At 67.0% G+C, this 56,246-nt stretch carries 55 protein-coding genes (2 of these 55 only partly in view); 24 read left to right on the top strand and 31 right to left on the bottom strand.

Translation table 11 applies throughout. The features are described from left to right. Positions 1–76, bottom strand: the 5' end (the start) of a protein-coding gene (locus BN973_RS30315) for a DUF4190 domain-containing protein (protein ID WP_084163306.1). It extends 425 nt beyond the left edge of the window; only the first 76 of its 501 coding nucleotides appear in the window; the start codon lies at positions 74–76; the stop codon falls past the left edge of the window. A 73-nt stretch (positions 77–149) separates the two neighbouring features. Further along, positions 150–884, bottom strand: a complete 735-nt coding sequence (locus BN973_RS05270; RefSeq protein WP_036466428.1) for a hypothetical protein — start codon at positions 882–884, stop codon at positions 150–152. 107 nt (positions 885–991) lie between these two features. Here BN973_RS05270 and BN973_RS29845 point away from each other — a divergent pair, with 107 nt between their 5' ends. The 3 genes from BN973_RS29845 to BN973_RS05255 all read left to right on the top strand — a co-directional run bounded on the left by BN973_RS29845 (position 992) and on the right by BN973_RS05255 (position 4,172). Then, positions 992–1,906 (top strand): TetR/AcrR family transcriptional regulator, encoded by a 915-nt coding sequence (locus BN973_RS29845; protein WP_139830164.1) that lies wholly within the window; start codon positions 992–994, stop codon positions 1,904–1,906. A gap of 86 nt (positions 1,907–1,992) precedes the next feature. Further along, complete coding sequence (locus BN973_RS05260; protein WP_051641126.1) at positions 1,993–3,072, top strand: spirocyclase AveC family protein; 1,080 nt, start codon at positions 1,993–1,995, stop codon at positions 3,070–3,072. A gap of 23 nt (positions 3,073–3,095) precedes the next feature. Then, on the top strand, positions 3,096–4,172 hold the full coding sequence (locus BN973_RS05255; RefSeq protein WP_084163305.1) for a spirocyclase AveC family protein: 1,077 nt from the start codon (positions 3,096–3,098) through the stop codon (positions 4,170–4,172). Positions 4,173–4,185: 13 nt separating this feature from the next. Here BN973_RS05255 and BN973_RS05250 read toward each other — a convergent pair whose 3' ends face one another. The 5 genes from BN973_RS05250 to BN973_RS05230 all read right to left on the bottom strand — a co-directional run bounded on the left by BN973_RS05250 (position 4,186) and on the right by BN973_RS05230 (position 9,563). Continuing rightward, positions 4,186–5,682 (bottom strand): neutral zinc metallopeptidase, encoded by a 1,497-nt coding sequence (locus BN973_RS05250; RefSeq protein WP_139830163.1) that lies wholly within the window; start codon positions 5,680–5,682, stop codon positions 4,186–4,188. Positions 5,683–5,785: 103 nt separating this feature from the next. Next, positions 5,786–7,255, bottom strand: a complete 1,470-nt coding sequence (locus tag BN973_RS05245; protein ID WP_036466422.1) for a M28 family peptidase — start codon at positions 7,253–7,255, stop codon at positions 5,786–5,788. Next, positions 7,252–8,745, bottom strand: a complete 1,494-nt coding sequence (locus BN973_RS05240; protein WP_036466421.1) for a M28 family metallopeptidase — start codon at positions 8,743–8,745, stop codon at positions 7,252–7,254. Before BN973_RS05240 ends, BN973_RS05245 begins: the two co-directional genes overlap by 4 nt. 49 nt (positions 8,746–8,794) lie before the next feature. Then, entirely contained in the window at positions 8,795–9,172 is a 378-nt protein-coding gene (locus BN973_RS05235; protein ID WP_051641535.1) for a DUF2752 domain-containing protein, read from the bottom strand. Positions 9,173–9,233: 61 nt separating this feature from the next. Further along, positions 9,234–9,563, bottom strand: a complete 330-nt coding sequence (locus BN973_RS05230) for a CD225/dispanin family protein (RefSeq protein ID WP_036466419.1) — start codon at positions 9,561–9,563, stop codon at positions 9,234–9,236. 338 nt (positions 9,564–9,901) lie between these two features. Between BN973_RS05230 and BN973_RS05225 the strand changes: the two genes are divergently transcribed. Both BN973_RS05225 and BN973_RS05220 read left to right on the top strand, forming a co-directional pair. Next, positions 9,902–10,423 (top strand): hypothetical protein, encoded by a 522-nt coding sequence (locus tag BN973_RS05225; RefSeq protein ID WP_036466417.1) that lies wholly within the window; start codon positions 9,902–9,904, stop codon positions 10,421–10,423. 173 nt (positions 10,424–10,596) lie between these two features. After that, positions 10,597–11,118: a hypothetical protein gene (locus BN973_RS05220; protein ID WP_036466415.1), complete on the top strand. Its 522-nt coding sequence runs from the start codon at positions 10,597–10,599 to the stop codon at positions 11,116–11,118. On the opposite strand, the gene BN973_RS05215 is transcribed toward BN973_RS05220, so the two are convergent. Genes BN973_RS05215 through thiO form a run of 4 tightly spaced genes read right to left on the bottom strand, consistent with a single transcriptional unit; the run spans position 11,119 to position 13,880 of the window. Continuing rightward, entirely contained in the window at positions 11,119–11,886 is a 768-nt protein-coding gene (locus BN973_RS05215; protein WP_036466414.1) for an SGNH/GDSL hydrolase family protein, read from the bottom strand. Next, positions 11,886–12,671: a thiazole synthase gene (gene thiG / locus BN973_RS05210; protein WP_036466412.1), complete on the bottom strand. Its 786-nt coding sequence runs from the start codon at positions 12,669–12,671 to the stop codon at positions 11,886–11,888. The genes BN973_RS05215 and thiG overlap by 1 nt, the downstream gene beginning before the upstream one ends. Continuing rightward, positions 12,664–12,861, bottom strand: coding sequence for a sulfur carrier protein ThiS (gene thiS / locus BN973_RS05205; protein WP_036466410.1), 198 nt, complete (start codon positions 12,859–12,861; stop codon positions 12,664–12,666). Before thiS ends, thiG begins: the two co-directional genes overlap by 8 nt. After that, the gene (thiO, locus tag BN973_RS05200; protein WP_036472061.1) at positions 12,861–13,880 is read right to left on the bottom strand and encodes a glycine oxidase ThiO; all 1,020 of its coding nucleotides are present in this window, start codon (positions 13,878–13,880) and stop codon (positions 12,861–12,863) included. Before thiO ends, thiS begins: the two co-directional genes overlap by 1 nt. 165 nt (positions 13,881–14,045) lie before the next feature. On the opposite strand from thiO, the gene thiE reads away from it, so the two are divergent. Then, positions 14,046–14,714, top strand: coding sequence for a thiamine phosphate synthase (thiE, locus tag BN973_RS05195; RefSeq protein WP_407067566.1), 669 nt, complete (start codon positions 14,046–14,048; stop codon positions 14,712–14,714). On the opposite strand, the gene BN973_RS05190 is transcribed toward thiE, so the two are convergent. Then, a complete protein-coding gene (locus BN973_RS05190) occupies positions 14,686–15,318 on the bottom strand; it encodes an NUDIX hydrolase (protein ID WP_036466405.1) in 633 nt (210 codons plus the stop codon). The two genes, thiE and BN973_RS05190, sit on opposite strands and share 29 nt — an antisense overlap. Before the next feature lie 132 nt (positions 15,319–15,450). Between BN973_RS05190 and glnX the strand changes: the two genes are divergently transcribed. From glnX to BN973_RS05175, 3 genes are read left to right on the top strand one after another with little or no spacing between them, the layout of a single operon-like run. Further along, entirely contained in the window at positions 15,451–16,770 is a 1,320-nt protein-coding gene (gene glnX / locus BN973_RS05185) for a protein kinase G-activating protein GlnX (protein ID WP_036466403.1), read from the top strand. Then, a complete protein-coding gene (locus BN973_RS05180; protein ID WP_407067565.1) occupies positions 16,767–17,747 on the top strand; it encodes a glutamate ABC transporter substrate-binding protein in 981 nt (326 codons plus the stop codon). The genes glnX and BN973_RS05180 overlap by 4 nt, the downstream gene beginning before the upstream one ends. After that, entirely contained in the window at positions 17,747–20,014 is a 2,268-nt protein-coding gene (locus BN973_RS05175; RefSeq protein WP_036466398.1) for a serine/threonine-protein kinase PknG, read from the top strand. The genes BN973_RS05180 and BN973_RS05175 overlap by 1 nt, the downstream gene beginning before the upstream one ends. Before the next feature lie 183 nt (positions 20,015–20,197). On the opposite strand, the gene BN973_RS05170 is transcribed toward BN973_RS05175, so the two are convergent. From BN973_RS05170 to fgd, 4 genes are all read right to left on the bottom strand, one after another. Then, positions 20,198–21,061 carry a hypothetical protein gene (locus BN973_RS05170; RefSeq protein WP_036472060.1) on the bottom strand — a complete coding sequence of 288 codons (864 nt, stop codon included), beginning with the start codon at positions 21,059–21,061 and terminating at the stop codon, positions 20,198–20,200. A 254-nt stretch (positions 21,062–21,315) separates the two neighbouring features. Next, the gene (locus BN973_RS05165) at positions 21,316–22,467 is read right to left on the bottom strand and encodes an acetate kinase (RefSeq protein WP_036466397.1); all 1,152 of its coding nucleotides are present in this window, start codon (positions 22,465–22,467) and stop codon (positions 21,316–21,318) included. Beyond that, on the bottom strand, positions 22,460–24,550 hold the full coding sequence (pta, locus tag BN973_RS05160; RefSeq protein ID WP_036466396.1) for a phosphate acetyltransferase: 2,091 nt from the start codon (positions 24,548–24,550) through the stop codon (positions 22,460–22,462). Before pta ends, BN973_RS05165 begins: the two co-directional genes overlap by 8 nt. Beyond that, positions 24,543–25,553 (bottom strand): glucose-6-phosphate dehydrogenase (coenzyme-F420), encoded by a 1,011-nt coding sequence (gene fgd, locus BN973_RS05155; protein ID WP_036466394.1) that lies wholly within the window; start codon positions 25,551–25,553, stop codon positions 24,543–24,545. The genes pta and fgd overlap by 8 nt, the downstream gene beginning before the upstream one ends. Positions 25,554–25,637: 84 nt before the next feature. Between fgd and BN973_RS05150 the strand changes: the two genes are divergently transcribed. Beyond that, the gene (locus BN973_RS05150) at positions 25,638–26,390 is read left to right on the top strand and encodes an MBL fold metallo-hydrolase (RefSeq protein ID WP_036466393.1); all 753 of its coding nucleotides are present in this window, start codon (positions 25,638–25,640) and stop codon (positions 26,388–26,390) included. Then, positions 26,387–26,734, top strand: a complete 348-nt coding sequence (locus BN973_RS05145; protein ID WP_036466392.1) for a YnfA family protein — start codon at positions 26,387–26,389, stop codon at positions 26,732–26,734. Before BN973_RS05150 ends, BN973_RS05145 begins: the two co-directional genes overlap by 4 nt. On the opposite strand, the gene BN973_RS05140 is transcribed toward BN973_RS05145, so the two are convergent. From BN973_RS05140 to BN973_RS05115, 6 genes are read right to left on the bottom strand one after another with little or no spacing between them, the layout of a single operon-like run. After that, positions 26,709–28,064, bottom strand: coding sequence for an NtaA/DmoA family FMN-dependent monooxygenase (locus BN973_RS05140; RefSeq protein WP_036466391.1), 1,356 nt, complete (start codon positions 28,062–28,064; stop codon positions 26,709–26,711). The two genes, BN973_RS05145 and BN973_RS05140, sit on opposite strands and share 26 nt — an antisense overlap. Continuing rightward, a complete protein-coding gene (locus tag BN973_RS05135) occupies positions 28,061–29,179 on the bottom strand; it encodes an LLM class flavin-dependent oxidoreductase (protein ID WP_036466389.1) in 1,119 nt (372 codons plus the stop codon). Before BN973_RS05135 ends, BN973_RS05140 begins: the two co-directional genes overlap by 4 nt. Beyond that, positions 29,176–30,273 carry an LLM class flavin-dependent oxidoreductase gene (locus BN973_RS05130; protein WP_036466388.1) on the bottom strand — a complete coding sequence of 366 codons (1,098 nt, stop codon included), beginning with the start codon at positions 30,271–30,273 and terminating at the stop codon, positions 29,176–29,178. The genes BN973_RS05135 and BN973_RS05130 overlap by 4 nt, the downstream gene beginning before the upstream one ends. Beyond that, a complete protein-coding gene (locus BN973_RS05125) occupies positions 30,270–30,755 on the bottom strand; it encodes a GNAT family N-acetyltransferase (RefSeq protein WP_036466386.1) in 486 nt (161 codons plus the stop codon). The genes BN973_RS05130 and BN973_RS05125 overlap by 4 nt, the downstream gene beginning before the upstream one ends. A gap of 20 nt (positions 30,756–30,775) precedes the next feature. Further along, complete coding sequence (locus tag BN973_RS05120; protein ID WP_051641125.1) at positions 30,776–31,717, bottom strand: SAM-dependent methyltransferase; 942 nt, start codon at positions 31,715–31,717, stop codon at positions 30,776–30,778. Continuing rightward, the gene (locus BN973_RS05115; RefSeq protein WP_036466385.1) at positions 31,717–32,079 is read right to left on the bottom strand and encodes a DUF3054 domain-containing protein; all 363 of its coding nucleotides are present in this window, start codon (positions 32,077–32,079) and stop codon (positions 31,717–31,719) included. The genes BN973_RS05120 and BN973_RS05115 overlap by 1 nt, the downstream gene beginning before the upstream one ends. 67 nt (positions 32,080–32,146) lie before the next feature. Here BN973_RS05115 and BN973_RS05110 point away from each other — a divergent pair, with 67 nt between their 5' ends. Genes BN973_RS05110 through BN973_RS05100 form a run of 3 tightly spaced genes read left to right on the top strand, consistent with a single transcriptional unit; the run spans position 32,147 to position 35,187 of the window. After that, entirely contained in the window at positions 32,147–33,343 is a 1,197-nt protein-coding gene (locus BN973_RS05110; RefSeq protein WP_036466383.1) for an acyl-CoA dehydrogenase, read from the top strand. Continuing rightward, complete coding sequence (locus BN973_RS05105; RefSeq protein ID WP_036466381.1) at positions 33,343–34,572, top strand: serine hydrolase domain-containing protein; 1,230 nt, start codon at positions 33,343–33,345, stop codon at positions 34,570–34,572. The genes BN973_RS05110 and BN973_RS05105 overlap by 1 nt, the downstream gene beginning before the upstream one ends. 12 nt (positions 34,573–34,584) lie before the next feature. Further along, entirely contained in the window at positions 34,585–35,187 is a 603-nt protein-coding gene (locus tag BN973_RS05100) for a hypothetical protein (protein WP_036466380.1), read from the top strand. Between the two features lie 6 nt (positions 35,188–35,193). Here BN973_RS05100 and BN973_RS05095 read toward each other — a convergent pair whose 3' ends face one another. Further along, positions 35,194–35,484, bottom strand: coding sequence for a CDGP domain-containing protein (locus BN973_RS05095; RefSeq protein ID WP_036466378.1), 291 nt, complete (start codon positions 35,482–35,484; stop codon positions 35,194–35,196). Positions 35,485–35,848: 364 nt separating this feature from the next. Between BN973_RS05095 and BN973_RS05090 the strand changes: the two genes are divergently transcribed. The 4 genes from BN973_RS05090 to BN973_RS05080 all read left to right on the top strand — a co-directional run bounded on the left by BN973_RS05090 (position 35,849) and on the right by BN973_RS05080 (position 42,118). Further along, positions 35,849–37,162, top strand: coding sequence for a cytochrome P450 (locus BN973_RS05090; RefSeq protein WP_269147636.1), 1,314 nt, complete (start codon positions 35,849–35,851; stop codon positions 37,160–37,162). Positions 37,163–37,413: 251 nt separating this feature from the next. After that, positions 37,414–37,539, top strand: coding sequence for a hypothetical protein (locus BN973_RS31985; RefSeq protein WP_269147635.1), 126 nt, complete (start codon positions 37,414–37,416; stop codon positions 37,537–37,539). A gap of 283 nt (positions 37,540–37,822) precedes the next feature. Continuing rightward, positions 37,823–41,017 carry a type 2 lanthipeptide synthetase LanM family protein gene (locus BN973_RS05085; RefSeq protein ID WP_139830162.1) on the top strand — a complete coding sequence of 1,065 codons (3,195 nt, stop codon included), beginning with the start codon at positions 37,823–37,825 and terminating at the stop codon, positions 41,015–41,017. A gap of 171 nt (positions 41,018–41,188) precedes the next feature. Next, the gene (locus tag BN973_RS05080; protein WP_139830175.1) at positions 41,189–42,118 is read left to right on the top strand and encodes a class I SAM-dependent methyltransferase; all 930 of its coding nucleotides are present in this window, start codon (positions 41,189–41,191) and stop codon (positions 42,116–42,118) included. A 6-nt stretch (positions 42,119–42,124) separates the two neighbouring features. Here BN973_RS05080 and BN973_RS05075 read toward each other — a convergent pair whose 3' ends face one another. Then, complete coding sequence (locus tag BN973_RS05075; protein WP_139830161.1) at positions 42,125–43,645, bottom strand: GAF domain-containing sensor histidine kinase; 1,521 nt, start codon at positions 43,643–43,645, stop codon at positions 42,125–42,127. 54 nt (positions 43,646–43,699) lie between these two features. Further along, positions 43,700–44,362, bottom strand: coding sequence for a response regulator (locus BN973_RS05070; protein WP_407067563.1), 663 nt, complete (start codon positions 44,360–44,362; stop codon positions 43,700–43,702). A gap of 315 nt (positions 44,363–44,677) precedes the next feature. Between BN973_RS05070 and BN973_RS05065 the strand changes: the two genes are divergently transcribed. Continuing rightward, on the top strand, positions 44,678–46,246 hold the full coding sequence (locus tag BN973_RS05065) for a DHA2 family efflux MFS transporter permease subunit (RefSeq protein ID WP_051641534.1): 1,569 nt from the start codon (positions 44,678–44,680) through the stop codon (positions 46,244–46,246). Between the two features lie 161 nt (positions 46,247–46,407). Beyond that, positions 46,408–47,781 carry an NAD(P)/FAD-dependent oxidoreductase gene (locus BN973_RS05060; protein ID WP_036466376.1) on the top strand — a complete coding sequence of 458 codons (1,374 nt, stop codon included), beginning with the start codon at positions 46,408–46,410 and terminating at the stop codon, positions 47,779–47,781. On the opposite strand, the gene BN973_RS05055 is transcribed toward BN973_RS05060, so the two are convergent. The 5 genes from BN973_RS05055 to BN973_RS05035 form a co-directional block, all read right to left on the bottom strand. Continuing rightward, positions 47,778–48,989: an O-succinylhomoserine sulfhydrylase gene (locus BN973_RS05055; protein ID WP_036466374.1), complete on the bottom strand. Its 1,212-nt coding sequence runs from the start codon at positions 48,987–48,989 to the stop codon at positions 47,778–47,780. The genes BN973_RS05060 and BN973_RS05055 overlap by 4 nt on opposite strands. Beyond that, positions 48,986–49,393: a rhodanese-like domain-containing protein gene (locus tag BN973_RS05050; protein WP_036466373.1), complete on the bottom strand. Its 408-nt coding sequence runs from the start codon at positions 49,391–49,393 to the stop codon at positions 48,986–48,988. Before BN973_RS05050 ends, BN973_RS05055 begins: the two co-directional genes overlap by 4 nt. A 14-nt stretch (positions 49,394–49,407) precedes the next feature. Then, positions 49,408–50,469: an ATP-grasp domain-containing protein gene (locus BN973_RS05045; RefSeq protein ID WP_036466370.1), complete on the bottom strand. Its 1,062-nt coding sequence runs from the start codon at positions 50,467–50,469 to the stop codon at positions 49,408–49,410. A gap of 66 nt (positions 50,470–50,535) precedes the next feature. Next, positions 50,536–51,186 carry a PaaI family thioesterase gene (locus BN973_RS05040; protein WP_036472052.1) on the bottom strand — a complete coding sequence of 217 codons (651 nt, stop codon included), beginning with the start codon at positions 51,184–51,186 and terminating at the stop codon, positions 50,536–50,538. A gap of 53 nt (positions 51,187–51,239) precedes the next feature. Beyond that, positions 51,240–52,538, bottom strand: a complete 1,299-nt coding sequence (locus BN973_RS05035; protein WP_036466368.1) for an adenylosuccinate synthase — start codon at positions 52,536–52,538, stop codon at positions 51,240–51,242. Between the two features lie 254 nt (positions 52,539–52,792). Here BN973_RS05035 and BN973_RS05030 point away from each other — a divergent pair, with 254 nt between their 5' ends. From BN973_RS05030 to BN973_RS05020, 3 genes are read left to right on the top strand one after another with little or no spacing between them, the layout of a single operon-like run. Continuing rightward, complete coding sequence (locus BN973_RS05030) at positions 52,793–53,446, top strand: hypothetical protein (RefSeq protein WP_036466366.1); 654 nt, start codon at positions 52,793–52,795, stop codon at positions 53,444–53,446. 9 nt (positions 53,447–53,455) lie between these two features. Further along, a complete protein-coding gene (locus BN973_RS05025) occupies positions 53,456–54,232 on the top strand; it encodes a site-2 protease family protein (RefSeq protein ID WP_036466365.1) in 777 nt (258 codons plus the stop codon). Between the two features lie 40 nt (positions 54,233–54,272). Next, a complete protein-coding gene (locus tag BN973_RS05020; protein ID WP_036466364.1) occupies positions 54,273–55,166 on the top strand; it encodes a cation diffusion facilitator family transporter in 894 nt (297 codons plus the stop codon). On the opposite strand, the gene BN973_RS05015 is transcribed toward BN973_RS05020, so the two are convergent. Beyond that, positions 55,163–55,576 carry a DUF3151 domain-containing protein gene (locus BN973_RS05015; RefSeq protein WP_036466363.1) on the bottom strand — a complete coding sequence of 138 codons (414 nt, stop codon included), beginning with the start codon at positions 55,574–55,576 and terminating at the stop codon, positions 55,163–55,165. The two genes, BN973_RS05020 and BN973_RS05015, sit on opposite strands and share 4 nt — an antisense overlap. A gap of 45 nt (positions 55,577–55,621) precedes the next feature. On the opposite strand from BN973_RS05015, the gene BN973_RS05010 reads away from it, so the two are divergent. After that, on the top strand, positions 55,622–56,246 hold the 5' portion of the coding sequence (locus BN973_RS05010; protein ID WP_036472051.1) for an Rv0361 family membrane protein. Its footprint extends 197 nt past the window's final position; the window shows 625 of its 822 coding nt (coding positions 1–625); the start codon lies at positions 55,622–55,624; the stop codon falls past the right edge of the window.

Genomic DNA, 56,246 nt, shown 5'->3' with positions numbered 1-56,246 from the left:
GCGAATAGCCTTGCCCCGGCGGGGAATAACCGGATTCGCCCGGTGGTGGCGGATAGCTAGGCGGTTCTTCCGTCACGGACGCCTCCTGAGGTCAAGTGGCCCATACTCTACGCCAGGCCCCCTGCCTTGTCGCGCAGGAATTTTCTGGCTCAGCCTGCCCGCTGCAGCGTCCGCGGTGCCGACGCGGTGGCGTCGGCGGCCAGCGCGCGGCGCATCAAGATGAAGATGCTGATGAACCATCCGCAGAAGACGGTCAACGGCACCCAGAAGCCGAGCACGCCGTTCCAGGCGAACGGGCCGGTCTTGAAGAAGAACAGCAACTGGTCGGGCAGGAACAGCATGAATGTCATGATGCTCTGATAGCCGAACCACCGTGGAAATACCGGCTTTTCGGACCTGTCGGCCAAACAGACCACCGACAACACCACGAACATCGGCATGATCAGGGAGAGTCCGCCGATGAATTGGAGCCAGGCGATGTCGTTGAGCAACCGGGTTGTGTCGGCGGTGCGCTCGTCGACACGCCAACTGCTGATGATCCACCACAGCGGCGGGTAGAAGGTCAGCATCGCGTTGGCGTAACCCGCCATCGTCATCGTTCGCGTCAAGGGACCGTTGCGTCCTTCGAACCGGGCGACGAAGTCCGCGATCGTCGCGGTGAAGGGCAGGAACACGGCCGCTCCCCACATCACCATCACCATGCCGATCCGGACACCGACGACGTCGCGGCGGAAGAAGTCGGCGATCTCGCCCGCGCCCGCCGCCGGGCGATGCAACGGGAAGAACCCGCCGATCACCCACCAGCCGACCAGCAGCAAAGCGATGTAGGCGATGCCGCACCACGCCCCTACCACGTTGGTCTTTCGGATCACTGAATCGTTCATTCCGGACCTCACGCGGTGCATAGTGATTAAACACTCACAAAATGTGAATAGCCAATCTGAACACAGCTCAGTAGATTAGTCCAGGGCGGTTCGCGAAGGGAGTGTTGGTGACAACTCAGCAGACGCCGCCGGAGATGCCCGCGCACCCGGCGCCGGCCCGACCCGCGCGGAGCAGGCTGACGGCGGCCGAGCGGCGCCGCGAGATCATCGCCGCAGCACAGTCGGTCTTCGCAACCAGCGGGCTGGCCGGGTCGCGGACGTCGACGATCGCCGACGCCGCCGGTGTCGCCGAGAGCATGCTCTACCGGCATTTCGCCTCCAAGCAAGAGCTGTTCGAGGTCGCCGTCGTGGAGCCGGTTGCCGAGTTCGTCGAAGGAGTGATCAGCGGCGCCGATCAGCTGCTCGACTGGGAAGGCCCGGGCAGCCGGGCCTTTTACGAGTCATTCCTGGAGACGATGGCAACGGTGTTGCCGCTGCTCGGCGTGGCCCTGTTCAGCGATGCCCAGGAAGGCCGGCGCTTCTACAACGACAAGATCGTGCCGCTCTTCGACCGCTACGAGCACAAGGTCGGGGTCGCGCTCGACGGAATTCCCGGCCACAGTGTCAGCGCCGCGTTTCTGTCCCGGGCGGTCATCGGGATCATCTTTCTGATCACGCTCGACGCCGCGTACCGAGAACCGGCCGGGGCGCTCGGCCCGGAGGACACCGTCCATACGGCCGAGGCCGTGCGGTCGTTTGTCGCGGCCGCCCTCGGCGGTTCTGGTGCCGATGACCTGCTCGACAGGCTGGCCGGTATCGAAGCGATGCGACGGTCCGCCGACGCCCCGCCCGCGGACAAGCCGGCGGTGGTCAGCGAAGAAAGCTGGGCCCATTACTGGGCGGCGCGTGCCGCGGCCACCCGGCGCGGTAATGACCACCTGGGCAAGGTGGAGGCGGAGAACCAGACCCTGCGCCGGATCGTCGCGGATCAGGCCATCGAACTCGAACGACTCCGGTCGGCGGCCGTATCCAGACTTGAGTAAATAGCTATTCAGTTATTGTGAGTGATTACTCTTTCACTTAAGCTCGCGTCGAGACGTCGACAGCGGCCCACGAAGGAGTGAGAGCCATGATGCGCACCGTGCAACAGTCCGCGCCGGTTAACGGCCGGGCGGGCAATCCGGCCCCCGAACCTGGACAGACCATTCCCGCCGTGCTGGCATGGGCCGCGGTCGGTGCCGCGCTGTTGGCCTTCGAGGTCTACGTGCTGGCGCGCTGGATTTTCGGCCCCAACTTCCGGCCCAGCTATCCGGGTGTCGACCCGATCAGCGGCGCGCAGCAGGCGCTGTTTTTGGTCCTTCAGATCGCTATCCCGATCGGAGCCGCGATTGCACTGTGGGCGTGGGTAATCCGGCCCTGGCGCCGGGAGGGCCACCTGACCACCGACGGGATGCTCGCACTCGCGGGAGCGATGATCTTCTTCTGGGACATGTGCATGAACTACACATCGGTGACCCTGCTCTACAACTCGGGCCTGGTGAACTTCGGCGCGTGGGCCACCGGCTCCTGGCCCGGTTGGGTCAGCCCGCACGCCGATCGGCTGCCCGAACCGATCTTCGTGTGCCTGCCCGGTTACACCGCGCTGGTGTTCTCCCAGGTGATGCTGATCCTGTTCATCGTGCGCAAGATCAAGGCCCGCCGCCCCGCCCTCTCGCCGTGGGCGGTGTGGCCCATCCTGTTCTTCGGCTTGATCCTCATCGACACGCTCATCGAATCGATCCTGCTGCGGCTGGGCATCTACGCCTACCCGGGCGGAATCCGTTGGCTGAGCTTGTATTCCGGTGAGACCTATCAGCTGCCATTGACCGAGCCGATCTTCTTCGCCGGCTTCGGTCTCGGTGCCATCGCCGCGCTCAGCTACTTCCGCGATGACCGCAACCGGACCATCGTCGAGCGCGGTATCGACGGCTTGAGGGTCAGCCCCGCCAGGCGGCAGTGGATCAAATTCCTGGCCATCTTCGGCGGCGTGCACGCCGCGTTCGCGATCTTCTACTTTGTGCCCAACCAATTTCTGGCCGTGCATTCGGGTGAATTCCCCGGCGGCTATCCGTCTCACATGATCAACAACATGTGCGCCTACCCCGGCAACCAGGCGTCGGCCGGCCTGAATCCCTGTGCCGGGCCCGGTGTTCCGATTCCCCGCCCCTGATCCAGAGCCGAAAGAAGCCGACGATGACGCTCAACACAGCCCCCAAACGACTCGTTGAGGAGCGACCTTCGGATCGCGGATCCGCCGCCCGGCTCTGGGTTATCAACGGCGCATTGTGGCTCGGTCTCATGCTCTACGTGTGGACGGCGTGGGTAGTCAGCGGCGACTTCCGCACCAACACCCGGGGCCGCGGATCCGAACCCGACTGGTACGTCGCATTGATTCACGGCTGGGAGATCTTCGCTCTGGTTGTCTCGCTGGCCATCCTGTGGTGGTTCGTCATTCGGCCCAAGATCAAGACGGGCCGCTTGACCTTCGACGGTCTTTTCTTCCTCGCCTGCGCCACCCTGTGCTTCCAGGAACCCTGGATCAACTGGAACTCCGTCCAATTCCTCTACAGCACAACGTCGATCAACTTCGGTAGCTGGACGAGTCACATACCGGGATGGTCCAGTCCGAACAGCGAGCTGGTTCCGCTGTCGCTGTGGGCACTGTCGGCGTACTTCTGGCTGGTCGGTATCCCGGCGTACGCCGGCTCGCGGTTCATGGGCTGGTTGCGAAGCAAGAACAGCTCGATCTCGTGGCTGCGGCTCGTGGTGTATTCCTACCTGGCGTTCTGCGTGTTCGACATCCTGCTGGAGAGCTTTATCACTCGCACCCAACTGTTCAACTACGGCAGCGTGGTGCCGGAGCTGAGCCTGTGGGCGGGCACGGACCACCAGTTCCCGATCTACGAAACCATCAGCTGGGCAGGCACTTACACCGCACTGGCAAGCCTGCACTTCTTCCGCGACGACCACGGCCGCAGCCTGCCGGAACGCGGTTTGGATGCGTTGCGCATCCAAAGCGGGCGGCTGCGTACGTTCGCGCGTTTCCTCGCGATCATGGGCGCCTGCCAGGTGGCGATGCTGGTCACCTACAACATCCCGTATTCGTACTGGGCAATGCACGCCGTGATGGCGAAACCGTTCCTCGAACGTGAATGGCGAACCGGTGGCGTGTGCGGCGCCGACAGCGCCTACAACTGTCCCGACGGACACTCCCCGATCGCGACCAAGGACAGTCCGACCAACCGCATCGACGGGCGTCCCCGGCACTGACGTCGCGAGGTGCTCAGCCGGGATAGCGCGAATAGCACGCGTCCATGTTGCCGGCCACGCCGCCGCGGAACGCCGCGATACGGGTGAAGCCGGCCGGCACGCTGGTCCCGTCCGCATCACTGGCGACCATGTGGTTGGTGAGCAAACCGGCGACGGCCTCATCCAGGTCACCGGCGGTCAGCAACAGCTCCTTGTGGGAGGGGGTGTCGATCGGCTCGGCCATCTTGCGGTGCACCACACCCGTCAGGCACGCGGTGCGCAGCGCGGTCCACGGGCTCTGCATCGGTAGACCGCGTTCGTGCTGTACCGCAAGCGCGTATCTCGACATCATGATCGACAGGGCGGTGTCGTCACCTTGCGGCAGGGTGTGTTCCTTCTCGTCGGAGACCTTCGCCATCGCCGCCAGGCCGGCCAGATCGACCATGATCGTGTTGGTGGCCGGGCAGTAGGACGCGGGTGGGCTGGGTTTGGCATCCGGGCACCCGGTCGTGTGGAAGGACAGGGTGGGCGCGGTCTTCGGCGAGAACACCTTTCCCAACAGCTCCATCAGCGTCGACAGGGTGGCCTCGTTGATCGCGACCTCGCCGGTCTGGGTGTCGCCGTAGGGATCGGTCTGCAAAGCCTTGGGCAGGTCGCCGCGTCGCTGCGCGATTTCCTGCTGGTTGATTCCCGAGCACGCCGAAGCACCACTGATGAAACCCATCTGGAAGGCGCTGACGCGATCCAGCGCCGAGCCGTGTTCGTCGTCGTTCTCGGTTTCGGCGTCCATCACCGGGTCCCGGGTGACAATGATCCCGGCCAGCACATGGTCGAGGCCGTCGGCGGTGCTCAGCGTGAAACGCGGGGACTTCCCGGCGGCTACCCAATACAGATAGACACCCGCGAAGCAGTCGGCCTGCTGCTCACGAACGATGGTGGGGTCTCTTTTCGTCACCAGCTTGGCCATCTGCTGCAAGGCGTGGCCGAACTCGTGCGCCAACACACCGGTGACGGACATGTCGCCGAAATACTTCTGCGCGACCGGCATGAACACCGCGCGGTCCCAGGCGATCAGGTTGCAGCGGGACGTGAAGAAGGCGTTGACGAGCTTGTACGTCTCGTTGTGGCAAACGATGGGACTGCTCGGATCGTTGGAGTCGTAGGAGACCAGTTTGGCGACGGGAAGGAACGTTCCCTTCAGCGACTGGCTGTACGTCGATTTCCAGTAGTCCTCGATGTCGTTGACCGACAGCAACGACAACTTGTCGATCAGCCCGTTGTCGGTGTTGATCACCGTGCCGGTCGGCGCGGGCGCGTTCTCGCGGAGCCCGCTGTGACCGTCGGTGGCGGGCAGATCGCCGACCCGGAATGGGTCGTTGAGCATCGACAAGGCCCGCCCTTCCAGGACCGTCGTGCACCCCGCTACCACGAGTACCGTCGCTGCGCAGGCGATTGCCGCCCTCAGCGAACCGGCCACGGCGCGGCTGCGACCGCCGTGGGACCGACGTCGACTTCGCCCGCGGTTCATCATGCCCAACCTCATCCCGGCCGGCCGCCCGGCAGCATCAAAGGGTTCTCATTCTAGGTCCGCTGGTTGAACAGCGTAGCGAAAACAACGGCCCCAGCAAACGCCGCTAGGGTAGCCGGGTGCGATGTCGTTTGTCGTGGGCCGGGACGCCGTTGACGCCGGAAATCGACATCGCGTAGTTGCCCACCGCGTATGCCGCGCCAGAACCCATGACCGCCAATGCTTCCCGGTTGATGTTGTCGATCGTGTCCCGGGGACCCTGGAAGTTGGGATCGAAGCCCACACCGGCCTTGCCGCCCCACAGGCGTGCTTGCACAGGGGTTTTCAGCTGCGATGCGCCGGTGCTCATGCCCCCGATCGGCACACCGGCGACCATGAAGGGGTGGTAGTCGGTCCGGGGGCCCAACGGCATATCGGCGGGCCGCTGCCCGGCCAGGTTGAGATAGGCGGACAGCGTGCGCTCGATACCGGCCGACCCCTCGGGCACATCACCGGCGGCGATTCCCGGCCCGGGTGGGCCGGACTGGTCGCCGTCATCGGTGAAGAAGCCGGCGTTGGGCGAACCGAGCAGGTTGAAGTTCAGGTACATCGCGATGTCGTTGAGCTGCTCGTCATCGAGGCCGAACACGTAATCCATCACGCCGTTGAGCCCGTCCTCGTCGGCTCCCCAGAACACGAAGCGCACCGCGTTGTTCACCGGCGCCAGCGGGCCCAACTGCAGTGCGGTTTCCAGCACCACGGCCACCCCGGACCCGTTGTCGTTGATACCCGGACCGCCGCGCGGGCCGTCGAGATGTGCACCGACCATGATCACATCGTCTGTTGAGCCGGTTTTAGTCTGCGCCAACACGTTTCGCGACGTGATCTTGATGTTCTCGGCGTCCAGCACCAGGCGCACCGGCGCGGTGGCATGGGCCAGCGCGCTGCCGCCGGAGCTGCCGACGACGGCAACCGGCACGGTCAGTTGCCGGTAGTAGCCCGGGGTGAACAACGTGGGCGGAGCGCCCTGGCCGGTGGGCGTGCTGACCACGATCAGCGCCGCGGCTCCCTTGGCCCTGGCACTGTTCTGCTTGTCGACCACCGAGCAGCGTGCGTCGTCGACGACGGCGATCGCCCCCGCGGGCAGTGCCGACGGATAGTCGCCCGGCGCACAACCCGACGGCTGGGTGGGCCGGACCGGTCGCCCGCTGAGCCCACCGGGTGGCGTCCGGACCAGCAGCGAGGCCTGGTCGACCGAATAGGTGCTGCCCGCGATCGTCAGCGACGGCTTACCCGGCGCGACAGCGTACAGCCGGTCGAACTGCGGCGTAGCTACCTCGAACCCCTTGGAGCGCAAAGCTTTTGCAACGTACTCGACGCTGGCGTCGTAACCCGGCGTTCCCTCCGCCCGGTTCCCCTTGTTGGCGCTGGCGATATCCTGCAGCGCGCGCAGGTGGACGAACATCCCGTCGGCGGTGACCTTTCCGGCGAGCGTGCGGCCGAGGTCCGGCGCGGCTGCCGGCGGCCCCTGCCGGGGCGACGAGCACCCCGCCACCAGTCCGATCAGCGCCAACACCGAGCACAGGCGACGAATCATGGCTTAAGCACGTGGCGGGTGCGGTCCCCCATGACGGGAACCCCGTTGTGTCCGGTGAGATCCTGGGCGTACAGCGCGATCGCGTAGGCGACGCCGGAGCCGTTGATGCCCAGCGAGGTGCGGTCGATGTGGTCGAGGGTGTCGGTGTTCTTGTGATAGTTCGGATCAAACGGCTCGTCTGCCGTTCCGCCCCACAGCTTGGCTTGGTCGGCGGACTTCTTCGCTTCGGCGCCGGAGAACAGGCCGCCCGCCGGGATACCGGCCCGGGTGAAGCCGTCGTAGTCGGAGCGCCCGTCGAACGACGTGTCCTGCGCGGTCTTGCCCGCCGACTTCAGGTAGGCGACCAGCGTGCGCTCGATGCCGGCCGAGCCTTCCGGAACCACGGGCTGGCCGCGGGTTTCCGCCGGCAGCGATTGGTCGCCGTCATAGGTGAAGTAACCGGGGTTCGGCGACGCGAGCATGTCGAAGTTCAGGTACAACGCAATGCTTTTGAGGTCGTCGAGATTCAGCGACTCGACGTAGTTGCGCGATCCGATCAAACCGAGTTCCTCGGCACCCCAGAAGGCGAACCGGACCGCGTTATGCACTTGCGGTGAATTCCCGAGCTGCACTGCGGTTTCCAAGATCGCGGCCACTCCCGAGCCGTTGTCGTTGATGCCCGGCCCCTCGGCAACGCTGTCCAGGTGCGCGCCCGCCATCACCACCTCGGTGGGCGAGCCCGTCTTGGTCTGGGCGATGACGTTGCGCGCTTTGAAACTCCGGCTGCTGGCGTCCAGCTTGATCGTCGCGGGCCCCGGCTGGGCACGCAGCAGCATTCCGGTGGACTTGGTGACGCCGACCGCCGGAATCTTCACCTCGGTGTTCGCCCCGAGCGTGCCGCCCATCTGCTCCTCGTCGACGTTGTCGACGACGATCATCGCCACGGCACCGCGCTGCGCCGCGGCCTCCTCCTTCTGCGCGAACGGACAGGTGCCACGATCCACCAGCACCACCGCGCCCTTGGCCGGGAGAGTGTCGTAGTCCGAGGCCGCACAGCCTTGGCCGTTGCCCGTCGACACCACCAGCAGCGGGCCGCGCACCCCGTCCGGTCCGGTGCCGAGGCTGAACTCGAGCGCGTGTGCCTCGACGTCCTTGCCGCCGACCGTCACGGCGGGCTTCTCGGCGTGGAAGACCCGCGCCGAAAATTCGGGGGTTGCAACGTCGAAACCGCTGTGGCGCAACGTGTTCACCACGTAGTCGACGCTGGCTTCGTAGCCGGGGGTGCCCACCGCCCGGGTGCCGTTGTTGGCGTTGGCGATATCTTGCAGCTTCGTCAGGTGTGTCATCATCGCGTCGGCAGTGACCTTGTTGTGCACTGTGTTGGCGAACTCCGCCGCGACGGGACCACTTGCCTGCTGTGAGTTCGCCGGCCGGTGCAAGCATCCGGACGACACTGCGACGAGGGCGACCGCGGCGAGCATCGCCGCCAGAGTTCGGGATTTGTTCACCATCGCGCCCAAGGTTAGCCCGTCAGCCCATTGGGCTCACCGCGGCGTGAGGTCAGACGTAGAGCCCGTTGAAGGGGGCAAACGGAATGTTGCGCACCACAAACCAAACCGATACCAACGACAGGGCGACCACGGCCGACCAGCGCTGGTGTTGCCAGCTCTTGATCCGCCGGCCCGTCACCCGGCCGTAGGTCCAGGCCAGGTACGCCCACACCAACAGCACGAGCGCCGCCAAGCCCAACGCGTTGAACCTGGCCGCGGCCATCAAGTTGCCGTGCAAAAGCGAATAGATCATGCGCAGGCTGCCGCATCCGGGGCAGTCGATGCCCAGCAGAGCCTTGGTGGGGCACACCGGAAGCGGGCCGCCCGGGGTGGTCGGATCACCCACCCAGGTGGCCGCGCACACCAACATCGTCGACGCGGCCACCATCAGCGGGGCGCCGAGACCGAGCGTGAGCGGCCGCCGCGGGGTCACCGTGAGTGCAACCCCTTTACAGCATTGCGGCCAGCGCCGCGGGGGTCGAGGTGTCAGCGGTCATCGCGATGATCGCCAGCACGATGCCGTACAGGACGGCGCTCACGACTGCGGCGATGACCGACCACTTCACCCACTTCTTGGCGGCGTCGGCTGCGGCCTGCGCCTCGGCGTACTGACCCTGCGCCCACAACCCACTCACCTGAGTGGATTTGACGATGGCCACGATGCCGAACGGCAGACAGCAGAACAGTGTCGCCAAAATGGACCACACCAAATAGTTATCCGGTGCCTGCCCCGCAGGCTGCTGCGGCGGGTAACCGGGGGGCGGCGGTTGTGCAGTCATGAATTCTCCAGTCACGAGAAGTTAGCTGGCGTGAAGCGGTGCCTACCATACCCGAGCAAAGTCGCCTGGGCACCAAGTTGGCAGAAATCGGTTCCTCGCGACCCGCGACATCGACGTCGCCGCAGGGGCTCTCCCGATGGCCGGATTAGCTCGAAAGCCGGTGCATCGACGAAATGCGTTGGGTGGATTGCAATCCCGCGCGCGAATGGAATTGCCCAGGCCAGCCAGGAATAGTGCCCAGAAAGACAGTGTCCGGTGGAATGTATTGCACAGCCACGACATAGCCCTACGATTCCGGTAGCGGCACTGCCGTCGCGACCACCGAGAGGAGCCGTCGGATGTCACCTCTGACCGACGCGCTGCGCGCCGTGACCGCCGCAGTGCTCATGGGTGGTTTCGCGTTTGCGGGCGCCACAACGGCGACCGCCGACCCCACCTCCGGTAGCACCGCGGATATCAACACCCTAGCCAGCGGGCTGTCCAAGGGATACGGCCTAAACAACTGCATCGTTCAGACGGCTCCCAGCGACGCGCTGGCTTACCTTTTGTGCGGACAGAGCCCCGACCCCGGCGGGCCGATGCTCGGCAAGTATTTCCTCTTCGCCGACCGCAGCGCCCTGATGAACTCGTTCCACGGCGTCATCGCCGGTGACGCCGTGAGCAACTGCGGGGACGCCTCCTCACCCACGCCGTGGCACCAAGGCAGCTCCACCACGAACGCGGGATTGGTGGCGTGCGGGATTTTTCAGAACCACGCCGAGGTCATCTGGACCAACGACCCCAAGAACATGCTGGGCGTAATCCGCTCCTCCGGCAATGACGTCGCGTCGGTCTACAAATGGTGGCGAGACAACGGCTGAGCTTTACGGTTGGGCCGCAACGGGTTCCGTGCTCATGTTGCCAAGAATGTTGCCGGTGTAAATGGTATGCGACGGAATGGGTTGCATAGCTGCGGTTTAGCCTTACGATCAGTCTGCCAATCAATTTGCTGGGGCTGCGGTCCCGGCGGTCCGACGAACCTCAGGAGTAGAGGATGCTTCACCCCACCAACTCGCTGCGCGCCGCGACGGCCGCAACTCTTACGGCTGCCTTCTGCTGCGTCGGTACTGCCACCGCGACCGCGGACACCACGGGCAGCACGGCAGATGTCAACACACTGGCCACTTCGCTAGCGAAGGGCTACGGCCTCAACAATTGTCAATCGTCTCCCCTGACGGGTGCCGAGGTGGCCGAGCTGCAATGCGGGCAGAACCCAGACTCGAATGGGCCGGCTTCCGCGGTCTACCAGCTCTTCAAGAGCGCCAACGACCTGAGTGGTGCCTACGCCTCCAACCTCAAAGACGTGACCCTCGCCTCGTGCAGCGGCAGCGGCAGCAAGGAGCCGGGTCCCTGGCACCAAGGCAACGCCGACCAGGCCGGTGGCCAGATGGCGTGCGGAACCTACAAGGACGTCAGCCTGGTGCTCTGGACGGTCGACGGGAAAAACGTGCTGGGCTCCATCTTCTCCAAAGCCGACATCCCGTCGCTCTACAAGTGGTGGCAGGCCAACGCCTGATCAGAGTTGGGCCGCAACGAGTTCGGCCACCATGCTCATCCCCGCGCCGTTGGGGTGCAGGGGTGCCGGCCGGCCCGGCAGCGGCACGACGTATTTCGCCGGCCGGGTGGTCCACGGCTGCGCGGACCATGCGTGATGGTCCCGGCTGGCCGCGCCGGCGCCGATGACCCCGCAGCCGGATGCCGCGGCCGCGTCGGCCGTGCGTCGTTCCAGGCTCGCGGCCACGTGGCGGCCCAGGTCGGCGTCCGCGTCCGAAATCGGCGGTGCGGATAAGCCCGCGGGCGGCAGCATCGTCAGGTAGTCGACGAAGAGAACCCGGGCGCGCGGCGCCCGGGCACACACCGCTTTCCCGACCGCGCACAACGAATCGAATACATCCGCCAGGGCCCGATCCCGCTCGTCGCGGTCCAGCAGTTCGGCGATCCGCGCGCCCAGCAGTGGCAGCCGACGGGCCGGGCGCGGCAGTGCGGCGGCCATCAGCAGCGGCACGTAGCCGACGTCGTTGCCGCCGATGGTGATCGTGACCAGGTCCTCCGAGCCGTCCAACGCGTCGATCTGGGGCGGCGCGTGGTGCTGACGCTCCGCGAGGATGTGGCCGGTGGTGGCGCCGGAAAAGGTGACATCAACCAGCTCGAGGTTCATCCGCTCGGCAACCAGATGCGGATAGTTGCGCGCCGATCGCCCCGACCACCGCGGGGCGCCCGCGGCACGCGGCCGGATGCCCGGGCCGGCAGCCATCGAACTGCCCAGCGCTACATACCGTTTCATCACTCGGGCTCGATGGCCCGCATCGTCGACGGGCGTGGACTGGATGCCTGCGCCCAGAAGCGTTTCGGGATGCGCCCGGCACGTCGCGCCAGATAGCCGGCGGTGACCGCGGCCGCCATCGCGGCGGCCATCGCGGGCGGATCGGTGGCCCGGGTCACCGCGGTGGCCAACAGCACCGCGTCACAACCCAACTCCATCGCCAGCGCGGCGTCACTGGCGGTGCCGATGCCGGCGTCGAGGATCACCGGAACGCCGGCCCGGGCGACGATCATCTCGATGTTGTGCGGGTTGGTGACGCCCAGGCCGGTCCCGATCGGCGAACCCAGCGGCATCACCGCCGCGCAACCGGTGTCTTCCAGCCGGCGGGCCAGCGCCGGATCGTCGTTGGTGTAGGGCAGCACGACGAATCCGTCGTCGACCAATTGTTCTGCCGCCCGCACCAATTCGAGCGCGTCGGGCAGCAGCGTGCGCTCGTCGGCGATCACCTCGAGTTTGACCCAGTTGGTGTTCAGCGCCTCGCGGGCCAGCTGCGCGGTGAGCACCGCCTCGGCCGCGCTGCGACACCCCGCGGTATTGGGCAGCGGCGTGATGCCGAGCCGGTTGAGCAGGTCCAGCAGGCCGGTACCGCCCTCGGCGTCGACGCGGCGCATCGCGACCGTGGTCAGCTCGGTGCCCGAGGCCCGCAGCGCCTCCTCTAGCACCGCCAGGCTCGTCGCTCCCCCGGTGCCCATGATCAGTCGCGAAGAAAAGCTGCGGTCCGCGATCGTCAGCTTGGAATCAACCACCCTGCACCGCCGTCACTACCTCGAGCCGAGCGCCGTCGAAAAGCTCGGTGGCCCACCTGGACCGGGGCAGCACGGCGTCGTCCATCGCCACCGCGATACCCCGCTCCGGAAAGCCGAGCGACGCCAGCAACCCGGCGACGGTGGTCTGCCCGTCGACCTCGACCGAATTTTCGTTGACCACCACGATCATCACTGGACTCCCACCGGAACGAGTTCGGACATAATCTGTTCGGCGGTCCACGGCGCCAGCAGGAAACCTGACCGGCCGTGCCCGGTGGCCACCAGAGTGCGTTCGTCGAGGCGATGCACGAGCGGCAGGTTATCCGGTGTCATCGGGCGCAGCCCGGCCGCGCACTCGGCCAGCTCGTACTCACCCAGCGCCGGCAGCACGGCGCACGCGTCGTCCAGCAGATCCCGCACACCGGACACGACCGGCGCCGTGTCACGGCCGTGCTCGTACTGCGTCGCGCCCACCACCACTCCGTCCGCACGCGGCACCACGTACACCTGGCGGCCGTGCACCCGCGCACGAATCACCCTGCCCAGCAACGGCATACAGCCCTTGCGCCAGCGCAGCCGCAGCACCTCACCCTTCACCGGGCGCACCGGAAGGCCGGGGCAGAGCGCCGGTGCGTCGATGCCGTTGGCGATCACCACCGCATCGCCGGAGACCCGCGACAGGTCATGCGCCGGCGGGGCCCATTGGACGCCGAGGCGCTCACACGCCGTCGCCAGCGCCTCGACCACCGCGCGGTTGTCCACGGCAAGCTCGGTGGGCGCCCGAAAACCGTGCCGGATGCCTTGCGCCAGAAGAGGTTCGACGTCACGAACGGCCGGCTCCCAGATCACCGGGTGTCCCTGGTCGGCCAGCCAGTCCGCGACGGTGCGCAGGTCGGCGACGTCGGCCCGGTCGACGGCCACCACCAGCGACTCGCGCGCGGTGACCACCTCCGGAGGCAGCCCGTCCAGGTAGCCGCCCTCGCGCCACAGCCGCAGCGACTCGAGGCCCAGCCGCAGCAATCGTTCCTCGCCGGGCCAACCCTCGCTGTGCGGGGCCAGCATGCCGCCGGCCACCCAGGACGCGCCGTGGGCGCCGGTGCGGTGCAGCCGCACCGTCCATCCGGCTTGGGCCGCCCGGCGCGCCACCGACAGTCCGATGACGCCGCCGCCGATGACGGCCAGCGTCCCGGTCGGTGCACCTGAATGCATCTCCGCTCCCTTCGCCGGCATGATCCGGATCAGGTGTGACGGTAAGGACAGCTCCGGTTACGGCTGTGTCCACTCTCAGCCCCGCAGATCGCCCGGGACTCCCGTGTCTCTCGTTGTTCGGGTTCTACGCTAGCGCGCTAGCGTCGCGGTGTGCACGATCCGGTTATCCGTCTTGCCGCTGCCCGGCTGTATCTGTGTACCGACGCGCGGCGCGAGCGCGGCGACTTGGCCCAGTTCGCCGACGCCGCCCTGGCCGGCGGGGTGGACATCATCCAGCTACGCGACAAGGGGTCGGCCGGGGAACGGCGGTTCGGTGCGCTGGAGGCGCGCGACGAGCTGGCCGCCTGCGAGATCCTCGCGGACGCGGCCCGCCGGCACGGCGCGCTGTTCGCGGTCAACGACCGGGCCGACATCGCCCGCGCCGCCGGCGCCGACGTGCTGCACCTGGGCCAGGGCGATCTGCCGCCGGCGGTGGCCCGCGACATCGTCGGGCCCGACACGCTGATCGGCCTGTCCACCCATGACGCCGGCCAGGTCACCGCCGCCGCCGCGGCCTTGGAAACGGGGGAAGTCGACTACTTCTGCGTCGGCCCGTGCTGGCCGACCCCCACCAAACCCGACCGTGCCGCGCCCGGCCTGGGACTGGTCCGCACCGCCACCGCGCTCGGGACCGCCAAGCCGTGGTTCGCGATCGGCGGTATCGACGCGCAGCGGCTGCCCGAGGTGCTCGAGGCCGGGGCGCGACGGATCGTGGTGGTGCGCGCGATCACCGCCGCCGAAGACCCCCGGGCCGCGGCCGATCGGCTCAAGTCAGCGCTTCGAGCAGCGAGCTGATCCGGGGACTCAGTTGCGACGGCGCCTGATCCGCATCGACCGGCATGCACCAGACGAAGACTCCGGCGTCGATCTCCAGCGTCCGCGGCAGGTGCCGGCGACGTTCGTCGCCGTGTCCCAGCGGAATCAACGCCGTCGCGGTGCGCAGCCGTTCCCAGCTGGCCGCGAAGCCGGGGTGCAGCGGCAGGTCGGCCACCTCGTCTTCGGCGACCCAGCGCATCTCGGCGCTCTCCCGGTTGGGCACCGTGTGCAGCAACTCGCCGGCGTCGGCCACGACGGTGGTGTAGCTCCAGTGCGTACCGGCGATTCCGGCGATCTCCGCGGTGACCACCGTCGCGCGCACCGCGAGGCGCTGGGCCAGCAGCCCGGCCTCTTCGTGGGCTTCGCGGACCGCGGTCTGCTCCGGGGTTTCGTGGCTGTCCCGGGCGCCGCCCGGCAGCCCCCAGGTGCCGCCCTGATGGCTCCACACCGCCCGATGCTGCAGCAACACCGCCGGGGTTCCGTCGGGTCGTGGCGCGCGCAGCAGCAGACCCGCCGCGCCGAATCGACCCCAGTAGTGGGCGCCGCTGTCGGATATCACCCATCCGTCACCGTCGCCATGCACGCGTTCAGGATATGCAGGCGATCAACGAAATTGGGGCCGCCTCCCCCCATCGGCCCCGACATCCTCTTAGAATTCGCTTATACACCTACGAGCAGCGCAGTCCAGTGACCGAAAGTTGAGGTCGGAAAACACGTGACGGTTGAGCTGGCGCACCCGTCGACCGAACCGCTGGGGTCACGGTCGCCGGGCGAACCGGCCCACCCCCGTTGGTGGTTCATCTCGACGACCCCCGGCCGCATCCTGACGATCGGCATCGTCCTGGCGGCGCTCGGGGTGTCCAGCGCGTTCGCCACCTCGACGACGATCAACCACCGCCAGCAAGTGCTGTCGACCGTGCTCAACCACACCGAGCCGTTGGCGTTCGCGGCCGGACGGCTGTACACGACGCTGTCGGTCGCCGACGCCGCGGCGGCCACCGCGTTCATCGCCCAGGCCGAGCCGTGGCCGGTGCGGTTGCGATACGAGCAGGCCATCACCGACGCGGCGGTCGCCGTGACCCGCGCCTCGAGCGGCCTGACCGATGAACCGCTGGTGCAGCTACTCGGCAAGATCAACGCCGAGCTGGCCGTCTATACGGGTCTGATCGAAATAGCGCGGACCAACAACCGGGAGGGCAACCCGGTCGGTTCGTCGTACCTGTCGGAAGCCTCGGGTCTGATGCAGTCGACGATCCTGCCCGACGCGGCGCAGCTCTATCAGGCGACGTCAGAACGGGTGGATGCAGAGACCACCGCGTCCACGCACTTCCCGGCTCCGGTGGTCCTCGTCATTGCCACCACGGTGGTGTTCGGGCTGTTCTCGCATCGCTGGCTGGCCCGGCGCACCCGGCGCCGGATCAACCCGGGGCTGGTGGTGGGCGGGCTCGGTATCCTCGTCATGGTGGTGTGGGTCGGAACTGCGCTGACAATTTCGACGGCCGCCAGCCGTAGCGCCAAGGACACGGCGGCCGAGTCGCTCAAGACCGTGACGAACGTGGCGATCACCGCGCAGCAGGCCCGCGCTGACGAGACACTGTCGCTGATTCGGCGCGGCGACGAGCAGGCCCGCAAACAGTCGTTCTATCAGCGCATCGACTTCATGCATTCCCAGATCGACCAGTACATGGCCCGCAGCGATGCCGTCGACAAACCCGACCTGCAGGGCGCCGATCAGTTGCTGGTGCGCTGGCGGCAGGCCAACGACCGCATCAACTCCTACATCTCGGTCGGTAACTATCGCGCCGCCACGCAGATCGCGCTGGGCAGCGCCGAGGACGACTCCACCCCCGCGTTCGACAAGCTCGAGGATCAGTTGGGCAAGGCCATGACCCAGTGCCGGGCGCATCTGCGCAACGACGTGATCAATGCGCGCAGCGGGCTGTCCGGCGCCCAGGTCGGCGGTGTGGTGCTGAGTCTGGGTGCCGCGATCGCGGTCGCCCTGGGCCTGTGGCCACGGCTGAAAGAGTATCGATAATGCGCCGCGCGCCCAGGATCCGCCGGGCTGCCGCCGTGTTCGGCGCGGCGATCGTGCTGGCGGGTTGCGGGCACACGGAAACACTGACCGTCGCCACCGCGCCGACGTTGCCGCCGCCCACCCCGGTCGGCATGGAACAGCTGACGGCCGAACCACCGCTGCCGCCGGACGACGCCACCCAGGATTGCAACGCCACCGCCAGCCTGCGCCCGTTCGCCACCAAGCCCGAGGCCGATGCCGCGGTGGCCTCGATCCGGGCCCGCGGCAGGCTGATCGTCGGGCTCGACATCGGCAGCAACCTGTTCAGCTTCCGCGACCCGATCACCGGCGAGATCACCGGCTTCGACGTCGACATCGCCGGTGAGATCGCGCGCGATATCTTCGGCGCCCCGTCCCACGTCGAGTACCGGATCCTGTCGTCCGACGAACGCATCACCGCGCTGCAGCACTCCGAGGTCGACATCGTCGTCAAGACGATGACCATCACCTGCGACCGTCGCAAGCAGGTGAACTTCTCCACCGTCTACCTCGACGCCAATCAGCGGATCCTGGCCCCGCGCGACTCTGCGATCGCCAAGGTCGGCGACCTGTCCGGCAAGCGCGTCTGCGTGGCCCGGGGTACGACGTCGTTGCACCGCATCCGACAGATCGACCCGCCCCCGGTGGTCGTCTCGGTGGTGAACTGGGCGGACTGCCTGGTGGCCATGCAACAGCGGGAGATCGACGCCGTGTCCACCGACGACTCGATCCTGGCCGGGCTGGTCGAGGAAGACCCGTATCTGCACATCGTCGGCCCGAACATGGCGACCCAGCCCTACGGCATCGGAATCAACCTGGACAACACCGGACTGGTGCGGTTCGTCAACGGCACGCTGGAACGCATCCGCCGAGACGGCACCTGGAACACCTTGTACCGCAAGTGGTTGACCGTCCTCGGCCCGGCGCCCGCCCCGCCCGTACCGAAGTATGTCGACTGATGACCGAGGCCGAACACGACGCCGACGCCGAGGACACCGACCCCGGCACCCAGCCACCGGACGCACAGACCGGTGCGACGACCGGTCGCGCGCATGCCACCCAGGCACTCTTCCGTCCCGAGTGGGACGACGATGACGACGACCTGCCGCACCTCACGCTGGGCGGCGTAGATACCGAACCGCAAGACCGGATGACGGTCGCGACCCGGGTGCTACCGCCGACCCGGCAGCTCGGTGGTGGGCTGGTCGAAATCCCCCGCATCCGCGACATCGATCCGCTCGAAGCCCTGATGACAAACCCGGTGGTGCCGGAGCACAAGCGGTTCTGCTGGAACTGCGGAAAGCCGGTGGGGCGCTCCACATCCGAGGGCAAGGGCGAGTCGGAGGGCAAATGCCCGTCCTGCGGAAGTCCGTATTCGTTTCTGCCACAACTGAATCCGGGCGACATCGTCGCGAACCAGTACGAGGTAAAGGGCTGCATCGCGCACGGCGGGTTGGGTTGGGTGTACCTGGCGGTCGACCACAACGTCAACGACCGCCCGGTGGTGCTCAAGGGCTTGGTGCATTCCGGGGACGCCGAGGCCCAGGCGATCGCGATGGCCGAGCGGCAGTTCCTCGCCGAGGTGGTGCACCCGCAGATCGTGCAGATCTTCAACTTCGTCGAGCACACCGACCGGCACGGCGACCCGGTCGGCTACATCGTCATGGAGTACATCGGCGGGCAATCGCTGAAACGGGGCAAGAAGGACCCCCGGCTGCCGGTCGCCGAGGCCATCGCCTATCTGCTGGAAATCCTGCCGGCGCTGAGCTATCTGCATTCGATCGGCCTGGTCTACAACGACCTCAAGCCGGAGAACATCATGCTCACCGAGGAGCAGCTGAAGCTGATCGACCTGGGCGCGGTGTCAAGGGTCAACTCGTTCGGTTACCTCTACGGCACACCCGGCTATCAGGCGCCCGAGATCGTGCGTACCGGCCCGACGATCGCCACCGACATCTACACGGTCGGACGCACGCTGGCCGCGCTCACGTTGAATCTGCGCACCCGCAATGGCCGCTACGTGGACGGGCTACCCGAAGACGATCCGGTGCTGTCCACCTACGACTCGTTCGGCCGGCTGCTGCGCCGCGCGATCGACCCGGACCCGCGGCGCCGGTTCGGCTCGGCCGAGGAGATCTCCGCGCAGTTGACGGGCGTGCTGCGCGAGGTCGTCGCCCAGGACTCCGGAGTGCCACGGCCCGGGTTGTCGACGCTGTTCAGCCCGAGCCGCTCCACCTTCGGCGTCGACCTGTCGGTGGCGCACACCGACGTCTATCTGGACGGGCAGGTGCATTCGGAGAAGCTGACCGCCCGGGAGATCGTGACCGCACTGTCGGTGCCGTTGGTCGATCCGACCGACGTCGCCTCCCCGGTGCTGCAGGCGACCGTGCTCTCGCAACCGGTGCAGACCCTCGACTCGTTGCGCGCGGCCCGGCACGGCTCACTGGCCGCCGAGGGCATCGACGTGTCGGAGTCCGTCGAGCTGCCGCTGATGGAGGTCCGCGCGCTGCTGGACCTCGGGGATGTGGCCAAGGCGACGCGCAAACTCGACGACCTGGCCGAGCGGGTGGGCTGGCGCTGGCGGCTGGTCTGGTTCCGGGCCGTTGCCGAGTTGCTCACCGGCGACTACGACTCCGCCATCAAGCATTTCACCGAGGTGCTCGATACCTTCCCCGGCGAGCTGGCGCCGAAATTGGCGCTGGCCGCCACCGGTGAACTCGCCGGCCACGTCGACGTGGACAAGTTCTACAAGACGGTGTGGCGCACCAACGACGGCGTGATCTCGGCGGCCTTCGGGTTGGCGAGATCCCTTTCGGCCGAGGGGGATCGAATTGGCGCGGTGCGCACCCTCGACGAAGTGCCCGCCACCTCACGGCATTTCACCACCGCGCGGCTGACCAGTGCGGTGACCCTGCTGTCCGGCCGGTCGACCAGTGAGATCACCGAGGAGCAGATCCGCGACGCCGCCCGGCGAGTCGAGGCGCTACCGCCGACCGAGCCTCGTGTGCTGCAGATCCGCGCGCTGGTGCTCGGCGGGGCGATGGACTGGCTGGAGACCAACACCGCCAGCACCAACCACATCCTCGGCTTCCCGTTCACCCAGCACGGGCTGCGGCTGGGCGTTGAGGCGTCGTTGCGCAGCCTGGCCCGCGTCGCGCCCACCCAGCGGCACCGCTACACCCTCGTCGACATGGCCAACCGTGTCCGCCCCACCAGCACGTTTTAACTTTTCGTTGGGTGTGTAACCAGGGCGTTGCGTGTGCGCCCCGGGCGTTGCGTGTGCGCCCAGGGCGTTGCGTGTGCGCCCTGGGCGTTGCGTGTGCGCCCAGGACGTTGCGTGTGCCGTCACGGCTCTGAGTGTGCGCCCTGGGCCGCGACACGCCGGGCGAGGCCCCCCGTGGGCGCACACTCAAAGCCGTTGCCGCACAGTCGAAGCACCGATGGCTTCGCGGACACGGCGTACAATCGCGGCGGGCCGGTCCTCGGCCACGATGCGGACAACGATCCAGCCCATCTGCTCAAGCGTCTCCAGCCGACGAATGTCTTTCACGTATTGCCGTCGATCGGTCCGATGGTGGTCCCCGTCGTACTCCACCGCGACCATGCAGTCCTCCCAGCCAAGGTCGAGGTAAGCAACGGGAATACCGTCGACTCCGAGCACCGGTATCTGGGTCTGCGGCCGCGGCAGGCCTGCATCGATCAGTAGGAGCCGCAAGTAGCTCTCCCGCGGCGACTGCGCACCAGCATCGACCAGATCCAGCGCCGTCTCCAGTCGCCGCAGTCCAGGCGAGTGAGGATGATTTTTCGCGACGCGAAGCGCATCATCGACCTTCAACCCAGTTGCCCGTGCGAGTGCGTCGAGTCGAACAACCGCTGAGCGAATGGCGCCACGCCGCCCGATGTCGAAAGCTGTTCGCTCTGGTGTAGTCACATTGAGGCGATCGATCAGCTGTATCTCGTTGTCTAGCAATGTTTCCCGCCGCGTGAGCACACCAGACGGTGTGCGGGGATTGCTGTATATCAGCTCAACAGGCACGCCATCGGGAATCCATTGAGAGCCGTGCAGTGCGGCGGCGGCCGCTCCGGCCACGATTCCCCGGCGCTTTGACCAAAGCCACGCCGCGACGACGCGCAGCTCCAGTGACGGTTCGATACCTTTGGGCAGGTAGACATTCGGAAGCACCGCACGATAACGGGCCCGCAGTTGATGCCGACTGAGCGTGCCAGACGCCAATGCCTCACTGCCGATGAATGGTTGACTCGAATCCCACATGGCGGGAACCATCGCATAACCAGCTCGGCTGAATATTCATTTATACACAGGGGCGGTGAGTGTGCGTTCACGGTTTCAAGTGTGCGTCCAGGGCGGCGACACGCCGGGTGAACGACGCCGTGGGCACACACTGAAAGCCGTCAGCACACACTCGACCAGAGGGGTGACGGGGAGGGGTGACGGGGAGGGCGACGAGAGGGGTGACGAGAGGCTCGACGAGAGGGGTGACGGGGAGGGCGCCTAGGGACGACGGGTCAGTCGCCCAGCAGGGCCGCGCAATCGCGGGCGATCGCGAGTTCCTCGTTGGTCGGGGCCACCAGCACGGCGATCGGCGAGTCATCGGCCGAAATCCGTTGCACGCCTTTCCCTACGGCCTGATTTCGACTGTCGTCGAGCACGATGCCCAACCCCTCCAGCCCGGCCACCGCGTCACGTCGCACCGCCGCATCGTTCTCGCCGATGCCCGCGGTGAAAGTCAGCACGTCGGTGCGCCCGAGCACGGCCAGGTATGCGCCGATGTACTTGCGCAACCGGTGGATGAATACGTCGTACGCCAATTGCGCTGAGCCGTCTCCTGATTCGATCATCGCGTGCAGCCGGCGGAAGTCACGCTCACCGGCCAGACCCCAGACCCCGGACCGGTTGTTGAGCATCGACTCGATCGCCTCGACATCCATCTTCGCGCTGCGCCACAGGTAGCTGATGACACCGGGGTCGATGTCGCCGCTGCGGGTGCCCATCACCAGACCCTCCAACGGGGTCAGGCCCATCGACGTGTCGACCGGCCGGCCGCCGGCGATCGCCGAGGCCGACGCGCCATTGCCCAGGTGCAGCACGATTTGATTCACGCTGTCCAGCGGCCGGTCCAGGAATTCGGCGGCCCGCTCGCTCACGTATCGATGTGACGTGCCGTGAAATCCGTAGCGGCGGATCTGGTATCGCTCGGCCAGCTCCCGATCCATCGCGTACGTCGCGGCCGCGGCGGGCAGGTGGTGGAAGAAGGCCGTGTCGAACACGGCGATATGCGCGACCTCGGGCAGCAGCTTGCGCGCCACTTTGATGCCCTGCACCGCGGGCGGATTGTGCAGCGGGGCAAGCTCCGACAGCTTCTCCAGGTCGGCGATCCGCTCGTCGTCGAGCAACGTCGGGCGATAGAAGGCCCGGCCGCCGTGCACGACGCGGTGTCCGACCGCCAACAGCCCGCTCGACTTCAGGTCGATACCGTCCTCGGCCAACTGGTGAAACGCCAGGCGCAGCGCCTCCTCGTGATCGGCGGCCCGCCCCGAGGGCTCGCCGATCTCCCCGATCACCCCGCCCGCCCGAGTCGTGCCCGAATCGGGCTCCACCAGCTGGAATTTCAGCGACGACGAACCGGAGTTGATGACCAGCACAACGCGTTCAGCCATGGCCGTTGCCCTGGGCCTGGATTGCGGTGATCGCGATCGTGTTCACGATGTCTTCGACCAGCGCCCCGCGGGACAAGTCGTTGACCGGCTTGCGCAAGCCCTGCAGCACCGGGCCGATCGCGATGGCCCCGGCGCTGCGCTGCACCGCCTTGTAGGTGTTGTTGCCGGTGTTGAGGTCGGGGAAGATCAACACGGTGGCATGACCGGCCACCGGCGAGTCGCGCAGTTTGGTGGCGGCCACCGAGGGTTCTATCGCGGCGTCGTATTGGATCGGCCCCTCGACCAACAACTGCGGATCCCGGGCGCGCACCAATTCCGTTGCCTTCCTGACCTTGTCGACGTCAACCCCGGTTCCGGAATCGCCGGTGGAGTACGACAGCATGGCCACCTTCGGTTCGATGCCGAACTGCGCGGCGGTGCGCGCCGAGCTGATCGCGATGTCGGCCAGCTGTTCGGGCGTCGGGTCCGGAACGATCGCGCAGTCGCCATAGGCCAGCACCCGATCGGGCAGGCACATCAGGAAGATGCTGGACACCGTCGAGACGTCCGGCACCGTCCTGATGATCTCGAACGCCGGACGGACAGTGTGCGCAGTCGTGTGAACCGCACCGGACACCATCCCGTCCACCATGCGGTTGTGCACCAGCATCGTGCCGAAATACGAGACGTCGTGCATGATCTCGTGAGCCTGCTCGACGGTGATTCCCTTCGCCTTGCGCAATTCGGCGTACTGCTTCGCGAACTGGTCGCACAGCTCTTCGTTGTGCGGATCGATAACCGTGGCGTCGTGCAGGTCGACGCCGAGTTCTGCTGAACGTAACCGAATTTGGGCTTCGTCACCGAGGATTGTCAGATGGGCGATACCACGCTTCAGCACCCGGCCGGCGGCCTGGAGGATGCGGTCGTCGTTGCCTTCGGGCAGGACGATGTGCCTGCGGTCGGCGCGGGCCTGCTGCGTGAGCCGATGGGTGAACATCTGCGGGGTGGTGATCGTGGGGATCGGAATGGCAAGCTGTGCAACCAGATCCGCGACGTCCATGTGGCTGTTCACCAGCTCGACCGCGGTGTCGATCTTGCGATGCGAGCCGGCCGTGACCCGCCCCCGGGCCGCGGCGACCACACTGGCCGTGTCGTAGGTGCCCAGCGTGGTGGCGATGATCGGCAGCCGCAATCGCAGGCCGGACACCAGTGCGGAGATGGACGGATGCAGGTCGAAGCCGCCGTTGAGGATCAGGCAGCACAGCGACGGAAACCCTTCGGCCGCATGCGCACTCGCGACAGCCAGCACGACGTCCGAGCGGTCGCCGGGGGTGATCACCGCCATGCCATCGCGCAACCGTTCCAGCACATGGTCCGCGGTCATGCCCGCCACCAGCACGCCCATCGCCTCGCGCCGAACCAGTTCGGCGTCGCCGCTGACCAGCGTCCCGTGCACGGCCGTCTGCAATTCGGCCACCGTCGGCGCCAGCAGCAGCGGCTCGTCGGGCAGCACGTAACCCGGTGGCGTAAACATATGCAGCGCTTCGGCAACCGCACCCACTTCGGCCGGATCGCACCGGTTGGCGACCACCGCCGCGGTGTGGGCGCGCTGCGCGGCCAGCTCGGCCAGACACACCTCGACGACCGCGGCGACCTGATCGGGGGTGCGATCCTTGGCTCGCACCGCCAGCAGCACCGGCGCACCGAGATTGACCGCGATGCGCGCGTTGACCGAGAGTTCGGCGGGCCCGGTGACATCGGTGTAGTCGCTGCCGACGATCACCACCGCGTCGCAGGATTGCGCCATCGCGTGATACGCGTCGACGATGCTGGCGATCGCGGCGTCGGTATCGGCGTGGATGTCCTGATAGGTGACGCCCACGCACTGCTCGTAGGACAGGGCCGCGGTGGTCCGGGTCAGCAGCAACTCCAGGATGTAGTCGCGCTCGTCGCCGTCAAGCCGCGTGATCGGCCGGAACACACCGACTTTGGCGACCGTCGCCGTCAGTCGGTTGAGCAGCCCCAGCGCGATCGTCGACTTGCCGGTCTCCGGCTCGGGCGCCGCGATGTAGATCGCTTTCGAAACGGAAGAGGTATCAGCCAAGTCGCCGCAGCCTGGGCGCCAGGTCCTTTTCGAACAGCTCCAGGAAGCGGCGCTGGTCGTGGCCGGGCGCGTGGAACACCAGGTGGTTGAGGCCCCACTCGACGTATTGGCCGACCTTTTCGACGGCCTCGTCGGGATCCGACGCCACGATCCAGCGCTTGGTGATCTGCTCGATCGGCAGCGCGTCGGCGGCCTTTTCCATCTCGATCGGGTCGTCGATGCTGTGCTTCTGCTCGGCGGTCAGCGACAGCGGCGCCCAGAACCGGGTATTCTCCCGGGCCAGTTCGGGATCGGTGTCGTAGGAGATTTTGATCTCGATCATTCGGTCGATGTCGTCGGCGTTCTTGCCCGCGGCTTCGGCGCCCTCGCGCATCGCGGGGATCAGCTTGTCCTTGTAGAGCTCTTCGCCCTTGCCGGAGGTGCAGATGAACCCGTCGCCGGCGCGCCCGGCGTACTTGGCCACCTGCGGTCCGCCCGCGGCGATGTAGATCGGGATACCGCCCTCGGGCACGTCGTAGATCGAGGCGCCCTTGGTCTTGTAGTACTCGCCCTCGAAGTCGACGCGGTCGCCGAGCCACAGCTCGCGCATCAGCCGCACCGACTCGCGCAGCCGCGCGTAGCGCTCCTTGAACTCGGGCCACTCGCCCTCGTATCCGGTGGCGATCTCGTTCAGCGCCTCGCCGGTGCCCACGCCGAGGAAGATGCGGTTCGGGTACAGGCAGCCCATCGTGGCGAAGGCCTGGGCGATGACGGCGGGGTTGTACCGGAAGGTCGGGGTGAGCACCGAGGTGCCCAGCACCAGGCGCTCGGTCCGCTCGCCGACCGCGGTCATCCAGGCCAGCGAGAACGGGGCGTGCCCGCCCTTGTGCCGCCACGGCTGGAAGTGATCGCTGACGGTGGCGCTGTCCATGCCGTGCGCCTCGGCGGCGACAGCCAGTTCGACGAGCTCGCGCGGTGCGAATTGTTCAGCAGACGCTTTGTATCCAAGTTTCAGTTCGGCCACCCGTTATTTCTACTCCTATCCGACCGGTCGCGACCCGCTGCGCCCGGCTTCGCCGCGCTTGCGATCGCTCCTACAGTGTTGGGCATGGCATCAGCGCCAACACTTGTTCAAGTCACCGACACCGTGCACCTGGCCCAGGGTGAGGCCGTCAACTGGACGCTGGTCGCCGACGACACCGGGGTGCTGCTGATCGACGCCGGCTATCCGGGCGACCGCGAGGCCGTGCTGGCCTCCCTCAAGGCGCTCGGGTACGGCGTCGGCGACGTGCGCGCGATCCTGCTGACACACGCCCACATCGACCATCTCGGGTCGGCGATCTGGTTCGCCGGCGCGCACGGCACTCCCGTCTACTGCCACGCCGACGAGGTCGGCCACGCCAAGCGCGAGTACTTGGAACAGGTCTCGGTCATCGACCTCGCGCTGCGCATCTGGCGGCCGACGTGGGCGGTGTGGACCGCCCACGTGGTGCGCAGCGGCGGTCTGATCCGCGACGGGATTCCGACCACCCAGCCGCTGACGCCCGAGATCGCCGCGTCGCTGCCCGGCCACCCGCGGCCCGTTTTCAGCCCGGGCCACACGAACGGACACTGCTCCTATTTGGTCGACGGCGTGCTGGCCAGCGGCGATGCGCTGATCACCGGGCACCCGTTGATCCGGCACGACGGGCCACAACTGCTGCCGGCGATCTTCAGCTACAGCCAGCAAGACTGCATCAGAACCCTTTCGGCGCTGGCTTTGTTGGAGACCGAAGTCCTGGCCCCGGGTCACGGCCCGCTCTGGCGCGGCCCGATCCGCGAGGCGACCGATGCGGCACTGCGAAAAGCCGGCGCGCTGTGACGATCGCCAAGTCGATCGCGTTGTTCGCGTTGGCGGCGCTGTTCGAGATCGGCGGCGCCTGGTTGGTGTGGCAGGGCATCCGCGAACACCGGGGCTGGATGTGGGTGGGCTGGGGCGTCGTCGCGCTGGGCGCCTACGGCTTTGTCGCCACCTTGCAGCCCTCGCTTGGTTCTGGGGCCCACTTCGGTCGCATCCTGGCCGCCTACGGCGGCGTCTTCGTGGCCGGCTCGCTGTTGTGGGGCATGGGTTTTGACGGGTTTCGCCCCGATCGCTGGGATGTCACCGGCGCGCTCATCTGCCTGCTGGGCGTGGCCGTCGTCATGTACGCGCCGCGAACTCGCTGAGCCCCAGGTGATCTCGCAGCGTCTCGCCGGTGTATTCGGTGCGGAACGCGCCCCGCTCCTGCAGCAGCGGCACCACCCGGTCGACGAATTCGTCGAGGCCGTGCGGCGTCAGATGCGGCACCAGGATGAACCCGTCGCAGGCGTCGGCCTGGATGTATCTGTCGATCTCGTCTGAGATCCGGGATGCGGTGCCGACGAATTGCTCCCGGGTGGTGACCGCGATGATCAGCTCACGGATCGACAGTTTCTCCGCTTCGGCGCGTTCGCGCCACTTGCCCGCAATCGCGACCGGGTCGACGTGGCGGACCCGGCCCTGGGTGATGTCGCTGTCGACGACCGGGTCGAATTCGGGCAGTGGACCGTCCGGGTCGTACTCGGAAAGCTCACGGCCCCATACCTGTTCGAGCATCGCGATCGCCGTGGCACCGCTGACCTGCTGATAGCGGATGTGACGCGCCTTGTCCTGGGCTTCGGCGTCGGTGTCCCCGAGAACGAAGGTCGCGGCGGGAAAGACCTTGAGCTGATCGGGGTCTCGGCCCGACGACACGGCCCGCCCCTTGACGTCGGCGTAGTAGCGCTGACCGTCCTGAAGCGAACCGTGCAAGGTGAACAACGCGTCGGCGTACCGGGCGCCGAACGCCCTGCCCTCGTCGGAGTCGCCGGCCTGCAGCAGGATCGGATGGCCTTGCGGCCCGACCGGCAGCGTGGCGAACCCCCGGACGTTGAAGTCCGGTCCCTGGTGTTCGATGCTGCGGATCCGGTCGGGGTCGACGTAGGTGCCGCTGTCGATGTCGGCCAGCACGGCGCCGTCTTGCCAGCTGTCCCAGAATTTCCGTGCGGTGATGAGGAACTCCTCGGCCCGCCGGTACCGGTCGGCGTGCTTCAGGAAGCCGCCGCGACGGAAGTTGGCGCCGGTGAACGCATCCGACGAGGTGACGATGTTCCAGCCGGCGCGGCCGCCGGACAGGTGGTCGAGGGTGGCGAATTGCCTTGCCACCTCGAATGGTTCGTTGAAAGTCGTGTTGATCGTTCCGGTCAGCCCGATCCGGTCGGTGACACCCGCCAGGGCCGCCAGCACCGTGAAGGTGTCCGGCCGTCCGACGACGTCGAGATCGTAGATCCGGCCGCGGTGTTCACGCAGCCGCAGCCCTTCGGCGAGGAAGAAGAAGTCGAACAATCCCCGCTCGGCGGTACGGGCAAGATGGACGAACGAGTCGAACTCGATCTGGCTGCCCGCGCTGGGATCTGTCCACACCGTGGTGTTGTTGACGCCCGGGAAGTGCGCCGCCAGATGAATCGGCTTGCGGTGCTTGCCGTTTCTGATATTCATTCCGTCAGACCCCAGCGTTTGGCGATCAGTTCGTGCGACCGCAGCCGGTCCTCGAACCGGTGCGTCACCGAGGTGATCACGAGTTCGTCGGCGCCGGTGACCCGCTGGAGCGCCTCCAGTCGCTGCGCAACCTCGTCCGGGTTACCGACGAATTGTGTTGCCAATCTGTCCTTTACCAGGTCGTATTGCTGTTCGGTCAGCGGTGGGCAACTGCCGGGCTCGGGATAGGGCATGGCTCCCACACCGCTCCGGATCGAGTACACCCAATGGCCGTATCCGTCGGCCAGGTGATGGGCGGTGTCGGAGTCGTCGGCAACGACGATGTCGGCCGACACCACCACGTATGGCTTCGCCAACGCCGCCGACGGCACGAACGTCTCGCGGTAGGCCTCGAGGGCCTCGAGCGCGGTGGCCGGCGTGATGTGATAACTCGCGACGAACGGCAACCCCAAGGCGCCGGCGACCCGTGCGCTTTGCCCCCGGGTACTGCCGAAGATCCACGGCCGCAAGCCACTTCGCTCGCCGGGCACGGCATGCACGTCGTACTTGCCGACGTGATACGTGCCGTCGAGCAGGGCGAGAATGTCATCGACCTGTTCGGCGAAGTCCGGGGATACCGCCTCCGGCTGCTGCAGGATCCCCATGGTGGCTTGCAGCTGTTCGAGATCGAGCAGCCCGCGCAGGTCGAAGGGGGTCGGAACGACGACGCCGTCCACCTCGTGCCACACCCGCGGCGGCCGAGGCTCTTTCGGTTTCTTCGGCTTCTGGCTTTCCAAGCGGCGCTGCCCGGACCGGCCGATCCCGAGATCGATGCGTCCGGGATAGAAGGCCTCCAGCATGCCGAAACTCTCGACGACCGCGATAGCGGTGGTATAGCCCAATTGCACGGCCGCGGCGCCAACCCGAATTCTGTCGGTAGCAGCTGCGATTTGTCCGATCAACACCGCCGGCGCGGCACTGGCGACGCCGACGAAGTGATGCTCGGCTACCCAGTAGCGGCGAAAGCCCCAGTCTTCGGCACGTTGGGCCAGTTCGATGGTGTTGCGCAGCGCCGTCGCCGGATCACTACCCGCGCTGATCGGCGCGAGGTCGAGGACCGAGAGCGCAACGTTCATCGCCGGACCGCCGCGTATCGGTTGGGCGCGACCGGCAGACCGAGCCGGGCCCGTAGCGTTTCGCCGTCCTGGTAGGCCGCACGGAAGCGGCCGGCCCGCTGCAACAGCGGAACCACCTCGTCCACGATCACCGGCAGATCGGTGGCGTTGGCGGCGGGTCGCAGCCGCGCCCCGTCCACCCCGAGGCGCTGCCATTCCAGCAGCAGGTCCACCAATTCGGTTGCGGCTCCGGTGAAGTTGAGCGCATCGGAGCGGGGATCACCTGCACCCCCGAACGACACCACCACGTCGGCGTACACCTTCAGCCGCCCGCCCCCGGCGGCGGCCAGCTCGTCCAGGATGCCGCGCAGCGAGGCCTCGTCGTGAGGCGTGATGAACACGAGATCAGCACTGGTAGCGGCGAATTCGTAGACCGGTCGCCGGTGGGCCAGTACCGCCACCACTGGCTGGCCCTGCGGCGGGCGAGGCGTGATCGACGGGCCCTTGACCGAGAAGAATTTGCCGGTGAAGTCGATGTAATGCAGCTTGTCGATATCGACGTAGCGCCCGGTGGCCACGTCGCGGATGATCGCGTCGTCCTCCCAGCTGTCCCAGAGCCGGCGCACCACGTCGACGTGATCGGCGGCCTCCTCGAACAACCCGTCCAGGCCTGCCTCGCGGCGGCCGAACAGCGCCGCCTCGTGCGCGGTCGAGCTGACGCGAGGCTGCCAGCCCGCCCGGCCGTGCGAGACGTAGTCAAGCGTGGCAATGGATTTGGAGATGTGGAACGGCTCGGTATGGGTCACCGTCGCCACCGGAACCAGCCCGATGTGCCGCGTCGCGGGTGCGATGCGGGCGGCCACCAGGGCGGCGTCGCCGCGACCGGCCAGCCGTCGCGGATCGATCCGCTCGCGGCGCCCGGGCTGCGGCATCAGGGTGTCGTCGATGGTGAGGAAGTCGAGCAGCCCGCGTTCGGCGGTGGCCGCCAGGTCGGCCCAGTAGCGGCCGCTGAGCGGCGAAGGCGTGTTCGGGTCGGCCGCCAGTGTGGCCCGCCACGCCTGCGGGTCCCAGCCGTACCCGTCCAGCGCGACGGCCAGATGCAGCCGGCCGCTCATGTGAGCCACTTCTCGAAGGCGATCGGGAAGACGGGACCTTCGGACGGCAACGGCTCATCCAGCCGGGTGTAGCCGGTGGCCCGGTACAACTCCTCGGCCTCGGGCTGCCGGTTGCCGGTCATCAAATAGACCCTCCGGTAGCCGCGCACCGCGATCTCGCCTTCCAGCTCGGCCAGCAGCGCCATCGCGTAGCCGCGGCGGCGATGCCCGCTGTCGGTCCAAATTCTCTTCAGCTCGGCCGTCTCGGCGTCGAAGCGGCGAAACCCGCCGCCGGTCACCGGGCGGCCATCCAGCAGGCCGATCAACATGCCCCCGTCCGGTGGCGCGAACTCGTCGGTGGGGTTGTCCTTGAGCCACGCCAACACCGTCGGCGCCGTGCTGTCGTAGCGCTGCGCGTACTCGGTGGCCAACTCGGCCAGCAACGGCTGCGCCAGCGCGTCGTCCAACGCGGCGGGGACGAACCGGAGCCGGGTCTTGGACATCACCTCACCTCTAACGCCTATCAGGCGGATGCATTCCGGCCCGGTGTCACCGCGGGCCCGGCCGCTCGCGTTGCGGTGACATAGCGGGGCGTAATCGCGTCGTCATCGGGGGTGCCGCGCCAACGGTTGCTCATTCCGATCGCGCTGAACAAATCGGTGACGTTTCGCTCGACCGGCTGCCAGCCATGCTCGGCAAGATACGGCGGGACGGCGCGATATTCGCCCGGGTAGGTCAGTCCGGCCAGATCGACGTCGAGACCGAATTGCCGCCAGGTGTCGACGAATGTCTGGGCGGCCTCCAGCTGGAATGCGGACCAGGTCGGCATGTGATCGCCGGCGAACCGGCTGCCCGGCGCGCTGACCGCCGAGACATCGGCGAGCAGCCGGCTCTGGCCGTCGGGGGGCAGGAACCCGATCAGGACCGTCTCGGCGATCCACACCGTCGGCTGGGCGGCATCAAAGCCCGACCGGTGCAGTGCCGTCAACCAGTCGCGCCGCAGATCGACTCCGACCGCGCGGCGGTGCGCGGTCAGCTCGGCGCCCAGGCGACGCAACACGGCGGTCTTGAAGTCGATGACATCGGGCTGATCGATCTCGTACACCGTGGTGCCGGGCGGCCACCACAGCCGATACGGACGGGTGTCCAGGCCGGAGCCGACGATCACGACTTGGCGAATGCCCGCCCGCCCGGCGTCGGCGAGGAATTCGTCCAGGAACCGGGTGTGCGCCCCGAGCAGCGTGACGAGCCCGGTCACGATCGCGTTGTCGCCGCCGTCGGTGTACCGCTCGTCGTCGACCATCCGGGTGAAGTACGGCACGCCCGCGGCGCGCACCAGCGGCTCGGCGAAAGGATCGCTGACCAGACCCTTACCGGTCGCCAGTGCGCGGGCGACCGCGCCGAACGTCGCGGTCATTCCGACGCCGCTGTCGGGACCCCACGTGTCGTCGTCGGTCCGTGCCATCAGACGCCGGAGCGGCGCCGCAACGCTAGCCCGACGGCCGCTCGCCAACCGAGCAACAACAGCGCGGTCACCGACGCCGCGACCACGACAAAACTCGCGGCCACGCCCGCGGAGCCGACCTTGCGCAACACCATGCCGATCACCACGGTGCACAGCCAGATCACCACGCCGGTGGGGGCCACGGCGGTGGGCCGCTGCCACCCGCGGGACACCAGCCATCCGATCACGGTCCCGGTCAGAAACGGCCAGGCCGTCGTCGCGATGCCGGCGAGATCGAGCCCCTCGTCGTGACTGCGGCGTCCCACGGCGCAGAACACCAGGACGCACAACACATCGACGCCGAGCCATCCCAGCCGCTGCATAGAGCGAGACTACCGGGCTGGGCCGGACACTGTTCTTCGCGTTGGGCGCGGTGGCAGGCTGGCTTGCATGAGCACACACAAGCCTCCGGCGTTCAACCGGGACGACCCCCTTGGCCTGGACGCGTCGCTGTCCAGCGATGAGATCGCGGTGCGCGACACGGTCAGAAAATTCTGCGCCGAGCACGTCATCCCCTACGTCGCCGAGTGGTTCGAGATCGGTGACCTGCCGGTGCGCCAACTGGGCAAGCAGTTCGGCGAGCTCGGGCTGCTCGGCATGCACCTGGAGGGCTACGGATGCGGCGGGTCCTCGTCGGTGCACTACGGCCTGGCGTGTACCGAGCTGGAGGCCGCCGACTCCGGGGTGCGGTCGATGGTCTCGGTGCAGGGATCGCTGGCGATGTTCGCGATCTGGAACTTCGGCTCCGAGGAGCAAAAGCAGCAGTGGCTGCCCGGCATGGCCGCCGGTGAGCTGCTCGGCTGCTTCGGGCTCACCGAACCCGATGCCGGATCCGATCCGGCGGCGATGAAAACCCATGCGCGACGGGATGGTTCGGACTGGGTTCTCAACGGCCGCAAGATGTGGATCACCAACGGTTCGGTCGCCGACGTCGCGGTGGTGTGGGCCGACACCGAGGACGAAGGAGGCCGCGGAATTCGGGGTTTCCTAGTCCCGACCCGCACCCCGGGCTTCACCGCCAACACGATTCACCACAAGCTGTCGCTGCGCGCCTCGATCACCAGCGAGCTGGTGCTCGACGACGTGCGGCTGCCCGCCGACGCGATGCTGCCCGACGCCCAGGGGCTGCGCGGGCCGCTGTCCTGCCTGTCCGAGGCGCGTTACGGCATCGTCTGGGGATCGATGGGAGCGGCGCGCACGGCGTGGCAGGCCGCGCTCGAATACGCCACGCAGCGCACGCAGTTCGGCCGGCCGATCGCGGGATTCCAGCTGACCCAGGCCAAACTCGTCGACATGGCCGTCGAATTGCACAAGGGACAGCTGCTCTCGCTGCACCTGGGCCGCCTCAAGGACAGCGTCGGGCTGCGCCCCGAGCAGGTCAGCTTCGGCAAGCTGAACAACACCCGCGAGGCGCTCAAGATCTGCCGCACCGCTCGAACCATATTGGGCGGCAACGGAATATCGCTGGAATTCCCGGTCATCCGGCACATGGTCAACCTGGAGTCGGTGCTGACCTACGAGGGCACCCCCGAGATGCATCAGTTGGTGCTGGGCCAGGCATTCACCGGTAGCGACGCCTTCCGCTGATGGCTTCACGTCGCATCGCGTCTCTGGTCGTCGCTTGCTTGCTCGTGGCGGGCTGTGGACCTACGCCGTCACCGGCGCCCACGCAGGCGGAATCCGCCGACCAGGCCAAGGCCGATGCCGTGCTGCGATTGGTACACAACTTCGTGACGCAGGCGCACCTGAAGGCCGCGATCGTACGCGTCACGGTGGACGGCAAGGAGGTCCTCACCCGGGCCGTCGGCGACTCGATGACGGGGGTGCCGGCCACCACCGACATGCACTTCCGCAACGGCGCCGTCGCGATCTCGTATGTGGCGACGCTGCTGCTGAGGCTGGTCGACCAGAAGAAGCTGAGCCTGGATGACCGGTTGTCGAAATGGCTGCCCGACTTCCCCGACGCCGGGCGCGTCACGTTGGGGCAGCTGGCGCAGATGACGTCCGGCTACCCCGATTACGTCCTCGGCAACGACCAGTTCGCCAACGAATCCTACGCAAACCCGTTCCAGCAGTGGACAACTCAAGATCTGCTCGCCCAGATCTCCGGGCGGCCACTGCTCTACGAGCCCGGGACCAACTGGAATTACGCGCACACGAATTACGTGCTGCTCGGGCTGGCGCTGGAGAAGGCCACCGGTCAGGACATGCCGACGCTGCTGGCCAACGAGGTGCTGGGGCCGCTCGGCTTGAAGCACACCGCGAACTCCGATACCGCCGAAATTCCCTGGCCGGTCTTGCACACGTTCACCTCCGAGCGGCGCCAGGCACTCAAAATCCCTGCGGGGACACCGTTTTACGAGGAGTCCACGTACTGGAATCCGTCCTGGACCATTACCCACGGCGCCATTCAGACCACCACCATCGGCGACATGGAAGCCACCGCCGTCGGGATCGGCTCCGGCAAGCTGCTCTCGGGCGACTCGTACCGCAAGATGGTGTCGACCGCGCTGCGCGGCAAGACCCACGCCCAGCCGGGCTGCCCGACCTGCTTCGACCAGAACGAGGGCTACACCTACGGGCTGGGCATCATCATCTCCGGCGACTGGCTGATGCAGAATCCGTTGTTCTCCGGGTGCGCGGGCGTCGAGGCCTACCTGCCGGCGCAGAAGATCGCGATCGCCGTCGCGGTCACCTACGCCCCGGAGGCCTTCGACGACCAGGGCAACTACAGTAATCAGGCCGACATACTGTTCCGCAAGATCGGCGCGGTGATGGCTCCGAACGCCGCTCCACCGATGCCGCCGGCGAGATAAGGAGTTCCAGCCATGCGCATTCGAGCGATCGCTGCGGGCACGCTGGCCCTGGGAGCGTTGGCGATGCCCAGTGCCGTCGCCGATCCCACCGGCACGCTGCCCCCGATGACGGCGACCAACGGCGGGCCGATCATCGGCGGCGGGGGCAACGCCTCGCAGATGTCGCAGCAACTCAAGAGCCTCAAGGATCCCAACGTTCAAGAGGTCGACGGCCCGGACGCGGCTCAATTCATCGCTGCCGCAGCCGGTATCGGCGATCGCGACCTCGCCCTGCCGTTCATGGCGCTGCAGCGCGCGCTGGGCTGCCAGAAGGACAATGCCGGATTCGGGGCGCGTGGCTACCGCCGCAACGACGGCAAGTGGGGCGGTGCGATGCTCGTCATCGCCAAGAGCGCCTATCCGGACGGCGCCGCGATGAAGGCGTGCGAGATGTCCAACTGGCGCAGGCCTTCGCTGGGCAGTCCGACGCAAATGTGCAACAGCGGATGGGCTTATCCGCCACAGACATTCAACGACAAGGGCGGCGACTTCATCGTGCTGCTCGCCGGCACGAATTCCGACTTCTGCACAGCGCTCAACGGGAACTACAAGGGCAACGCATCCGCCTGGCCGTAAGCCGCGTCAGTCGTCGATGTGCGTTGGGGGGTCCGCAAAGGCAGCGCCCGACGGATGCTGGTCGGGACCCAACGTCTGGCAGTTGGTATTGGTGACGTAAACCGGAGTGCCGTCGCGCCCGGGTGTTGGCGGAAAGACGACGCACCGCTGCCAGGTTCCGTCGACCTGGACCGGACCATCGCATTTGCTGATGACGGCGCCGCCCAACTGGCAGCCGGCGTTGGCCGCGGGTGCGGCGGCGATCAGCGCGCCGGCCGACAGCACGGTGGCCAGTCCCGCCACGATGAATTGCTTCATGCTGTAGGAACTCTACTCAGTGGGAGGGGGGCTCGTCATTGCCGGTGGACAGCCGACCGGCGATGCGGACCGATCTGACGAGGTGAGACTGCGGAGTTGGCCTTCCGCGGCGGCTGTCGGTAGCTGCCGAATACCGGACAGCAGGGAGGACAACAGTGTTCGTGGCGGGCTAGCGTTGTGCCCGCTGCCGACCACTTCGCCGATTCAACGAAAAGGAGCTTGGCATGAGCACAGTTACCTCCGACCGCGTTGCTGGCGTGCGAATTCCTGGATCGGCGGCTTTAGCCCAATGACTCACCTGCCGGACGTTACTCAAGCTCCGACCCACACCCGCTTTCAAAATGTCCGAGTTGGAGGCGATCGCTTGGCAATCGGCGCGCTGCCACCTGGCCCCCGACTCCCGGTCAGCGTCCAGACCGCTGCGTGGATGACCAACCCCTGGAGGTTCATGGAGCGTTCGGCCGCTCGCTTCGGCGACACGTTTACCCTCAGGCTGGCCGGTGAGGGGACCTGGGTGATGGTGTCCCATCCTGATGCGGTCAAAGAAGTCTTTACGGGGCCCCCGGAGCTGCTGCGGGGTGGGGAGGCGAATCGCATCTTGTTGCCCGTAGTCGGCGCGAATTCGGTGCTCCTGCTCGACGGTGAGGCGCATAAAGAACAGCGCCAGCTACTCGTGCCGCCGTTTCGCGGCAACCACTTGCAGTCCTACGCGGACACGATGACCGCGATCGCCGAAAATGAGATCGCCCGCTGGCCGCGTGGCGAGCCGGTGCTGGTGCGTACCCGGATGCAGGCATTGACGCTCGAAGTCATCCTGCGCGCGGTGTTCGGGCTGTCCGAGGGCGGGCGCCTTGACCAGCTGCGGATGGAACTCGTGCGCATGCTGACCACGACAACGGGCAGTCCCGGGCGGCTTCTGTTGTTGGTTCTGAGCCCCCAGCGCGTCAGGGCAGCGCTGACACGCAAGCTGTTTCGCGACGTCGACCGCTTGCTCTACGCCGAGATCGACGACCGACGTCGAACAGATGACCTGGACGAACGTGCCGACGTGTTGTCCATGCTGCTGAGGGCCCGCCACGCGGATGGCCGGCCGTTGAGCGATGTCGAGATCCGCGACGAATTGATGACGCTGCTGTTGGCCGGTCACGAATCCACGGCCAGCGCGCTCGCGTCGGCGGTGGAGTGGGTGGTCGGTGACCCCGACGTGCAGTCGCGACTTGTTGACGAGGTGCATGCGGGCGGGTACGAGTTCCTCGATGCCATCGTGATGGAGACATTGCGCTTGCGGCCGGTTTTCTCGCTGGTCCCGCGGCTTCTGAAGGCACCGATGGAAATTGGCGGTGTCCCGTTGCCGGCCGGGGTGACGGTGGTGCCTTCGATCTATCTCATGCACCGGCGCCCGGACATCTACCCCGATCCGCAGCACTTCCGGCCTGCCCGGTTCCTCGAGCAACGAGCCGGGACGTATACCTGGATCCCGTTCGGTGGCGGCGTTCGCCGTTGTCTCGGTGCGGCATTCGCTCAATACGAGATGAGGGTCGTGCTGGCCACGTTATTTCGCCATTGCCGGGTGCAGCCGGTCGGCGAGCAGGCTGAGCGGGAACCCGGCGCCTCGTTGGCGCTGGGGTGGCGGCCCGTGCCCGAGCCCTGTCGACTTCGGGTTTGCATCGAGAGGTGAGGATGACGGCCGACGGCAGATGAGATCTGCTACGCCGCATGTGATTTCATCCGCTTCGTCTGGGTCTAGCCGGTGTGCTGATGTCCGCGGCGCCCCGGTCGAATACCGGGCAGCAGGGGGGCGAAAAGCCGGGCAGCGGGGGGGACAACGGCGCTCACGTCTGGCTACCGTTATGGCATCCAAGGGTTCACATAGCGCCTTCCTCGGGAGCCGCTATGGAAAATCCACGCTTTCAACAAAAGGAGACCGCGATGAGCACCTTGATCACCTTCGACCGCATTGAGGACATCCTCGCCCCCAACTGTTCCGACGAAGCGTTGGAAAGTGCCGGGGCCACCCGGATGGTGGCCACCATACTGACGCCGACATGTAAGTGACAAGGCCGTCGGACTCCTCACTGGGGTCCACCCCTGTTTGGCGAATCCCATTCCCCGCCGGACTGCCGACCTTGCGGGGAATGCGATTCGTGATCGACGGCTGCCGAAAACCGGTGTGGCAGAACAGCTACTCGGCCGTTGCGTGCGCACGGTCGGGACAGGGCATATTCGAGGTCTGGATAAGTTCCGTACTCCGAGTGTCACCGCGAGACCTTAGGTACTGTTGCCGTAGTTCGCAGCTGCTGGCCGCAGCCGCCGGTTCGGCGTGATCCGGGAGATCGCGATGGAAGCTTTCTACGAGCGCCTCATTTTTCGCGCTGCGACCATCGACGAGCTGCTGTCCGACGCGTTCGAACCATTGCCCGGCCAAAAGAGCGACAGCGAGTTGGCCGCCCGTCGTCTCGCCGCATGGTGCCGGTCCTCGGCCAGCGGCGACTGGTCGTTGTTCGCTCGCCGGCTAGGACGAGACGGACTATCGATCGACGGCGTGTTGGCAAGGTTCGCCACCATCCGCCGCAACGCTTCCCGACCGGCACCGACGTGGATCGACGACGCGGTCTGGATCTGCGAAGCGTCGCAGAATTCCGCCAGGACAGCATCGAAACCCCCTGCGTCCCAGGCAGAGTCTTGTGCGTTCGAAGATTTGCTGGAACCGGTGGTGCGCGACGCGGAAGCACGTCTTTGGTCGGATGTCGGCGGTCGCGTCGACCCCGCCGTGGGTGAGCGGGCGCGCGCAAGCCTGCGCCGGGCACTCGTCGTCGATCTATCCGACCTCGCGGCCCCCGCGATGTACGAGCGCTTCGCCGAGGCCCGAAAGGACGACGCAGACCTGAGCGTTCACGCCGACGGGGCGCACAGCCGTTCGACGGCCCGCTACCAGGATTTCGTTTCCGAGATGAATGCGGGAGGAATGCGTCGCCTGTTCGACGAGAAGCCCGTCCTGCTGCGGCTGCTGGCCACGCTCACCCGGCAGTGGATCGACGCGTCAGCCGAGCTGATCAGACGGCTTGACGCCGACTTACCCGCGATTCGTCACGACTTGTTCGGAGTCGACACGTGCGGCGAAATAGCCAGTATCGATGGTGGCCTTTCTGATCCGCACAACTTCGGCCGCAGTGTCCGGACCATTCGCTTCGACGACGGTTCGCGAGTCGTGTACAAACCGAAGGATCTCACCGTTGACCGAGCGTGGTACGAGCTCATCCAGCGACTGAACCACAACGCCCCGATCGACCTGAAGGTGCCGCGCCTGCTAGCGTGCGCCGGCTACGGCTGGACCGAATTTATCGATCACACGAGTTGCCACGACCCGCAACGCTTTCGGAGGTATTTTCGTCGTGCCGGGGGGTGGTTGGCGCTCTTCCACTGCTTCGTCGGCGTCGACATGCATCAAGAAAACATCATCGCCCACGGTGAGCACCCCGTACCGATCGATCTCGAGATGATCCTTCAGGCGGCTGATGCACCCGGTGGCCTGGACCCTGACGACGGCGCGGGACGCGCATACCAGGCCGCGACAGAAAAGCTCAGCAACTCGGTCCAGGAGATCGGAATGCTTCCCGTCTATGGCAAGCATTCCAACACAGTCTTTTCGATCGGCGGAGTGACCTCAAACCCCGCTCCGCGCGTCAAGCTGACGTGGACCGACATCAATTCCGACACGATGCGGCCGACGAAAGTTGCTGACAGTGGCACGATTTCGAACTTGCCGCATGTTGAGGGGCGCCATGCCCGGCTCGGCGATTACCTCGACGACTTCATCTCGGGTTTCAACGACTACGCGATGTTCCTCCACCGGCAGCGCCCAGACGATCTTTTCGACGGCTTCGCCGGATTGACGATCCGCAAAGTCGCCCGGCCGACCAGGTTCTACTACATGCTGCTGGAGCGTCTCAAAGATCACCGCACGATGGACGACGGCGTCATCTGGTCTGCTCAGGCCGACTTCGCCACCCGACTTGCGGATTGGCAGCACGACCACGATCCCATGTGGCCGCTGCAACGACTCGAACGGGCGGCCGTCGCCGAGTTGAACGTGCCGCATTTCATGATGACCAGCGACGGTCATGAAATCCGCGACGCGGCCGGAACTTCAATCCCGGTACGGGGGACGCCGGGCCTCGACCGCGCGCGCGCCCGTGTCCGCGACCTCGACAGTGAGGAAATCGCGTGGCAGGTCGAGGTGATTCGACAGAGCACCGGCAGCCTAAGACAAAAACCGCGTGACGCAGAGCCCGACCGGCTGCACGGCTTCGTCACGACGGGTGAGCCCAGCCACAAAGTATTTGCGGCGGAGGCCGACACGGTCGCCCGAACGCTATTCAGCCACGCCCATTTTGAGGGTCCAGGCGCGGCCTGGATCGGCCTCGACTGGCTCGGCGACTCCGAGATCTCACAACTGATTGCGCTCGGCGACGACCTCTACAACGGCACAGGCGGCATCGCACTGTTTCTCGCCGCGCATGCTGCCGTTGCGAACAGCACATCATCGCGGAACCTCGCCATGGCCGCCCTGGCCCGGCTCCGCGAAACCCTACGCGGCCGCAATCCCGCACAGATCGCACGCTTGCTCGGTCTGGGCGGTGGGCTCGGTCTCGGATCGATCGTCTACAGCCTCGCGGTGATCTCCGCGCTGCTCGATCACGACGATGTGCTGTCGGACGCTCACCGGGCGGCGAAGTTGATTGCCCCCGACGTCATTTCGGCGGATCGACAGCTCGACGTTCTGGCCGGCAGCGCGGGCGCCGTCTTGGGCCTGCTTCGGCTGTATCGCCAGACCGGTTCCAGCGATGCACTTGAGCGCGCAACCAATTGCGGCAGGCATCTGCTGGCCGAACACCGCGTTGGCCCCGTCGGCCGCCGCAGCTGGCCCGCGCCCGGTTCCGGCGGCCCGCTCAACGGCTTACCGCGCGGAGCGGCCGGCTTCGCCTACGCACTGGCGGCATTGGCCTCGGCGACCGGAAGTGACGAGTTCGCAAGCGCTGCCGAGGAATGCATTGCCTTTGAGAACGCGACCTTTGATGCCGAGCGCAGCAATTGGCCCGACACATCTAGCGGCTCCGCCGCCACATGGTCCGGTAACTGGTGTCGTGGCGCACCGGGCATCGGCCTGGCCAGGGTGGCGATGACAAAGCAGACGGCGCTGCGTGGCGAGCCCATCGTGACCGACATCCGCCGCGCGCTCGAGGGGGTAGAGCGGGAATGGCCGGGATCGACCGACACGCTGTGCTGCGGGACGCTCGGCAGCATCGAATTCTTGTGGGAAGCCGCCGACGTGCTCAGCCGGCCTGATCTGCGCGACACGGCCACCCAGCGGCTGCTAGCGGTTGCACAAACCGCGAGGTCAACCGGCAGCTACCGATGGAACGGCGGAATCAGCCGCTTCAATCTTGGTCTTTTCCGCGGGATTGCCGGCGTCGGCTATACGATGCTGCGGCGTGTCGACCCTTCCCTCCCCAACGTCTTGATCTGGGAATGAACAAGCTGCCCTGCTACCCGCTGCGTACCGGGTAGCAGGGGGTCAAGAAGCCAGGCAGCAGGGGCGACACCAGTGATCGTGTCGGGCTACCGTTTGCGGCGTTCAGGGCTCTCATAGCGCCGCTATGTGCAGCTTCGCGCAATGCAACGAAAGATGACCGACATGAGCACGATGCGCACCCATGACGACACCTGGGACATCAAGACCGGTGTCGGGAGTACCGCGGTGATGGTCGCTGCGGCCCGCGCTGTCGAAACCGACCGGCCCGAGCCGTTGGTCCGCGACCCGTACGCCAAATTGCTCGTCGCCAACGCCGACGCGAACCTGTTATGGGTAGCGATGCTCGACCCGTCGATGGTGGCCAAGATCGAAGCGATCGACGCCGAGATCGCGGCGACCGTCGCGCACATGCCGAGCTATCACGCGGTGCGGACAACGTTCTTCGACGCGTACTGCAACGACGCCGTTGCCGACGGAATCCGGCAGGTCGTGATCCTGGCGTCGGGACTGGATTCCCGTGCCTACCGCCTGGATTGGCCGACCGGGACCACCGTGTACGAGATCGATCAGCCCAAGGTGCTGGCATACAAGTCCACGATGCTGGCGGAAAACGGGGTGGCGCCCACGGCCCAATGCCGCCCGGTGCCCATCGACTTGCGCCGGGACTGGCCCGCCGCTCTGTGTGCCGCGGGCTTTGACCCGATGGCACGGACCGCCTGGTTGGCCGAGGGGCTGTTGATGTACCTGCCCGCTGAAGCGCAGGACAAGCTTTTCGCCGAGATCGGTGAGCTCAGCCCCGCGGGCAGCCGGCTTGCGGCCGAAACCTCGCCTCGGCACAGCGACGAGCGGCGAGACCAGATGCGCGAGCGATTCAAGGAGGTCGCCGACGCGTTGGGCTTCGAGCAGGCCGTGGACGTGCTTGAGCTGACCTACCACGACGAGAACCGGGCGATCGTTGCCGACTGGCTCAACAACCACGGTTGGCGAGCCGCGGGCCAAAGCGCGCTGGACGCGATGCACCGGGCGGGCCGCTGGGTCGATGTGCCGATGGCAGACGACAAGGCTGCGTTCGCCGAGTTTGTGACCGCGAAGCGACTGTAGACGCATTCAGGCCGAAGAGGGGATCGTGGCCCGCAGCGTGGTGCCGCCGCCCGGCGGGCTTAGCACGCTCAACTGGCCACCGAGCGCTTCCACTCGGTCGATCAAGCCGATGAGTCCCGACCCGTTGTTGCTGTCGGCACCCCCGGCGCCGTCGTCGCGAACGGAAAGCACCAGATCCGATCCGTTGGTGTGGGCGTCGATCTCCACCCCGGACGCGTGCGCGTGTCGGGCAGCGTTGGTGAGCGCCTCGGCGACAACGTAGTACGCCGCGACTTCGGCCGATTCCGAGAATCGCGCCTTCAGTTCAACGCGGACCTTGACCGGGATGGGGCAGTGGCGGGCAAGGTCCTTGAGGGCCGGACCGAGACCGCCGCTGGATGCGATCGCCGGATGGATGCCACGGGCGATCTCTCGGAGATTTGCCGACGCCGCGGTTAAGCCGGCTACGGCGTCGGACATTTGTGCTTTGAGCGGCTCGAGTTCGGCGGGCACTTGGGCCTCGATGGAGCGCAGTTGCAGCGCCAGAGACACGAGCCGTTGCTGCGCACCGTCGTGTAAATCGCGCTCCAGTCGCCTGCGAGCATCGTCGGCGGCGGCGACGATGCGGGCGCGGGAAGCTGTCAGTGCGGCCTGGGCTTCGGCATTGGCGATGGAGGTGGCGACGAGCTCGGTGAATTCGCCGAGCCGTTGCTCGGTGTCCGGCGGCAGTGGTCGCGCCTCGCGAGATCCGGCCACCGCAGCGCCCCACAACCGGCGTTCGACGAAGATCGGCGTTGCGACCCCGGCGCGCAACCCCAGCCCGCGGATGAGCGTGGGGATGGCACCGACCAAATTTTCGTTGTCATCCACACGGGCAGGCCGGCCGGTGTCAGCCACCGCGGCGATGATGTTCTCGCCATCTACGGGCCAGCGACTGCCGACTGGCTTCCGCTGGGTCTGCCCCGGATAGTCGTGCGCGGCCATGAGTGTGGCGGTCTTGTCGGGTTCATAGCGCCACAGCGACACGTCGGTCACCGCGAGGCATCGTGCGAGTTCATCCGCCACCGCCGAGAAGATTTCCGATGCCGGGGTTCTGCGTGCCACCAGTGTCGCGACCCGGCGTAACGCAGCTTGTTGATCGGCCAGGGCGGTGAGCGCCTCGCGGCTCGCCTCGGCTTGCTGCCGGCGTTGCTCTGCGTCGGCCGCACGGGTTCGTACGGTACGCGCCAAGGCGTGCGCTACCAGCGCGACGACGGCGACGACGAAGAAAAAGACCCAGTCCTGAACCTGGGCTAGCACCGGGCCATGGTCGGGCCAACGACGGAAATGCGCGTACGCGATCGCACTTATCACCGCCATCGCGGCGGTCATGCCGGCACCCCAGCCGGTTGCGATGACCAAGACGCCGATCAGATACAAGACGCCGAAGGCGTTGTCGGTGCCGGTGAGCTTCTTGAGTAGCAGCAGCACGACCGTCTCGACCGCGATGAATCCGGCTGCTACCGCAATCCCCGGCGCCGCGGGCAGTGGTATTCGTGACAGCAGCATCGACCTCAACCGGACCGGTATCTGTGGTCTTGCCGTGGTCACCGTGATCGCCAGTCAGCGAGCCTCTAGGAAAGTGACGACCGCCCGGACGCGACGGTGATCGTCGCGGGCCTCATGCAGGCCCAATTTCGTCAAGATGCTGCGAACGTGCTTTTCGACCGTGCCTTCTGCCAGCCACATTCGCCGCGCAATGCCGGCGTTTGAGCGTCCCTCTGCCATCAGGGCCAACACTTCCTTCTCGCGTGAACTCAGCGCGTCGAGTGGATCGTTGCGTTCGCCCGCGGCTACCAATTCGCGAATCAGACCGGGATCGACCACCGATCCACCGTCGACGATCCGCTCGAGCGCATCGAGGAAGTCAGCGACGTCGGCAACCCGAGGTTTCAGCAAATACCCCACAGCGCGCCCGCTGGCCAGTAGCTGGAGCGCGTGTTCAACCACGACGTGGGCCGACAGAACCAGCAACCCCACACTCGGCATCTCCGCGCGGATGGCGGTCGCCGCATCGAGTCCGTCGGTGGTGCCGGTGGGCGGCATTCGGATGTCGACAATCACCAGGTCCGGCTGTTCGGCACGGACCAGTTCCACAAGGCCCACGGCGTCGCCGATTTGGCCCACCACGTGATAGCCCGAACGGGTCAGCAGGCTGGCCAGCCCTTCCCGCAGCAACACATCGTCATCGGCTAGCACGACCCGCAAACCTGGCTGCACGGTCACGTCGATCCCTTCGCTGAGGACACCACGCGATAGTGGGAGCGTAATTGCAGGTAGCAGGTATGCCCAAGTGAAGCTGGCGGCGGGTTCGAAACGGGTGCCAGCGGTGGCGACCTGGACCCCGTCGACCGGAAGAATCCAGGTTGCATGGCCGCCTCGAGTGAGCGGCCCTCGTCTGCCCGGGACGGCTATGCCGTTGACGTTTTGCGCCCCGACCTTAACTACGGAGGAACCGTGTCAATCCATCGCACTGGGCTGCTGGTGCCCGGTTCGAACACGTCGTGGCGACGGGAGTGCGACCCTGCGGCCGACACCCCGGTGCCCGCCGCCTCCAGCGGGCAATCGGGCGCCGGTGCACATATCGATCCCGACAAGCTGGACGCCGCGCTGTTTCGGATCGCCGGCGTGTGCGTGCTGGCCTCGGTGATGGCGAACCTGGACGTCACCGTCATAAGCGTCGCGCAACGCACCTTCATCACCGCATTCCATTCCACCCAGGCGGTCGTCGCTTGGACAACGACCGGCTACACACTGGCGCTGGCCACCGTCATCCCGCTCGCGGGATGGGCGGCCGACCGGTTCGGCACCAAGCGACTGTTCATGGGATCGGTGCTGGCGTTCGCTTTCGGCTCACTGCTGTGCGCGACCGCCCCAAACATCGCCTCACTCATCGCATTTCGGATGGTGCAAGGCCTTGGGGGCGGCATGTTGGTGCCGCTGGCGTTCACGATCATGACGCGCGCGGCCGGCCCGAAGCGGCTAGGTCGCCTGATGGCGGTGCTGGGTATCCCGACTCTGCTCGGCCCGATCGGCGGGCCGGTCCTGGGCGGTTGGCTCATCGATACCCATAGCTGGCAGTGGATCTTTTGGATCAACCTGCCGATCGGCCTGACCGCGTTTGTGCTTGCGGCGATCGTATTCCCGCAAGATCACTCGACGCCGTCGAAAACCTTCGACTTCCTCGGCATGGCGCTGCTGTCGCCTGGCGTGGCGACGTTTTTGTATGGGGTGTCGTGCATCCCGGACGTCGGCAACGTTGCCGACCGCCACGTCTGGATTCCGGTGGTGATCGGTCTGGTACTGATCACCGGGTTCGTCGTTCATGCCCTCTACCGTGCGGATCATCCGCTCGTGGACCTGCGGCTATTCAAGAATCGCGTGGTCGCGATCGCGAACTCGGCGATGTTGTTATTCGCCATCGCGTTTTTCGGCGCATGGGTGTTGTTGCCGAGCTACTTGCAACAGGTGCTGTACCAGACACCGCTGCAGTCCGGGATACACATGATCCCCATGGGACTCGGTGCCATGGGGACCATGCCGCTGGCCGGAACGTTCATGGATAAACGCGGTCCGGGCAAGGTCGTGTTCGTCGGCATCACGCTGATCGGCGCGGGCACGGGCACCTTCGCCTACGGCGCCGCCACACAGGCGGCTTACTTGCCCACGCTGCTGGCCGGGTTGGTGATCATGGGCATGGGCATGGGCTGCACCATGATGCCACTATCCGGGTCAATGGTGCAGGCTTTGGCTGCGCATCAGATCGCGCGGGGTTCGACGCTGATCACCGTCAATCTGCAGATGGCCGGGTCCGTGGGGACCGCATTGATGTCGGTGATCCTCACCAACGAGTTCAATCGCAGCGAAAACATTTCCGCTGCAACCAAGATCGCGATCCTGCGCCAGAATGCCGCCCGGCTCGGAGTACCAGTCGACCCGGCCGCCCTACCCCGTCGAGCCCTTGCTCCCGACTTCCCGAGCGAAGTACTCCACGATTTATCCCGCGCCTATTTCGTAGTGTTCGTGGTCGCGGTCTTCCTGGTCGCGCTGACGTGTTTCCCCGTTGCGTTTCTGCCGAGGAAGCCGGCGTCCTCCGCGACCAGACAATGACGGGCGCAGGCTAACCGCCGCCCGCGCCTCGGTTCGCATGAGGCCGATCAGCGCGAGCGCACACGCCGACAACTGAACGTTCATCTCGGCGAAGTCGTACGGTGGAGTTGCGCTGCGGAGACTGTAGAGGCCAGACGGATCGAACGACCCGAAGGAGAATCATGTCGCGCCATCGCGTCGTCGTCATCGGAAGCGGGTTCGGGGGGCTGAATGCGGCCAAGGCGCTCAAACGCGCCGACGTCGACGTCACCCTGATCTCGAAGACGACCACTCACCTGTTCCAGCCGCTGCTGTATCAGGTGGCGACCGGCATTTTGTCCGAAGGCGAGATCGCGCCGGCCACCAGGCTGATCCTGCAGCGGCAGAAAAACGTGCGGGTGCTGCTGGGCGAGGTCACCGACATCAGCCTGGCGGCCAACACCGTCACCTCGACGCTGATGGGCATGGAGACCGTGACGCCGTACGACAGCCTGATCGTGGCCTCCGGCGCGCAGCAGTCCTACTTCGGTAACGACCAGTTCGCGACGTACGCGCCCGGCATGAAGACGATCGACGATGCCCTGGAACTGCGCGGGCGAATCCTCGGCGCGTTCGAGGCCGCCGAGTTCACCGACGATCCCGTCGAGCGCCAGCGCCGCCTGACGTTCGTCGTCGTCGGAGCGGGCCCGACCGGCGTCGAGGTGGCGGGGCAGATCCAGGAACTGGCCCACCGCACCCTCAAGGACGCGTTCCGGACCATCGAGCCTCGCGACTGCCATGTGATCCTGCTCGACGCCGCACCCGCGGTGTTGCCGCCGATGGGCGAGAAGCTGGGTCTCAAGGCGCAGCAGCGGCTGGAGAAGATGGGCGTCCAGGTCCAGCTCAACGCGATGGTCGACGACGTGGACTACATGGGCCTCACGATCAAGGAGAAGGACGGCACCAAGCGCCGCATCGAATGCGCGTGCAAGGTGTGGGCGGCGGGCGTGCAGGCCAGCTCGCTGGGCAAGATCATCGCCGACCAGTCCGAGGGCACCGAGGTCGACCGCGCCGGACGGGTGGTCGTGGAGCCCGACCTGACCGTGAAGGGTCACCCGAACGTCTTCATCGTCGGCGACCTGATGTCGGTGGCAGGCGTGCCCGGGATGGCACAGGGCGCGATTCAGGGCGCGCATTACGCCGCGACGTTGATCAAGCACATGGTCAAGGGCACGGACGACCCGGCCACCCGCAAACCCTTCACCTACTTCGACAAGGGCAGCATGGCCACCATCTCGCGATTCAGCGCCGTCGCGCAGGTCGGCAAGCTGGAGTTCGGCGGCTTCATCGCCTGGCTGGCCTGGCTGGGGCTACACCTGCTGTATCTCGTCGGCTTCAAGAACCGATTCACCACGGTCATCGCGTGGTTCATCACCTTCTTGGGCGACGGACGCGGCCAGATGGCCATCACCAGCCAGATGATGTACGCCAGGGTGGTGACCAACTGGATGGAAGCGCAGACGCAAGAGGCGATGGCCCAAGCCGAAAAACAAGCGGCCGAACAGCGAGCGGGCTAGCTCAACGCCCGGTCGATATCGGCGATCAGGTCGTCGGTGTTCTCCAGGCCGACCGAGATCCGCACCACGCCGTCGCCCAGACCGATCGCGGCGCGACCCTCCGGCCCCATCGCCCGGTGCGTCGTCGTCGCCGGATGAGTGACCAACGATTTCGCGTCGCCGAGGTTGTTGGAGATGTCGATCAGCTGCAGCTTGTCCAGCACCTCGAAGGCCCGCTCCTTGGCACTGCCGGGGGCGTCGAGCTCGAAGGTGAGCACCGTGCCGCCGCCCGACATCTGGCGCTTGGCCAGGTCGTACTGCGGGTGCGACGCCAGATACGGGTAGCGCACCCAGCGCACCGCCGGGTGGCTCTCCAGGAACTCCGCGATGCGCTGTGCCGACGCATTGCTGTAGTCCACCCGAACCGCCAGTGTCTCAAGGCCTTTCAGCAACACCCAGGCGTTGAATGCGCTCATCGCCGGGCCGGTGTGCCGCATCAGCTTCTGGACCGGGCCGTCGATGTACTCCTGGCCGCCGAGGATGGCACCACCGAGCACCCGGCCCTGGCCGTCGATGTGCTTGGTGCCGGAGTACACCACCACGTCGACCCCGAGCGGAAAGCCCTGCTGCAGCAGCGGTGTGGCAAAGACGTTGTCGAGCACCACTTTTGCTCCCGCGGCATGCGCCAGTTCGGTCACCGCGGCGATGTCGACCAGCGACTGCATCGGGTTGGACGGCGTCTCGAAGAACACTGCCTGGGTGGGCACCGACAGCGCCTGCTCCCACTGGGCGAGGTCGTCGCCGTCGACGAAGACAGTCTGGACACCCCAGCGCGGCAGGATCTCGTTGCACACCACGAAACACGATCCGAACAGGCTGCGCGCGGCCACCAACCGATCGCCGGCGCCCAGCAGCGCGCCCAGAGAGGTGAACACCGCGGCCATGCCGCTGGCCGTCGCGAACGCCGCCGGCGCGCCCTCGATCAGCCGCAGCCGCTCCTCGAACATCGACACCGTCGGGTTGCCGTAACGCGAGTAGACAAAGCGATCCAACTCGCCCGAGAACGACTGTTCGGCCGCGGCCGCCGACGGGTAGACGTAGCCGGAGGTCAGAAACATCCCCTCGGCGGTCTCGTCGAACTCCGACCGCAGCAACCCCCCGCGCACACCGATGGTGGCTTGGCCGACGCCGTCGGGCAGTGCCTTCGGAGTGCGGACCGACTGGTTCATTGCTGCTTCCAGGGCAATCCGACTGCCCGCCAACCGGTTTCGCCACGGTGGCCCTGCGCGTCGAGATTGCCCTCGAACCCGTCCAGGATGTTGTAGGACGGCTCGATGCCGGCCTCGGTCGCGGTCTCGGCCGCACCGATGGAGCGGTTGCCGGAGCGGCACAGGAAGACCACGGGTCCCGACTCCGCGGGGAGCCGGTCCTTCAGTTCGGCCAGGAAATTGTCGTTGTGCCCGGTCGAGGTGTTCCACTCGATGAAGATCGCGTCGCGTCCAAGACTCGACAGATCGGGCACCCCGACGAACCGCCATTCGGCATCGGTGCGCACGTCGACCAGCACGGCTTTGGGGTCGTCGCTGAGCAACTTCCATGCCTCGAGCGGCGTGATATCTCCTGCGTAGCTCATTCTCGGGAGTCTAGTTAACGGCCCGAGCCCACCGCCGTGGCCACGTCACGGGCCCGGTCCCGCGCGGTCGCCACGTCCGGCGCGGTGGCCAGTGCGACACCGCGCCGCGGGCCCGGTCCGGCATCGAATACGCGAAGATCGCTTTCCGGCACGGCCAGCGCCGCGGTCAACGCCTCGGCGGTGGCGGCCGGGTGGCTGGTTCGCGCCGCGGCCGGCGAAATCATCAGCGCATCCACCGGCAGGCCGAGAATCGCCCGGGCCTGCAGCTCGAACGCCGAGATCCGCTGACTGCGCAACGTCACCCAGGTGCTTTGCGGCAGAACGGCACTCACGTCGGCGAAGTACACCTCGTCGCCGTTGATCATCAGCTCGACGCCGAAAACGCCGCGGCCGCCGAGGGCCTTGACGATGCGCGCGGCGATCGATTTGGCGGCGTCCAGGGCGGCCGGGCTCATCTTCTGGGGCTGCCAGGATTCCAGCACGTCGGGTTCGGCGCGACGATGCCCGATGGGCGAACAGAACTCGATCGCCGGCCCGTGCGGGCCCTCGCTGCGGATTGCGAGCAGCGTGACGCAAAACTCGACCTCGACCACCGTCTCGGCCAACACACGCTGCCGCCCGGCTTCCCCCACCGCGCGCCGCCACGCGGGCTCGACGTCGGCGGGGCCCGAGACAACCGAACGGCCGGCCGGGCCGCCCAGCGCCTCGACCAGCAACGGGTACCCGCCGTGCGCGGCCACCGCCTTGAGTTCGTCGACCGATCCGACGAACCAGAACGGCGCGGTCGGCAGGCCCAGCTGGTCGGCGGCCAGCCGGCGCAGGCCCTCGCGGTCGTTGGTCAACCGGACGGTGTGCAGGTTGGGCACCAATTCGATGCGGTCGTTGTCGGCCCGGGCCGCGAGCGCCTCGATGGCGGCAGCCGAGACGCCACCGGTGGCGGTCACCACGAAGTCGGGTTGCAGCCGGTCGATCGCCCCCGACACGGTGTCCATGTCCGAGTGCTGATGAACCTCCGCGCCGAGGCGTCGCAGGGCCGTCGCCAGCTCGCGGCTGAGTTCGCCGGAACCCAGCAACATCACCCGGGGCCCGGCTGTGGTCTCGCGCTGTCCTTCGCTCACAGTTGAATGCTACGGGCGAGCGCGTCAGGGCTGGCCCGGCAATAGCCGCACCATCAGGCCGTTGCCCTCGGCCAGCAGCGTCTCCTGCGATCCGCGCGCGTCGACCAGTTCGGCGGAGACGAATGCCTTGCGGCCCTCGGTGCTGGTGACCCGCCCGCGCACCAGCAACGGAACGTCGGTCGGCGTGACCTTGCGGTAGTCGACGTGCAGGAACGCCGTGCGGCTGATCGGGCGGCCCGCGGCGTGCGAGATCATCCCGAACATGTGGTCGAACAGCAGCGGCAGCACGCCGCCGTGCACCGCGTAGTTGCCGCCGACGTGAAAGCGGGTGAAATGGCCCGTCATTTCGACGCCGTCGGCCCCGTAGCGGGTCAGCGTCCATGGCGGCAGCAGCAGGCTGCCCATGCCGGGCAGGTCGGGCGCGCGGCCCGCCGGCGCCTGGCCCTCCACCTGAGCCTGGAACGGCCCCAGCAGCTCCGTCAGTGCCACGACCCGATCGGCGGCGTCGTCCCAGACGTCGTCGGCCGGGTCGGCGGAGACGGCGAGGTCCTGCAGCCGGCGCATGGCCTCGACGAACCGGCCGAATCCGGGGCAGGGGGTGGCGGGGCCGTATTCCGGGAAGCCGCCGTGGTGTTCGTATTCGGGGTCTAGTTCTTTGGGATCAGGGTCGGTCAAAGACTGGTCGGTTCGCGACCCGCTGCGCCCGGCTTCGCCGCGCTTGCGATCGGTCACCGGCGCGCCGCCAGGATGTCGCGGCGCACGATGGTCTGATCCCGGCCCGGCCCGACGCCGATGCACGAAACATGTGCTCCGGCAAGCTCTTCCAAACGCAGCACGTAGTCACGCGCCTTGGCGGGCAAGTCGTCGAACTCCCGCGCCCCGGAGATGTCTTCCCACCAGCCGGGCAACTCTTCGTAGATCGGTTCGGCCCGGTGCAGATCGCGCTGCGTCATCGGCATCTCGTCGGTCTGCGCACCGTCGACCCGGTAGCCGACGCACACCGGCACGGTTTCCAGGCTGGACAGCACGTCGAGCTTGGTCAGGAAGTAGTCGGTGATGCCGTTCACCCGGGTGGCATACCGCGCGACGACGGCGTCGAACCAGCCGCAGCGGCGCCGGCGACCGGTCGTCACGCCGAACTCGCCGCCGGTCTTGGACAGGTATTCGCCGTTCTCGTCGAACAATTCGGTCGGGAACGGACCCGAGCCCACCCGGGTGGTGTAGGCCTTGAGGATGCCGAGCACGGTGGTGATCCGGGTCGGGCCGATGCCCGACCCGACGGCCGCGCCGCCCGCGGTCGGATTCGAGGACGTCACATAGGGATACGTGCCGTGGTCGACGTCGAGCAGCGTGCCCTGCGAACCCTCCAGCAGCACGGTCTCGCCGGCCTCCAGCGCGGTGTTGAGCAGCAGCCGGGTGTCGGCGATGCGATGCTTGAATCCCTCGGCCTGGCTCAGCAGGGCGTCGACGACCTGATGCGGATCCAGCGCCTTGCGGTTGTAGATCTTGACCAGGATCTGGTTCTTGAGTTCCAGCGCGCCCTCGATTTTGTGGGCCAGCTGCTCGGGGTCGAGCACGTCGGCGACCCGGATGCCCTGGCGGGCGATCTTGTCCTGGTAGCACGGCCCGATGCCGCGGCCGGTGGTGCCGATCTTCTTGTTGCCCATGTAGCGCTCGGTCACCTTGTCGATGGCGACGTGGTAGGGCAACAGCAGGTGCGCGTCGGCCGAGATCAGCAGCCGCGAGGTGTCGACCCCGCGATCTTCCAGGCCCCTCAGCTCGTCGAGCAGCACGCCGGGATCGATCACCACCCCGTTGCCGATGACGTTGGTGACGCCGGGGGTCAGCACTCCCGACGGGATCAGGTGTAGCGCAAAGTTTTCCCCGGTCGGCAACACGACCGTGTGTCCGGCGTTGTTGCCGCCCTGGTAACGCACCACCCACTGCACGCGCCCACCAAGCAGGTCAGTTGCCTTACCTTTACCCTCGTCACCCCATTGGGCGCCGATGAGGACGATTGCCGGCATGACATGCTCCCGCCTGGTCTCGCCTGCTTATTGTGGTCCAGCCGGGGACCCACCTTAGCCTGGCGACGATGCGGGCGGCTTGCGGCCCGCTGAGGAACCAGGCAATTCAACCCGAGCCTGGCGACGATGCGGGCGGCTTGCGGCCCGCTGAGGAACCAGGCAATTCAACCCGAGCCTGGCGACGATGCGGGCGGCTTGCGGCCCGCTGAGGAACCAGGCAATTCAACCCGAGCCCAGCAGGTCGCGAGGAGTCCATGAATATCGCCGCGGACACGGCCGACATGGCCGTGTTGTGTTTCGGAGACCGGCGAGCGCCCGGTCCGCTCGACGGCCTGCCCCTCCATCGGGTCGAGAGCCCGGCCGACGTCGACGCCGCGATCGGGCCGCACCGGAGGCTGGTCGTCGTCGGCGGCGACGCCGAGCTGGCCGTCGTGTTGAGCCGGCTGCTGCGCGCCGACCGGCTCGACGTCGAAGTGGCCTACGTGCCGGCCCGCCGCACAGCCGCCACCCGCATCTACCGCTTGAAGACGAGACGGCGGGCGGCCCGGCGGGCCCGACGCGGCACGGCCGGACGCGTCACCCTGGTGCGCGACGAGACCGGCGCGGTGATCGTCGGCCGGGCCGGCTGGCTGCCACCCGCGGACCGCAACCAGCTGCACGGCGAGGCCGTCGTCGACGACACCCAGCTGTTCGACGGCGACGTCCCCGGCGTCGACATCGAGCCGACGCTGGCCGTCCCCGGCCTGCGGGCCGCGGTGCACGGTCGGTGGCGCCGGTGGGTCGCCGGCCGCGCCGCGCAGCTGGGCAGCACCGGCGTGGTCGTGGTCCGCGACGGCATCGCCGCACCGCGCGCCGCGCGACGATCGACGTTCTACCGTCACATCGAAGGTTGGTTGCTGGTCCGGTAGTTTCGACCGGTGGACTCACACGGGCACGCATCGGTGCGACCCAGCCCAATCTTCTTGGCACTGGTCGCATTGACGGCCGTCGGCGGTGTGCTGGCCTGGCTGGCCGGGACGAGCGTGCGGCCGATGTCCTACGCCGGGGTGTTCATCTTCGTGATCGGCGGATGGCTGGTGTCGCTGTGCCTGCACGAATTCGGCCATGCGGCGACCGCGTGGCGATTCGGCGACCACGACCAGGAAGTGCGCGGCTACCTGACCCTGGATCCGCGGCGCTACGCCCACCCCGGGCTCTCGCTGCTGCTGCCGATGGTGTTCATCGCGCTCGGCGGCATCGGCCTGCCCGGCGCCGCGGTGTACGTCCGCACCTGGTTCATGTCGCCGACGCGCCGCACCCTGGTCAGCCTGGCCGGCCCCGCGGCCAACCTGCTGCTGGCGGTGCTGCTGCTGACGCTGACCCGGCTGCTGTTCGACCCGGAGCACTGGGTGCTGTGGGCGGGCGTGGCGTTTCTGGGTTTTCTGCAGATCATGGCCGTGATCCTCAACCTGCTGCCCATCCCGGGCCTGGACGGCTACGACGCCGTGGAACCGCACCTGAGCCCCGAGACGCAGCGCGCCGTCGCGCCGGCCAAACAGTACGGCGTGTTCATCCTGCTGTTCCTGCTGCTGGCCCCGGCGGTCGGCCAATGGCTCTACGCGCTGACCGCCTGGTTCTTCGACTTCTCCGGGGTGCCACACCTGCTGGCCAGCGCGGGCAACTCGCTGACCCGCTTCTGGAGCCGCTGGTTCTAGGTCTTGCTATATATGCGTTGCCGCGCATATATTGTTGCCCATGGGCGCAGGACACAGTCACACCCCCGCCGAGGCCGACGCGTCTCGGATGATTCCCCGCATGATCATGGCCGCCGGGATTCTCACGACCTTCTTCGTGATCGAGCTGGCCACGTCGCTGCTGATCAATTCCCTTGCGCTGCTGGCAGATGCCGGACACATGCTGACCGACGTCGTCGCGGTGTTCATGGGGCTGACGGCGGTGGTGCTGGCCAAGCGCGGCAGCACGTCCCCGGATCGCACCTACGGCTGGCACCGCGCCGAGGTCTTCACCGCGGTGGCCAACGCGGTGTTGCTGGTCGGGGTGGCGGCGTTCATCCTCTACGAGGCGATCGAGCGGCTCGGCACAGGCGCCGACGTCCCCGGCGTACCGATGATCGTGGTGGCGCTGGCCGGGCTGATCGCCAACTTCGTGGTCGCGATGCTGCTGCGGTCACACTCCGAAGGCAGCCTGGCCGTCAAGGGCGCCTACATGGAGGTCATCGCCGACACCGTCGGCAGCCTGGGCGTGCTGATCGCGGGCATCGTGACCGTCACGACGCACTGGCCCTACGCCGACGTCGTGGTCGCCGTGCTGGTGGCGCTCTGGGTGCTGCCCCGCGCGTTCTCGCTGGCGCGCGCGGCACTGCGGATCCTGTCCGAGACGTCGCCCGCCCACATCGACGTCGAGGAGCTGCGGTCGGCACTGGGCGGCGTCGACGGCGTGACCGAAGTGCACGATCTGCATGTGTGGACGCTGTCGCCGGGTAAGGACATGTGCACCGTGCACCTGATCAGCGCCAGCGACTCGACTCGCGTGCTCAACGACGCGCGCGAGGTGCTGCACGAGCGCGGGCTCGAGCACGCCACCGTGCAGATCGAGACCCGCGACAGCGACTGCTCGGAAAGCTTCTAGAGTCCCAGCTCTTTGCGAGCCGCGGGGTCGCAGTCGTCGAGCAGGTCCAGGCAGCGGTTCAGCTCGTCGGTCTCGCCGATCGCGTCGGCGGCCTTGGCCAATGCCGCCACACACCGCAGGAAGCCGCGATTGGGCTGGTGCGAATAGGGCACCGGGCCAAAGCCCTTCCACCCGTTGCGACGCAACTGGTCCAGGCCACGGTGGTAGCCGGTCCGGGCGTACGCGTAGGCGGTGATGGCCCGGTCGTCGGCCAGCGCTTCCTCGGCAAGGGCCGCCCAGGCTACCGACGCGGACGGATGCGCCGCCGCGACGATGCCGGGATTCTCGTTGGCGAGCAGTTCGGCTTCGGCTTCGCTGTCGCCGGGCAGCAGGATCGGATCGGGTCCTAGGAGATCACCCATCGGTGGCATAAGTTCTATTCTGCCGTCCCGCCGCGGGTGACTAAGCTCCAGCTCATGCCTAACCCACCGGAGCCCGACCGCGGCACGCCGACGGGTGAGGACCCGACCGCGGAACAGGCCGACGACGCAACCGACGCCCATCCGCTGATTCCTCCCGACCCCGAGACCGAGACCGTGGTGATCGACAAGCCCGATCCCGGCGACGGTCCCGCGTCCAATCCGGACGATCAGCAACGCGAGCGTCGCTTCACCGCGCCGGGCTTCGACGCGAAGGAAACGGCGGTCATTCACACCACGCCCGAGCCCGCGACGGAAGTCTTCTCCACGTCGGGGCAGCCCGGCCCACCGGGGCAGCCGCCAATGCCTCCGAAACCTGCTGTGCCGCAATCTATTCCGGGCCGTGACGGGGCCAAGCCGCGCTCGGCCGTCAGGAATTTCAACTGGGGCTGGGTGCTGGCGATCACCGTGATCGTGCTGGCACTGGCGGCGATCGCCATCCTGGGCACCGTGCTGCTGACCCGCGGAAAGCACTCACACGTCTCGCAAGAAGACCTGGTGCGCCAATCCATTCATGCGTTCGACACCGCGGTGCAGCGCGGCGACCTGACCCAGCTGCGCAGAATCACCTGCGGCACCACCCGCGACGGCTACGTCGACTACGACGAGCGCTCGTGGAACG

The organism is Mycobacterium triplex (genome assembly GCF_000689255.1).
Taxonomy (GTDB): Bacteria; Actinomycetota; Actinomycetes; order Mycobacteriales; family Mycobacteriaceae; genus Mycobacterium; species Mycobacterium triplex.
The sequence above is the reverse complement of the archived record's forward strand: the minus strand, read 5'-3'. Positions and strand labels throughout refer to the sequence as shown.

Excerpts from the sequence above, each read along its gene's own strand:
- BN973_RS05115 (WP_036466385.1), bottom strand. The coding sequence starts at position 32,079 with ATGCAGCGGCTGGGATGGCTCGGCGTCGATGTGTTGTGCGTCCTGGTG.
- BN973_RS05075 (WP_139830161.1), bottom strand. The coding sequence starts at position 43,645 with ATGCTGCTGTCACGAATACCACTGCCCGCGGCGCCGGGGATTGCGGTA.
- BN973_RS05080 (WP_139830175.1), top strand. The coding sequence starts at position 41,189 with ATGCGCACCCATGACGACACCTGGGACATCAAGACCGGTGTCGGGAGT.
- BN973_RS05120 (WP_051641125.1), bottom strand. The coding sequence starts at position 31,717 with ATGGCACGGACCGACGACGACACGTGGGGTCCCGACAGCGGCGTCGGA.
- BN973_RS05035 (WP_036466368.1), bottom strand. The coding sequence starts at position 52,538 with ATGCCGGCAATCGTCCTCATCGGCGCCCAATGGGGTGACGAGGGTAAA.
- BN973_RS05260 (WP_051641126.1), top strand. The coding sequence starts at position 1,993 with ATGATGCGCACCGTGCAACAGTCCGCGCCGGTTAACGGCCGGGCGGGC.
- BN973_RS31985 (WP_269147635.1), top strand. The coding sequence starts at position 37,414 with ATGAGCACCTTGATCACCTTCGACCGCATTGAGGACATCCTCGCCCCC.
- BN973_RS05050 (WP_036466373.1), bottom strand. The coding sequence starts at position 49,393 with ATGAGCTACGCAGGAGATATCACGCCGCTCGAGGCATGGAAGTTGCTC.
- BN973_RS05125 (WP_036466386.1), bottom strand. The coding sequence starts at position 30,755 with ATGTCCAAGACCCGGCTCCGGTTCGTCCCCGCCGCGTTGGACGACGCG.
- BN973_RS05220 (WP_036466415.1), top strand. The coding sequence starts at position 10,597 with ATGCTTCACCCCACCAACTCGCTGCGCGCCGCGACGGCCGCAACTCTT.
- thiS (WP_036466410.1), bottom strand. The coding sequence starts at position 12,861 with ATGATCGTGGTGGTCAACGAAAATTCGGTCGAGGTCGACGGGCAGACC.
- BN973_RS05100 (WP_036466380.1), top strand. The coding sequence starts at position 34,585 with ATGCGCATTCGAGCGATCGCTGCGGGCACGCTGGCCCTGGGAGCGTTG.
- BN973_RS05225 (WP_036466417.1), top strand. The coding sequence starts at position 9,902 with ATGTCACCTCTGACCGACGCGCTGCGCGCCGTGACCGCCGCAGTGCTC.
- BN973_RS05085 (WP_139830162.1), top strand. The coding sequence starts at position 37,823 with ATGGAAGCTTTCTACGAGCGCCTCATTTTTCGCGCTGCGACCATCGAC.
- BN973_RS05235 (WP_051641535.1), bottom strand. The coding sequence starts at position 9,172 with ATGGTGGCCGCGTCGACGATGTTGGTGTGCGCGGCCACCTGGGTGGGT.
- thiO (WP_036472061.1), bottom strand. The coding sequence starts at position 13,880 with ATGCATTCAGGTGCACCGACCGGGACGCTGGCCGTCATCGGCGGCGGC.
- BN973_RS05230 (WP_036466419.1), bottom strand. The coding sequence starts at position 9,563 with ATGACTGCACAACCGCCGCCCCCCGGTTACCCGCCGCAGCAGCCTGCG.
- BN973_RS05215 (WP_036466414.1), bottom strand. The coding sequence starts at position 11,886 with ATGAAACGGTATGTAGCGCTGGGCAGTTCGATGGCTGCCGGCCCGGGC.
- BN973_RS05165 (WP_036466397.1), bottom strand. The coding sequence starts at position 22,467 with ATGGCTGAACGCGTTGTGCTGGTCATCAACTCCGGTTCGTCGTCGCTG.
- BN973_RS05055 (WP_036466374.1), bottom strand. The coding sequence starts at position 48,989 with ATGAACCAGTCGGTCCGCACTCCGAAGGCACTGCCCGACGGCGTCGGC.
- BN973_RS05060 (WP_036466376.1), top strand. The coding sequence starts at position 46,408 with ATGTCGCGCCATCGCGTCGTCGTCATCGGAAGCGGGTTCGGGGGGCTG.
- BN973_RS05020 (WP_036466364.1), top strand. The coding sequence starts at position 54,273 with ATGGGCGCAGGACACAGTCACACCCCCGCCGAGGCCGACGCGTCTCGG.
- BN973_RS05150 (WP_036466393.1), top strand. The coding sequence starts at position 25,638 with ATGGCATCAGCGCCAACACTTGTTCAAGTCACCGACACCGTGCACCTG.
- BN973_RS05095 (WP_036466378.1), bottom strand. The coding sequence starts at position 35,484 with ATGAAGCAATTCATCGTGGCGGGACTGGCCACCGTGCTGTCGGCCGGC.
- BN973_RS05015 (WP_036466363.1), bottom strand. The coding sequence starts at position 55,576 with ATGCCACCGATGGGTGATCTCCTAGGACCCGATCCGATCCTGCTGCCC.
- BN973_RS05105 (WP_036466381.1), top strand. The coding sequence starts at position 33,343 with ATGGCTTCACGTCGCATCGCGTCTCTGGTCGTCGCTTGCTTGCTCGTG.
- BN973_RS05175 (WP_036466398.1), top strand. The coding sequence starts at position 17,747 with ATGACCGAGGCCGAACACGACGCCGACGCCGAGGACACCGACCCCGGC.
- BN973_RS05250 (WP_139830163.1), bottom strand. The coding sequence starts at position 5,682 with ATGATGAACCGCGGGCGAAGTCGACGTCGGTCCCACGGCGGTCGCAGC.
- BN973_RS05170 (WP_036472060.1), bottom strand. The coding sequence starts at position 21,061 with ATGTGGGATTCGAGTCAACCATTCATCGGCAGTGAGGCATTGGCGTCT.
- BN973_RS05030 (WP_036466366.1), top strand. The coding sequence starts at position 52,793 with ATGAATATCGCCGCGGACACGGCCGACATGGCCGTGTTGTGTTTCGGA.
- BN973_RS05270 (WP_036466428.1), bottom strand. The coding sequence starts at position 884 with ATGAACGATTCAGTGATCCGAAAGACCAACGTGGTAGGGGCGTGGTGC.
- BN973_RS05110 (WP_036466383.1), top strand. The coding sequence starts at position 32,147 with ATGAGCACACACAAGCCTCCGGCGTTCAACCGGGACGACCCCCTTGGC.
- BN973_RS05140 (WP_036466391.1), bottom strand. The coding sequence starts at position 28,064 with ATGAATATCAGAAACGGCAAGCACCGCAAGCCGATTCATCTGGCGGCG.
- BN973_RS05240 (WP_036466421.1), bottom strand. The coding sequence starts at position 8,745 with ATGGTGAACAAATCCCGAACTCTGGCGGCGATGCTCGCCGCGGTCGCC.
- BN973_RS05245 (WP_036466422.1), bottom strand. The coding sequence starts at position 7,255 with ATGATTCGTCGCCTGTGCTCGGTGTTGGCGCTGATCGGACTGGTGGCG.
- BN973_RS05255 (WP_084163305.1), top strand. The coding sequence starts at position 3,096 with ATGACGCTCAACACAGCCCCCAAACGACTCGTTGAGGAGCGACCTTCG.
- BN973_RS05135 (WP_036466389.1), bottom strand. The coding sequence starts at position 29,179 with ATGAACGTTGCGCTCTCGGTCCTCGACCTCGCGCCGATCAGCGCGGGT.
- BN973_RS05045 (WP_036466370.1), bottom strand. The coding sequence starts at position 50,469 with ATGTTGCTGGGTTCCGGCGAACTCAGCCGCGAGCTGGCGACGGCCCTG.
- BN973_RS05130 (WP_036466388.1), bottom strand. The coding sequence starts at position 30,273 with ATGAGCGGCCGGCTGCATCTGGCCGTCGCGCTGGACGGGTACGGCTGG.